General features: G+C 69.4%; 20 protein-coding genes and 2 pseudogenes. All 22 read right to left on the bottom strand.

Features of this window, described 5'->3' with window-relative positions; genetic code table 11:
* Positions 1-30558, bottom strand: a pseudogene (locus ABGB16_RS20980) (hypothetical protein); the annotation flags it as partial.
* Positions 30559-30659: 101 nt separating this feature from the next.
* Entirely contained in the window at positions 30660-30989 is a 330-nt protein-coding gene (locus tag ABGB16_RS20975; RefSeq protein WP_347669790.1) for a hypothetical protein, read from the bottom strand.
* A complete protein-coding gene (locus tag ABGB16_RS20970; protein WP_347669789.1) occupies positions 30986-31408 on the bottom strand; it encodes a YbaB/EbfC family nucleoid-associated protein in 423 nt (140 codons plus the stop codon). Before ABGB16_RS20970 ends, ABGB16_RS20975 begins: the two co-directional genes overlap by 4 nt.
* Before the next feature lie 66 nt (positions 31409-31474).
* Positions 31475-34642: a hypothetical protein gene (locus ABGB16_RS20965; protein ID WP_347669788.1), complete on the bottom strand. Its 3168-nt coding sequence runs from the start codon at positions 34640-34642 to the stop codon at positions 31475-31477.
* Between the two features lie 2 nt (positions 34643-34644).
* The gene (locus ABGB16_RS20960; RefSeq protein ID WP_347669787.1) at positions 34645-35013 is read right to left on the bottom strand and encodes a hypothetical protein; all 369 of its coding nucleotides are present in this window, start codon (positions 35011-35013) and stop codon (positions 34645-34647) included.
* 283 nt (positions 35014-35296) lie between these two features.
* A complete protein-coding gene (locus ABGB16_RS20955) occupies positions 35297-35584 on the bottom strand; it encodes a WXG100 family type VII secretion target (RefSeq protein WP_347669786.1) in 288 nt (95 codons plus the stop codon).
* A gap of 70 nt (positions 35585-35654) precedes the next feature.
* On the bottom strand, positions 35655-35972 hold the full coding sequence (locus ABGB16_RS20950; RefSeq protein WP_347669785.1) for a hypothetical protein: 318 nt from the start codon (positions 35970-35972) through the stop codon (positions 35655-35657).
* A gap of 117 nt (positions 35973-36089) precedes the next feature.
* Positions 36090-37421, bottom strand: a complete 1332-nt coding sequence (gene eccB / locus ABGB16_RS20945) for a type VII secretion protein EccB (protein WP_347669784.1) — start codon at positions 37419-37421, stop codon at positions 36090-36092.
* Position 37422: 1 nt separating this feature from the next.
* Positions 37423-38829 carry a type VII secretion integral membrane protein EccD gene (gene eccD / locus ABGB16_RS20940; RefSeq protein WP_347669783.1) on the bottom strand — a complete coding sequence of 469 codons (1407 nt, stop codon included), beginning with the start codon at positions 38827-38829 and terminating at the stop codon, positions 37423-37425.
* A gap of 473 nt (positions 38830-39302) precedes the next feature.
* Positions 39303-39635 (bottom strand): hypothetical protein, encoded by a 333-nt coding sequence (locus ABGB16_RS20935; protein WP_347669782.1) that lies wholly within the window; start codon positions 39633-39635, stop codon positions 39303-39305.
* Positions 39636-39871: 236 nt separating this feature from the next.
* On the bottom strand, positions 39872-40804 hold the full coding sequence (locus ABGB16_RS20930; protein WP_347669781.1) for an SDR family NAD(P)-dependent oxidoreductase: 933 nt from the start codon (positions 40802-40804) through the stop codon (positions 39872-39874).
* A gap of 122 nt (positions 40805-40926) precedes the next feature.
* Complete coding sequence (locus ABGB16_RS20925) at positions 40927-41346, bottom strand: hypothetical protein (RefSeq protein WP_347669780.1); 420 nt, start codon at positions 41344-41346, stop codon at positions 40927-40929.
* Positions 41347-41387: 41 nt separating this feature from the next.
* Positions 41388-41615, bottom strand: a pseudogene (locus ABGB16_RS20920) (IS5/IS1182 family transposase); the annotation flags it as partial.
* 219 nt (positions 41616-41834) lie between these two features.
* The gene (locus ABGB16_RS20915; protein WP_347669779.1) at positions 41835-42356 is read right to left on the bottom strand and encodes a hypothetical protein; all 522 of its coding nucleotides are present in this window, start codon (positions 42354-42356) and stop codon (positions 41835-41837) included.
* Between the two features lie 240 nt (positions 42357-42596).
* Positions 42597-43034 (bottom strand): hypothetical protein, encoded by a 438-nt coding sequence (locus ABGB16_RS20910; protein ID WP_347669778.1) that lies wholly within the window; start codon positions 43032-43034, stop codon positions 42597-42599.
* A 210-nt stretch (positions 43035-43244) separates the two neighbouring features.
* Complete coding sequence (locus ABGB16_RS20905) at positions 43245-43631, bottom strand: WXG100 family type VII secretion target (protein WP_347669777.1); 387 nt, start codon at positions 43629-43631, stop codon at positions 43245-43247.
* A 42-nt stretch (positions 43632-43673) separates the two neighbouring features.
* Positions 43674-45809 carry a hypothetical protein gene (locus ABGB16_RS20900; protein ID WP_347669776.1) on the bottom strand — a complete coding sequence of 712 codons (2136 nt, stop codon included), beginning with the start codon at positions 45807-45809 and terminating at the stop codon, positions 43674-43676.
* Entirely contained in the window at positions 45806-49780 is a 3975-nt protein-coding gene (eccCa, locus tag ABGB16_RS20895) for a type VII secretion protein EccCa (RefSeq protein ID WP_347669775.1), read from the bottom strand. The genes ABGB16_RS20900 and eccCa overlap by 4 nt, the downstream gene beginning before the upstream one ends.
* Before the next feature lie 185 nt (positions 49781-49965).
* Complete coding sequence (locus tag ABGB16_RS20890; RefSeq protein WP_347669774.1) at positions 49966-50997, bottom strand: GntG family PLP-dependent aldolase; 1032 nt, start codon at positions 50995-50997, stop codon at positions 49966-49968.
* Positions 50994-52055: an NAD(P)-dependent alcohol dehydrogenase gene (locus ABGB16_RS20885; RefSeq protein WP_347669773.1), complete on the bottom strand. Its 1062-nt coding sequence runs from the start codon at positions 52053-52055 to the stop codon at positions 50994-50996. The genes ABGB16_RS20890 and ABGB16_RS20885 overlap by 4 nt, the downstream gene beginning before the upstream one ends.
* Positions 52052-52843, bottom strand: coding sequence for a cytochrome P450 (locus ABGB16_RS20880; protein ID WP_347669772.1), 792 nt, complete (start codon positions 52841-52843; stop codon positions 52052-52054). The genes ABGB16_RS20885 and ABGB16_RS20880 overlap by 4 nt, the downstream gene beginning before the upstream one ends.
* Positions 52844-53381: 538 nt before the next feature.
* Positions 53382-55094 (bottom strand): non-ribosomal peptide synthetase, encoded by a 1713-nt coding sequence (locus ABGB16_RS20875; protein ID WP_347669791.1) that lies wholly within the window; start codon positions 55092-55094, stop codon positions 53382-53384.
* Between the last annotated feature and the right edge of the window lie 544 nt (positions 55095-55638).

The following is a 55638-nucleotide window of genomic DNA, read 5'->3' as shown; positions in this document are numbered from 1 at the left end:
CGCGCGGACTGTGATGTCGACGTTGTCGTAGGCGGAGTTTCCCGAGACCAGGGACGTGAACCGCTTCCCGTGCTCGGTCATCATCGCGCCGGCGTTCTTGGCCAGTTTGTCGTTGGTGAGTTGGGTGTTGAGGGTGTCCGCCCAGTGTTCGCGTTGCTCGGGGGTGAGGTTGTGGCGGGCGTCGGTGAGGGCGGCGAGGTCGGTGTCGGTGATGGGTTGGTTGTCGAGGATGCCGGCGGTGAGGTGGAGGATGACGGCGTCGGCGTTGGCGCCGGGGGTGCGGTCGGGGTGGTGGTAGGCGAGGTGGGCGAGGGCCTTGACGGCGGTCGGGTCTGCGAGGTCGGGACGGGTGAGCAGACGGGTGAGGTGTTGTTGCCGGTCGGTGGGCGCGCCGGTGGTGGGGGTGTCGGGGTGGGGGGTGTCGGGGTGGAGGTATTCGTACGCGTCGTGGATGCGGCCGTATTGGGCGAGCGTGAGTAGGGCCTGGTGGGGTGTGCTGGGGGTTTCTCGGGTGTCGAGTCGCCGGTAGGTGTCGTCGGTGAGGAGGTCGTGTTGGTGGGTGTCGAAGTAGTGGTGGGATGCGACCGGGTCGGTGATGGTCAGCCACTGGTCGAGGGTGTCGGGGGCGGGTGGTGTGGGGTGGTGGATGACGTGCGCGGGTGTGGGCGCGGCTGGCGGTGGGGTGGTTGTGGTGGTGACGGTGCCGGCCCAGGCGCCGGCGGGTTTGGGTAGTGCGGGGATGAGCTCGGCGGTGGTGGTGATGTTCTGCCAGGCGTGGGCGAGGTCAGCGGCGGTGGAGGCGGTGGAGGCGGTGACCGCGGCGCTGAGGTCTTCGGTTTGTTCGGCAGTGAGGTCGTCGAGCAGTTGGTTGACGTGGCGGCGGTCGATGCGGGCGTTGATGTCGTCGGTGAGGGCGCCCATGTCGCGGGCTGTGGTGTCGGGCAGCCGGTCGATGCCACTGGTGGCCAAGGCCCGCGCGAGCCGGTCGGTGAGGGTGTTCAGGGTCGAGTGCCAGTCGTCGCGGATGTCGGTGCGCCAGGTGGAGGCGATGGCCCGGTAGGTGTCCAGCACGGTGGTGGCGGGGTCGAGGACGGCGGCCACGGCGCGCAGGACGGTGGAGTCGGTGGTGGCTTGCGGGTCCGCCTCTGGTGTGGTGTTTGGGTCGGCGGTGATGAGGTCGGCCAGTGCGCGCAGGCCGGCGGGGGCGGCCGGGTCGGCGAAGTTGATGGCGGCGACGGCCTGGGTGATCGCGTGGTGGCGGGCTGCCGGGTCGGGGGATTGGAGGTATTGGTAGGCGGTGGTGTGTTGGCCGGTGCGGATGGTGTCGAGTAGGGCCCGGTGCAGCGGGGCCGTCGGGTCGGTGGAGCTGGACTGGGTGGCGAGTTGTTCCGCGGTGGTGTCGGCCTGCAGCGCGGCGAGGTTGTCCTGCGCGAATTGTTGTGAGGCGGCCCAGTTGTCGTGGTGCAGGAGCCAGCTGGTGAGTACGTCGGGTTCGATCAGGGTGATGGCTTGGGCGCCGTCGAGGACGTCGTGGAACTGTGCGGTGGTGAGGGGGCGTTCGGTCGGGCCGGGGGTGAGCGGGTCCAGGAGCCGGTAGGTGCCGTCGGTGTCGATGCGTGCCGCGGCGGCGCCGACGGGTCGGGCGATCCACAGCCGGGTGCCGGGTCGCAGGGTGGGCGGGCGCTGGGTCAGTGGTCCGGTGGTGGTCCATCCGGGGGGCAGGGTGGGGGCCAGCAGTCGCCGGGTGCGGCCCGCTCGTGTCTGTGCGGAGTCGGTGTCGTGGCGGGGAATCGTGGGGGGGGTGGCGGGTCCGCCGGGCAGGCCCTTGGTGATCCATTCCCGGGCACGGTCGTCGGCGCGGTCACGGACTTTGGGTTCGGGGTTGGTGAGTTCGCGCAGGAGGGTGGCGTGGTTGTCCGCGTCGGTGAGGACGCTCTCGGGGATGCCGAACTTCAGGGCGTTGTCTCTGGTGGTGGTGATTTCGGTCGCGCCGTACGCGGTGACGGTTCTTGTTCTGTCGCCGTCGCGGACGGTGATGTGGTAGGTGACGGGGGCGTAGATCAGGTAGACCTGGTTGTCTCCCCGGTTCCAGTTACGGACCTCGGTGGAGGGGGTGACGTCGGTGCGGGTGATCCCGACTTCCGCGTAGGCGCCGGTGCCGTCGATGTTGCCGCGGGTGACACCAAAGGGGTCGGCGGGGATGCCAGCGCCGCCGGTGAGGGTGTGGGTTTTCCGCTGGATCGCCTGGTTCGCCTGCTGCATCAGGACGGTTTCGTGGTCGTATTTCTCCAGCTCGGCTTTGGAGACGGTGGAGATCTGCAGGCTCGGGTTGAGTTCCGCGCGGACTGTGATGTCGACGTTGTCGTAGGCGGAGTTTCCCGAGACCAGGGACGTGAACCGCTTCCCGTGCTCGGTCATCATCGCGCCGGCGTTCTTGGCCAGTTTGTCGTTGGTGAGTTGGGTGGCGGACGGGTGGACGTGGTAGGCGTGCTGTTTGGTCAGCAGGCCGGTCGAGGCCACCGCGTCGAAGATCGCTTTGACGCCGTAGGCGCCGGCGACGCGGTCCCACATGTCCAGCGGGCGGGTGGTCAGCGGGATGTTGAGGCCGACGGGTGGCTGGTTTCGCAGCCGCAGTGATTCCACCGGCACGGCCGCCACTTTCTTCTCAACGACCTCGCCGGAGACCGTCTCGACGCCGCGCAACGCCCCGAAGGTGTTTCCACGCTCGGACCTGATTCCCTCGAGGCGGTATACGTAGACGACCTTCTTGTCGTATTGGGCGGTGTTGTTGAGTCGGGCTCCTTCCATCCGGAGCTGGTTCCCGCCCTCGCCGTCGATGGTGTCGTTGCGCTGGTATTTGCCGTAGGAGTATCCGCCGCGGACGAGCACCTCGTCGGGCACGGCGCCTTGACCGCCGCCGGCGACCGCGGCGGTGTAGCCGAACCCGTCTATCTGTCGGCGGGCCTTCAGGTTCGCCTCGTTGTCGCGTCGGTAGACCTTCAAACCCGTGGGGCCGTTCTGCGGGTTTTCCGCCTCCCCGAAGGGCTGGGCCTCAAGAAGCAGGAAGAAGCGGCGGTCACCGCTTTCGAACGGCCAGCCCTTACCGCCGTCCCGAAGCTGCGCCACACTCGCTTCCGACCAGGTGGGCAGCGATGCCACCTTGTTGGCCAGATCGTCACCGCCGAGTTGTCTCGCTTTCTCGATCAGGTCGGCGATCAGCGGGCCGTGACCGAACGCGCTGTCCGCGCTGGTGTGCTGCCCGATCCACATCGTGGAGAAACTGTGGTTGTCCGTCAGGCTGGCCGGTGGCAGCGGCGACATGCTCCACAACGGCGCCGACGAGGCCGCGGGCTCACCGTCAGGAACAAGGTTGTACGGGTCGTCGAACTTCGCCCGGTGCTGCTGCACGTCGCTGACCCGCACATTGACGAATACCTCACCGGTGTGGACGACCGGGGGCCCACCCGGCACCGGGACCGTGAACTCCACTTCGGAGCGGACCCACACGAACTTGTTGTCCTGGTATCCGCCTCGATAGTTGCCGAGCGTGTCCACTCGGGAGTGCTCCTGGCCGGAGCCGGAGGTGAACCGGGCGGTGCCGGTCGCACCGGCGATCCACCCGTCACCGTCCGGAAGCCAACTGGCTCCCCCACTGTCGAGACCGAGTCCGCCCCTGACGATGGCGTCGTCGTAGACGAGGCGTAGCGTGCCCTGTTCTGCGCCGTCCTGGCCCTCCTGAACCTGCTGGTTGTACGGGAACCAGAACTTGTCGACCCGCGGCCTGCCCAGCAATTTCGTCTGGAATCCGATCGTCACCGGACCCACAGGCAGCGTGCCCGCGCCGAACAAAGACCGCAACACCAACGACGTGAACAACGTCGGAGTGAAGGCCTTCCACACATTGGCTGCCCCCACCCGGCCCGTCGCCACCAGACCAGCGGACAACTCCGCAAAGCCGGTAGGGTCAGCAATCGCATAGATCTGAATACCCTCGGTGGCCAGAGCAGAAGGCGTCCGCGGCGGCGGCGGGCCATCCTGCGGCGGACTGACCACCAGCGTGGTCTCATCCTCCACCGACGGCGTGTCGTCGGGTGGGGCGACGGGCGCACTGAGCAGGGCGGTCTCGTCGGTCTCCGGCAGCGGTGGCAGCGGTGGCGGCAGCGTGTCCTCGACCGGCGGCGGGTCCGCCAGGACGTCGGGTTGCAGCACGTCCGCCGAGCCCTTGACGCTGCCCCACTTCATGGGCTCGCCGTTGCCGATGAGCCCGAACAGGTGGAAGCGGAGGTCGGCCTTGTATCGCGCCGCCGGCAACTTCTGCCCGTCGGTGTCGGCGGTCAGATAGCTGGAAAGGTTACGGCCCTGCTTCGCCGACGGGTATTTGGTTCTGCGCGCCGTCGCGCTGAGAGGAACCGGATTCGGAGTCCCGGGATCCCGGCCGACGCCGTCCAGGTTCGTCAGACGACCGGTGGCGTTGCGCGCGTAGATGATGTCCATGTCGGTCACCGCGACCTGGATCTCGTACGGCGTCATCTCCGTGAACCTGCTGGCGGTCACCTCGGCGGACACCCCGCCGAACAGGGTCCGGCTGGGGTCTGTGGGCGCATCCGGATGCGGCAGCTCAATAGTCACACCGGGCCGGCTCTTACCCGCACCGAACAGGTCGACACGACGCGACAGCAAATTGTCGCCGGCCAACTCGTCGACCAACCGCAACCAGTTCTGGTAGGCCTGGTCCGGTTGGTTGATACCCGCGCCGGTAGGGCCGGCCACCTCCGCCAACGCTTGGAACGGGGTCTGTCCCTCGGCCCCCCGCGCGGCCGCCGGCAGGTAACCCAAATCCACCAACTGCGGGACGACCCTGTTGTAGATCGCCCGGTTACCCTCGATCTTTTCGACGTGATCCATGCCGAGGCCCGCGCCGGGACGCCACCACTGCTGGCTGCTTCGGTCCTTCGCCGGTTCCACCACCCCGTCCGCGATGCTCGGCGCGGGCGCGCCCATCGCGTCCAGCAACGCGACCATCCGCTGGCTGAGGGTGCGCTTCTTCTCGCTACCCGCGTCAGGCTTCGCCACCTCGGCCTGCATACGCTCGATCAGTTTCGGGTTGGGAACGAACAACCGCTCCCCATCGGCGCGGCGCAGGTTGTACACGTCCACCGCGGCCAGCAACGCGTCGGCGGAACCGCCGTCCACCAACACGTTGTTGATTGTGGACGTGACCTCACCGTTGTTGGTCGCCTCCACGTTCAGCTTCGGGGCGAAATCGAAACCGACGACCTGCAGCAGGCCACCGAGCCGTTTCGAGGACGTGATCAGAGACCGGTGATTACGGCCCGTCTCTTGGCCTCGATGCTCCCGATGACGTATCCCGAAACCGAGGCGAGGACCACGGGGTATCTTGATCTGGCCGAAAAACCCGCCACCGGTCCGCCGCTGCCGGTCCGCGCCGGCCATACTACGCGCGATATTTCCCCGAATGTCGTCAAATCGCAGCTCGTTACTCATGTCGACCTCGCTGCCCTTGAGCACCCAGGTGATCTGAGCATCGGTCAACGTGAGGTTCAGGCTGCGGTCACCACGCACCTCGCTGATGCGGAACATCCGCTGAATGTCGTCGCCCGAGTACCGCAGCTTGTCCAACTTGATCGCGAGATCAGTGTTGTTGAGCTTGCGCTTCACGACCGGCCCCCAGAAGGCGTAATCGTCCGGCGACAACTGCTGACCCAGCACGGTCATCACCCGCGCGACCAGATCCAACCTGGTGATAGCGAAGTCAAGCTTCTCCAGCGAAAACTCGGAAGGATCGCTGATCGGTTTGGGCACCAGGTAGTCCGGGTCCACCAGATGCGTATGGGCATTCGGCCCAGTGGTCGCCGGGTCCGGCCTGCCATTGTTCCGCAGCGTCTCGTCATGCGGCAGCAACGCCTGCGGCACCAGATACGGCAACGTGTCGCGGCGGATATCCCCCTCGGCGGTGGTGAACGCGAAGTTCCGCCACTTGCCGGTCGCGCGCTCCTGCACCCGGGCCACCCACGCCACATCCACCTCGGCCAGGCCACCGTCCTCCTTCATCCGCAGGAACTGGTACCGCGCCGGATTGTTGGACACGAACGACCGGGGACCGAACTGACGCGAGTGCAACGCCAGCCCGCCGACCTCGCCCTTCACCCCCACGCCGGCCTGATAACTCCCCAAGAACTCGCCAAGGAACAAACTCCCGTCAAACCGAGAGCCACCCGCCTCCCTGTAGGCGAACCAACGCAACTCCGCCTTGCCCGCCGCAAGAGTGCTCCCGTCTTTACCCCGCTTGACCCAGTTCCCCGCATCACTGACCGGCTTACCCACCGGCACCGGCCACAACCGGACATCAAACGAACCATCAGCCGTCTCGAGCCCGATCCCCTCATCGAACGCCTTCCCCAACGACGACTTCAGCTTCTGCTCCACCACGCCGGCACTGATCGAACCCTTCGACGCCGGCGTGATCCGATTCAACCAGCCCGCCACATCCGGCACGAACGACGAAATGTCCAACACATTGTGGAACGACGTGATCAACCGGCTGCGTTCGGCGATCTCCTCCGCCGTGTGACCAGGCAACGACGGCCGATACGACACCGCCGCCTGATGATCAGCCGGCGACTTCCAACCCGCCGTCGCCAGCTCGATCAACGTGCGCTCGTAGTGCAACCTGTCCCGGGTCGCCTTGTAAGCGGCGACAGCCGCCCTGCCCCCGACCAACCGGGCGACAGAACCCGCCGCGCCCCTGACCACCCGGGCAGCCGAACCCGCCGCACCGCCGACAGTCCGGGCGGCAGAACCCGCCGGGCCACCGACAGCCTGGGCGGCAGAACCGGCCGCCCCCCCGACCGTCGTGGCGACCGTACCCGCCGCGGCCTCGGCCGCCCGGAAACCCGCCTCCACCTGAGCCCTTACCCGAGCCCTGACCGACGTGTCAGCCTCGGCAGCCGGCGCCTCGAACTCCCGCCCCCGCCCGTCCGATGCCACCGGCGTCGCAGGCCGGTACCCATCCGACTCCGCCACCGACGCAGGCCGCGAGCCCTCCACGACCACCGGCGCAGGCACCGACTCAGTCCTGACCGGCGCACCGCTGCGCGCACTCGATTCCCGCCACCACCTGTCGACCGTCACCGCATCGACCAGGCCCCCGGACAACGCCGCCACCGTCACCGGGTCATGCAGATAGCCGTCGAGGGCCTCCTCATGCTGCAGCCCCTCCACCCAGGGCCGCACATACGCTTCCGCCTCCGGCCCCAGACGGCCGTTCTCATCCCGACGCAGGGAGACCCAGGACGGAAGCCGCTGACTGTTCAGGAAGTCACGGAAATTGGCGGGACCCCTACCATCGGCAGACGGCCGCCACCCCACCACCTCCCGCGACGGAGCCGCCAACATCGTCGCCAACCGCTCAATGTTCCCGGCATCCGTCCGGGTGTCATTCAAGAACTGCTGCGTCATCCACCGGTAATCAGCGAACCCGCCATCGTCCGTGAACCGCCGGTTCCGATAATCCGCGAAATACTTACGGCGCACGCGCACCAATTTTTCGATCTGCCCGTCAGGAACCTTCCGGCCAGAATCGGTGGTATTCAACAAGTCCCGGACCTGCGACTGCTCACGCTCCCGTTCCCACGGCGAGTCCGGCATCCCCTCCCACTTCTCCGCCCCACGCTGGAACAGCGTCACCACCTGCCGATAACCACCATCCAACCAATGCCAACGCGCACCACCACCCGCGAACTCCGACTTACCGAACGAACGCTGAACCTGACGACGCGCCCACGCCTGGAACGCGTGCGACTGCTCCCACTTCCGCCGCGCCCCCGACTTGTCCGCCACCAACCGCAACACATCCATCGACAACGGCGCCGAACCATCAACCCCCAACTTCACCTCGACCACACGACGCAAAGCAGGCACACCCAACGGCCCCAACGGCCGCGCACCCCGGAAATCCTTCCGATACTGCCGGTGCGCCAACTGCACCACCGTGTCCAGAACCCGCGCATCATCCGGACGCGTAACCGTCAACCCCGCCTGCCGCGCCAGCCACCGCACCTCCAACGCGCGCTCCGCCCACGGCACATACGACGACGGCGCCTCCCGCCACCACATCCCGACCGTGACCGGATCCACCAGGCCACCAGACCACTGCGCCACCGTCTCAGGCGTGCCGGAATGACCACCGGCAGGGCGCAGCCCCTGCACCCACGGCTTCACCAACGCCCGCACCGTCGGATCCGCCACCCCATCACCCAGAGACACCCCCGCCGGCAGGTCCACAGACTGCCGCAACAAATCCCGGTACGTAGCCGGGCCCGTACCATCCGGCCGCCACCCCGCCAGCTCCGGCGACAACCCCGGACGCGACGACGCCTCCTCCCACCACTGCGCCACCATGTCCGCATCAGCCAGACCACCGGACAACCGCGCCACCGAATCCGCCGTGTAAACGGCACCACCCGGCGCGGACTCGTGCTGCAGCCCCTCCGCCCACTCCCGCACCAACGCCAGCGTTCCCGGCTCCAGACGCCCGTCCCCATCCACACCCAGGGACACCCCACGCAGCGTCTTCACATGATCACGGAAAGTGGCCGGGCTCGTGCCACCACCCGTCGGACGCCACCCCGCCCCCACCGGACTCCGCAACCCCGACAAATACTCGTCAACAAACTGGTCAGGAGTCTTCACCCCCGCCGCAGAACCCGCCTCTGAGCCGGTGTCATCCCCCGGCGCCCGGCCGTCCACAGACCCCACCGGCCCCAACACCCTGCCAAGAGTGCGGAAACCCGCCGCCCACAACAACCCATCACGATCCACCGGCCGCTTCGCCGCGTTCAGCCGATCCACATAGCCGTCAAGCACCGCCACATGATCAGCCGTAACCGTCTCGGCCCCACCATCCACATACTCACGAACCAACGGCAAAAACGCACCAAGACGATTCGGCCCATCCCCCGGCGCGACCCTGCCCGCCTCCATCTGAACCACCGTGGCAAGCCAAGAAGCATCCAACAAACCAACGAGCGAACCGCCAGCCCCCTCCTTCAACTCCTCACGAAGGCCATCCACACTCGCCCGCACCGCCGGATCGAACTCACCCCCACTCCAATGATGAACCCGCGGCGCCCACTCCGCATCACCCAACAACCGGTTCAGATTCTCGTCAAACGCTGCCCGCACCCCAGTACGAACAGCCTCAAGCCCCTCCACCCCATTCCCACCACGACTAATCCGAAAATCAAGAGCCTCCAACTCCGACTTCAAATCAACAAGCTCAGAAAACACCTCCTCCGGCGACCGAGACACAGGCGGCGTCACCGGCACAGGCGGCGTCACCGGCGCAGGCGGCGTCACCGGCGCAGGCGGCGTCACCGGCGCAGGCGGCGTCACCGGCGCAGGCGGCGCAGGCGGCGCAGGTGAATGCGGGGTGGCCGGCTGATCCTGCGGCAACGGCGTCCTCGACGCCTGGTCAAGAGCCTCCCGCAACGAGTCGGTCTCCGCCGCCCACTGCGACCCAGACGGCGGCACGGCAGGCGCAGGCGGTACGGAATCGACGACACCACCAGCCGACCCACCGGAAACCCCCGACTCGTAGCCGGGGAATTTCGGCGGCGCGGCGAAGCCCTTGTCCCACAACTCCTGCATGCTGGCCGGGCCCTGCGCCGCGCTGGCCGCACCCGGCGGCCGTATCGCAGGACCGTCACTGCCCACGACACCGGCGTAATGAGGCTTGAGGATCTTGACGATGTCCTTCAGATCCTCGTCGGACAAACTCCAATCATCACCATGCCTGTGCGGGCCCATCAGCGTCGAGTCGCCCCTGTCGAGAACACCCGCCCCATGCACGACCTCATGCACGTACACCCCAGGCTTTTCACCCGCCGCCCAACGACGCTGATCCGTCCCGCTACCCTTGGCAACGACCGTGACCTTCTGATGGGCCAGGGCCTCATCGTCCACGAACTGCACTTCCCACCGCAGCGTCTTGCCGACCTCCGGCAACACCGCCGGCTTACCGTTCAACTCGGCGATACCGTCCAGAGTGCGCTGCTTCACCTGCGCCACCGCGTCCTTCGGACCCTCCACAAACAACCGCCGCCGAATAACCCACTCATCCCCCGGAACCAGCTCGTACCGCACCGCGACCAAATCACCAAACAGCCGCCCCGGCCCACCCTCGCCACCAAACGGATTCACATCAGGATTCGGCCGCCACCGCTCCGCATCAATCTCGATCGGGGACGAACCACCCCCCACACGACCCCACTCAAACGCCGCCGCACCACCAGGCAACGACCCATCCTCGGAACCCGACTCACCCCCGGCGCCCGGCCCCTGCCCGGCGCTCGGCCCCTGCCCGGCGCTCGGCCCCTGCCCGGCGCTCGGCCCCTGCCCGGCGCTCGGCCCCTGCCCGGCGCTCGGCCCCTGCCCGGCGCTCGGACCCTGCCTGGTCGGCTTAGGTTGCCACCCATTAAGGATGCGCATGTTGAAGAATTCCTGCCGGTCTCGGAGTTCTTCTATGAGCGCAAGGAACTGATCGACCGTCGTTTTCGTTTTGAAGATCTTGTAGGCGTGCCCGGTTCCGTCGTCCAACGGCGCCCTGACCACGGCGAAAACGCCGGTAACGGATTCCGATCCGACCTGCCGCGACCACTTCCCCACCCGGAAGGTAACCAGCGTCTGAGCGGTGATATCCACCTCCGCCCCACCGAGCACGCCTTCCGTACCAAGATAAATATGCAGGGGAGGGAGCAATCGGTGGGCCGCCATTACGTCCTCGAACTCCACTGCCTCGGAAAGATCCCACTGATCCTGCGGCACCCACAGCGCCTTTATGCGCAGCGACTCGATGTCGTCTGCGGTGGGGGCGGGCTCCAGCTCCAGGTACAGGGTCTCCCGGGTAGGACTATTTTCGGCCGGTAGTTCCACGAACGCGGCGGATCGACCAGTGCTGTCATACCCGAGTTCGAGACGAACTTTTTTGATGTCCGCAGGAAAGTCGAACGAATCTCCGTCGACCACCACGGTCTGTGGGATATAGACCGGGCGGCCGGCGAGTTTTACGTCCAACTTCCGAGAATTTTTCGATTTGGCGTTTAGCGACGCCGTGATGTGGTAGGACCCGACGAACGATGGGGGGTCGAGTCTCCACGCCTGGCCGGGCACCTCCGGCAAGTGCAACGACGACCCATCCCCTGCGCTCGGCTCACCCCGGACGCGCCGACGCCGCTCAGGTGCCGACTCGGTTAGCGGGATACGCCGATTAGCCCTTTCCTGCCGCTTGTTGAATTTCTTTATGATCTCATCGAGCTTATCGATCTTCATGCCCGTGTCGAGGAGCCGGTAGGCGTGTCGGCTTGCGTCGCGGACCAACGGCGCCCTGACCACGACGAAAACGCCGATTTCCGATCCGGCCAGCCGCGGCCATTTCCCTACCCGGAAGGTGATCTCCGTCCCCTGGGCAACCTGCACCTCCCCCCCACCGTGGGTCAGGTTCCCCTTTCGACCAATGGTAGTACGCAGGGGGGCGGGCAGCCTGTTGTCCGTCAGAATTTTATCTTTGTAAGTCACTGCGCCGGAAAGATCCCACTGATCCTCCAGCTCCCACAACACATTTTCGGACTTCAACATCCCGATGATGTTGTGCACGGCGAGGGCGGGGTTGACCACTTCCACGTACAGGTCCTGTCCGGTCTCTTCGGCCGTCATTTTCGCTACCATCAGGGGTTGACCAGTGACGCCAAACCCGGCTCTGTAAACAATTCGGTTCGTCATCGTGGGGAGGTTGAACGAACCTCCGCCGGCCACGACACCTCCCGGGAGATCGACATTGGGAGTTAACTCCGCCCCGCCACTCCCGCCGAGCCGTGAGCCCAATCTCCATCGCCCCTCGTTTAACTTTATGGTCGTCGTGCTGCGGTAGGAATCGACGAACAATGGGTGATCGGGTTTCCATGCCCGGCCGGGTGCCATTCTCTTCAGAGCTTTCAACTCGTCGGGAGTGAACACGCGGTCGATCCTTTGGAAGATGGCGCTTTCGGTGCCGTCGGGCCGGGTGTACCGGATTTCGACGAAACCGGCACCATTCCCTCTCCAATTCTTCCCGATAGTGACATCGACCTCATCACCCGGGCGCACAAGCCCATCGATCCCATCGATACCATCGAGACGCATCTCCTGGCCGGCCAGCCAGATGCTCAATCCGGGCACCGGACGAGTGAACCCCGATATCTCCGGGTCATGCCGCACCGGGGTGGCCGGGACGCGAATGGTGAATGGGCGAAAGAGGTCTCTTGGGCGCTGGTCTTCCCAGCCGCCCTGGTCCTTGAGATTGCGCAAGTATCGGAGGTGCGCGGCGAGTTCCTGGACCTGACTGTACGGGAAGGAGGAGCGTTGACGGATGACCGCGAGGTCACTCCGGAAGGTATTTTCCAGGATACGCGAGTAGGCGCTGTCGGGATTCTCCGCCTTGGCGATCGCGTCTTGCAGCAGATCACGTGTCTTTTCAAACTCCCCATCCAGTTTCTCCCGCTCGCTGGTGTCTATCTTTGCCTTTGCCTGGGGGAAGCCCGCAGCGATCTGGTCGGCGATGCCGTCTTCGGCACGAGGTTTGACGAGGAAGTAAGCGCCCCTCCACCACAGGACCTGTTTCGGGACGACACCGTCACCCGGCTGCGGGCCGATGCGGTACGGGGCACCGAACGGATGATGGACCTGCATCGGCCCCAACTTCTCGGCCGCCACATGGAAAGGCACAAGCGTGAGTTCGTGAACCCCGCCACCTACGACCTTGGGGAACCACTTCCGGTGCAGCGCCTCCCGCTCCTGCTCCGACACGCCCTCCGGATACGGAAGAATCTCCCTGAACCTCGACTCGGTACCCCGGGCGAGGTCGTCGGCCAACTCACGAATCACCCACGCACGCAGTCCATCCAGGCTGCGGACCTTCACCTCCGCCAACTGGCCCCCAAAGGCGTCCAACACCGGCTGAAAGACCCCGGCCGCCCCCATGTCAAACCGCCGAGGATCGAAGTCGAACACCTTGAGCGCCCACTCCTCGAAGAGTGTCGCCTGGTCACTGGACACCACGGCCGACAACGCGGTGATCGCCGCAGTCACCTTCTGCTCCAAGCCCGACGCGACATCGACCTCCGCCGGCGACACCGCCGAGCCACGCGCCGGTGGCGTCCCTGGCTCATCGGTCAAAGATTCAGGCACCGGTGCCGGCGCTGCCGACGAGCCCGGAGACCCGACCGGCGCATCGTCCAGCGCGCGGTTCTCCGACGGCAACCCCATGATGAATGCCGACGGATCCATCCCTGACGACAGCCACCCGGCCGGCGGCGCATCGTCCTCTGGCGGCGGCAACGCCGACCCAGGCGCCAGTGGCGCCCCTGGCCCCTCCGTCGAAAATTCAGGCACCGGTGCCAGCGCTGCCGACGAGCCCGGGAACCCACCCGCTCCGCCGGTCTCCGTCCCCAGCCAATCCAGTAAATCCCATGATCCCCGTACATCGAACAATTCCGGGTCACCATCAGGCTCCTCTGCCGGCCCATCGATGCGCTGACGCTTCGGGGTCGGCTCAGTTCCCGACTCCGACGGCGGCGACTCCGAGCCAGACGCCGCTGGCACCCCTGGCCCCTCGGGCAAAGATTCAGGCGCCGGTGCCGGCGCTGCCGACGAACCCGGGAACCCACCCGCTCCGCCGGTCTCCGTCCGCAGGAAATCCGGGAAAGCCAATTCCGCCGACATATCGAGAAAACTCGACAGGTCATCGGCGTGAATCTCCGGGCCACCATCAAACCGGTCACCTTCCGCACCGGACGGCCGATCGCCGTGCGGAGCGTCAGAGCCGGCCCACCGGTGCTGGCCGCCGGCGGCGTCGAAGGCCTGCTGGTCCGGCCAGTGCACGTCGGGTTCCTGACCGTTCTCGACGATGTCCGCGGTCCGTACCGCCTCCACCAGATCCGGCCCGAACAACTCCACCGAACCGTCCGAGAACAACACGGACCGCACCGGCTCGTCCGCGTGTGGCCGCAGCTCGCCGGGTATCTGGTCTACCTCGTGCGTGGACGACATCAGCCGCCGGGCGCCGAGCTGGGTGCGGAGCCATTCACCGAAGGAGGTGGCCTGTCCCGGTCCCTGCCATGCCGCGTCGCACCAGACGAGCATGATGTCGGGTGTGTCGCCGCCCCGCTGTTGCGCTTGCGCGACGGCGTGTTGCCAGGCGGGCGAGGCGGTGAGCATCCGCAGGAACAAGGCCCGGCGCACCGGATCGTCGGCCAACCGCTCGGCCAGGTTCCGGTGCCCGGCGATGGTGAACCATCCGTCCACCCGCGGCAGCGCCTCTGCCGCCGTCCGGTCCGCCGCCGCGCCCGGATCCGCCACCGCCGGGTCGGCGAAGTACACGCCGCTGAACGTGTCCGCCATGGCGACATTGTGGATTCGTTCCGCGGCCGGCCCGTGGGTAGCGGCGAGCCCGAGATCGGCGGTCAGGGTACCGGGCAGGGCCTCAGTGTGCGGAGCCCCGGTGTGCGGGGCCTCGGTGTGCGCGGCGGTCAGGGTGGCGGTCGGGGCCACGGCCGGGGCGACGGCCGGGGTGGGCGTCAGCACGATGTACCAGATGTCGTCGGGTTCCGCGTTCTCGCCGGCCCGGTCCTTGGCCCAGTTACCGAGCATCTGCGTGCTGCCGGTGTGGATCTGGTTGCGGGCGGGTTCGTACCAGCGCAGTTGCGTGGTGGGCAGGACCACGCCGGCGGCGACCGTGGCCCCGGCCACGGCCAGCACCCGGGTGCCCGCTGGCGAATCGGCCGGCAGATCGCGGGTCGGCCTGCCCACGGTGAACCCGAGCCCGGGGGCCTCGGGCAGCAGGTCGGCCATCATCTCGGCACGCCGCTGCGGGGTGTACGCCAACCAGGCGGTGGCCATGTCGTCGGGGCGGCCGGTCTCCACCGACCCGGCCGGCGGGGTGCCGGCGGGGGCCGGCCAGGCCGTGGTGTCCAGGCCGTTGGCCAATGCTCGTAGGCCGGCGGCGTCGACCGGCGGAACGTCCTGGGCGAACCACCGGTGGGCCAGGTACCCCTGGTATCGGTTCAGGTTCTCCACCAGGGCGGCCACGGCCGTGGCGAAGTCGTGCCGCGACTCGATCTCCGCCTCGTGCAGGATCTCCAGCCGGGCGTTCACGTCGGGCCGGTCCCGGTGCGGGGCCAGGTCGTCCTGGAGGCGCTGCGGCAGCCGCCGCACGGCGTCGTCGAGGGTCTCCGGGCGGCCGGTGGCGTCCAGCCGCACCATCTCCCCGCCCGGGTAGGCAAGGTACGACGGCTCGGCGGTGCTACCACCGTGGACCCGCAGTTCGACCGGGGTGTCCAGGCTCACGGCGAGGTCCCGCGCGAGTTGTACCCGGTCCAGTTCGTGTACGGCGGTCTCGTCCGCCGGGGCGGTCGCGGCGTTGTCGGCCTGCCGGGTCGGGTCGGTGCGCAGCACCACCCGCGCCGGGGGCGTGCCGCCGTGCTGCGCGCGTACCGAGCGGTCCAGCTCCTGGACGACGGACCGGCCGTGGCCGGAGCGGGCGATCTCGGCCAGCGCCGCGTCCACGTCCACGACCGGGGCACCGCGCGGGACCGGCGGGACCGGCAACGCCATCGCGTCCACCTGCAGTTGCGCCGCGTCCCGGGCCGCCTCACTGGCCGTCCTGGCCTCGTCGAGCACCCGGACCGTGTTCGTGTGCGCCTGCGCGGAGATGTCGCGGGCTCGGAACTCCTCGCTCGCGGTCTCGACCTGCCGGCGCAGGTCAGGCAGCTCCGAGCGGACCCGGTCGAGATCCTGCCCGGCGACCCGGAGGTCGCTGGTGGCTTTCTCCAGCGCCGCCTGGGCCGTGTCCAGTTCCCGCTGCGCCTGGAGAAGCTCTGCCTGGGCGGCGGCCAGCCGTGGCTCGTCCTGGCTGGTGGCGAGGTCGTCGACCGTCTGCCGGGCCGCTGACTCCAACTCCTCTCGTCGCGTCACCTCCGCTTCGAGTCCCGGCATCGCACGGTTGAGGTCGCCGATGTTCTCCTCGAGCCGGGCGCGTTCGCCTTCGGCGGCGGTGACGGCGTTCCTGGCGGCGTCGAGCGCCGCCGCCGCGGCGGCCCGGGCACCCTGCGCGTCGCGTTCGTTCCGGCGCGCCTGGCCGAGGTCGTCGACGGTGCGCTGAAGTTCCTGGGTGGCCTCCTGGAGGCGCTGCCGCGTCGCCTGCCGTGTCGTGGCGTCCGGGGCGTCCGGGGTCGAATCGGGATCCGGTGCCGTGGTGAACAGCCGATCGGCGAGGTGACGCAGTGCCGCCCCGCGGGCGCCGGTGGCGTTGGCACCGAGGTTGCGGATCGTCTCGGCCCACTGATGCCGCTGCGGTGCCGAGAGGGTCTGACGCGCGTCCTGCACCAGCGTGGTGACGGCGGCATCGGAGACGCTCAAACCGGCGAGCGTGTCGGCGGTAAGCTGCAGGATCGCCGCGTCCACGGCGTCGACCGGGCCGGGCAGGGTGGCGGCCAGGTTACCGAGTGCCGACACGGCGGCTGGGTCGGCCAGGTCCGGCCGGGCCAGCAGGCTCGTCAGCATCTCCTGCCGCCCGGTCGGCGCCCCCGGTATCGGAGCCGGCACCGGGGGCGTTGTCGGGGCCGGGGTCCCGGCCGCTACCGGCGCCGGTGGGGTGGGGCCGAGCAGGTACCGGTATCCGTCCTCGACGCGGCCGTAGCGGGCCAGGGTGAGCAGCGCGTCCCGGGCGGCGAGATCCACGTCGTGGGGCCGCCCCGCCCGGCGGATCTGAAGCTCGCTGTGCGCCCGGTCGGAGAGCAGGTCCGCCCGGTGATCGTCGAGGAAGGCGCGGGAGTCGTGCCAGTTGCCGATGGCGAGCCACCGGTCGAGGGAGGCGGATGCCGCGGGCATCGGGTGGTGCACGACGTGGGCCGGCGGCAGTGGGGTGTCTGCCGACAGCCGGGTGTCCGGCGTCCCGGCCCAGGCGCCGGCCGGTGGGGGCAGCGCCGGGATCAGGTCGGCGGGGGTGGAGACGTCCCGCCACGCGTGGGCCAGGCCGGTCGCGGTCGTCCCGGACGAGGTCACCGCGGCGGCCACCGGGCCGGCGTCCGAGCTGCCGAGCAGCTTGGCGACGCCGTGGTACAGCATCCGCTTGTTGACGTCGAGGGCGGCGCGTAGCGTCGCCACGTCGTCGCGGCCTGCCGTGGGGGGTAGCCGGTCGGCCAGGTCTTGCAGGGGTTCCGGCCAGTTCTGTTGGGGGCTGATGGTCCCCGCGGCGGAGGCGATGGACCGGAAGGTGTCCAGTGGTCCGACGGCCGGGTCGAGGATGTCGGCCACGGCCCGCAGGATGCCCGCGTCGGAGACGGCCTCCCGCTCCGGCCCGGGCTGGGTCACCCGCGGATCGGCGTCGACGAGATCCGCCAGCGCCCGCAGCCCGGCCGGCGCGGCCGGGTCGATCGGGCCGGTCGAGCCGTTCGGGTCGGTCGGTGCCACCGCGGCCACCGCGCCGGCGAGCACGCGGTGCCGGGCCGCCGCGTCGGCCGCGTCGAGGTAGTCGAAGGCGGCCGCCAGTTGTCCGGCACGGATCGCCTCCAGCAGGGCCTGGTGCCGGGCCTGCTGCTGGTCCTGCGCCAGCCGCGCCGCGGTCGGGTCGGCGCGCAGCGCCTCGAGGTTGGCTTCCGCGAACTGCCGGGACGCCGCCCAGTCGCCGTCGTGCAGCAGCCAACTCGTCAGCACGTCGGGCTCGACCAGGATGACGGGCTTCGGCGCGGGGATTTCGCTGAGGGTTGGGAGCGCGGCGAGGATCACCTCGGTCTGGAACTCCTGGGCGGTGAGGGTCCGCTCGACCGCCCCGAGGGCGATCGGATCGTAGCGCCGGTAGGTGCCGTCGGCGTCGAAACGCGCCGCGAAGGCAACCTCGGGGCCGGTGATCAACAGTCGGGTACCGGGCCGCAGCGTGTCCGGCACCTCGGGCAGCGGTCCGGTGGTGGTCCAGCCCGGGGGCAGGGCGGGGGCCAGCAGCCGCCGTGCCCGACCGGCCCGCGTCTGCGGGGTGTCGGTGTCGTGCCGGGCGGCGTGGGCCGCGATGGGGTTCGCCGGTCCGGCGGGCAGGCCCTCGGTGATCCACTCGCGGGCGCGGTCGTCGGCGTTGTCACGCGCCTGCCGGATGTGCCGCTCCAGCTCCGGGCCGAGCATCGCGGCGGCGTCCATCTGCACCGCGGTACCTTTCAGCAGCTCGCGGTAGATCTCCCGCTGCCGCCCCCCGCCGATGCCGGCCCTGCCGGCCCGCAGCCTCAGGTCTCGGTGGAGCCCGTCCACCGCCTCGACGGCCGTGACCGGGGCGAACGTACCGTCCTGGCCCTCCCGCAGCTCGACGATCCAGCCCTGCGGGTCGATCCGGTACCGGCTGGCCGCGCCCTGTTCGTCGGTGACGGTCAGGTCGAGGTGGGTCTTCAGCTCGGACGCCACCACCCGGGCCACGGTGCGCGGGTCCTGGGCGAGCAGCTCCACCTCCTCCGGTGGGGTGACCGGCGCGGAGTCGGGCGGCTGCACCGCCCGTACCCGGTCGACGATCTCAGGGATCCGCTCGTTGAACTGTCGCACGTCGGTGGCGAGCAGCGCGGCGCCGACCGCGAGTTTGCCGACCTGGTTCTTCCAGGCGGTCAGCTCGGCGAGGTTGGCGACGTCCTGCTGCGCGGGGTTGAGCCCCTGGAGGTGGCCCACCGCCCAGTCCAGCACCACCTCGTACCGGCGGCGGGCCTGCTCGGCGGCGCTGGCGGTGAGCCGCAGCGGGCTGACCGGGTCGTAGTGGTTGCCGAGCTGGTCGCGGATCAGCAGGGCGGCGTGCTGGGGCGCCTGGTCGGGGTCGAAGTCGCCGGCCTCGATGACACGGCCGGCCACCGGGGCGGCGGCCATGCCCGCCGGGGTGGCCCGTTGCAGCAGGCCCTCCAGGCCGATCGTGGGCGCGTCGGCCGCCGGCGCGGGCCAGCCGGCCGGATTGTTCGCCTTCCAGTCGTGCGGTTCGGAGAGCGCGCGCAGGAGGTCGTGTACCTCGCCGGCGTGCATCTCGTGGAAACTCGTGCCGCTTATCCAACCGGTGCTGCGGGCGTCGTCGGCCGCGAACCGCTCCGGCCCGATCGGCGCCAGGCCGGCGTCGCGGTGGAACGCACTGTGCCGATGCGGGACCGCGGCGAGACGGGATGAGGTGCTGATCTCGACCAGGTACGTATCGCCCTCCACCGTCTTGAGGTGGTCCTCGGTACGCAAGACGTTGTCGAAGGCGGCGGTGTGGCTGGCCGGCGCGGTCCGGTTCGCGCCGGTGGTGATTTTGCCGGTGACGGTCTTGTCCTCCTGCGCACCGATGTTCGTCGCGCCGAGCGGGTTGGCGTGCGACATCTCCACGTCGAGGTTGGGCCGCCACAGGTTACGCGACTGGCTGGCCGACGTGATGTTCAGGGACTTGTCGTATCGGCCGGTACCGGTGGTCTTGCCGAGCCTGCTGACGATCCTCAGACCATGCAGTTTGACGTACAGCCGCATGGCCACCCGGTTGTTGGACTCGCCCCCGACGAACAGGTGCGAGCCGAGCAGGAATCCGGAGGGGCGCAGCGCGTCGGACAGGAGGTTGTCGACGCTGAGCCGGGACAGCAGGCCGTCCAGCGCCATGCTGCCCCGGTAGGCCGGGTCGTTGGCGTGCGAGCCGAGCACCTCGGCCATGAGCTTCCGGGCGGCCGGGTAGAGGTCGTCGGCCAGGCCGAAGACGTAGGCGTCGCCGGCCAGCTTCGGCAGCGCGCGCAGGTCCAGCCGCGGCGACCGGGGCATCGGCGTGGCCTCGGCCTGCCCCCGGGGGATCTTGAAGTCGATCCGCGCCTCGTAGTGATGGGTCTGCACCGGCTCCACCGGCGCGAGGGAGATCCAGTCGGCGAAACCGGCGGGCGCGTGGTGCAACGCCCAGTCCGTCGCGCTGCTCAGGGCCGTGATCATGTGGTTCAGCAGGTAGCTCGGCTGCCAGCCGTGCATGTTCAACCGGCTGAGCTCCAGGGAGATCTTGACCTTGCCCCTGGCTCTGTAGTGCCCCGACCAGTCGTAGGCGGTCCGTTCCCGGATGGTCTTCCTGCCGGCCTTGACGCCGCGTGCCCCACCCGGCGCGAACGACAGCGACCCGGCGATGGCCACCGGGCTGCCGTCGGCCAGGAAGCCGATCTTACCCGGCATGAAGAACCAGCCCAGCGCTTCCGCAAGGATGTCACCGGTTTCGTCGTTGAAGTGCGCATAGTTCTCGATGCCGTAGGCGTCTTCCCAGTCGGTGTACTGCGGCCGGCCGTCCAGGATGGCCGAGAGTTTCAACTTGAACACCTGGGCAGCCATCTTGCCCAGCTGGTAGACGAAGTAGAACGTCACGCCGTTGTACCGGTTCAGCATGTCGGCGAACACGATGTTGGCGCGCTGCCCGGCCAGCGTGGACTGCAGCGACTCGAGGCTGCCGGGCAGCGCGCCGACCACCGACTCGTCGGGGGAGAACATCAGCACGCCCCAGCTGGTCCCCGCCTCCGGCCAGTTGGCGTGGCTGGCCCCGAGCAGCCCGGGCCTGACGGTGTCCATCAGCGTCCGGACCGCGTCCAGCATGGTCGTGGTGGGGCGCGGCCCGCCGTCGGCCGGAGCCGGCCCGGTGAACAGCGCCACCTCGTCGACGCCCGCGTGGCCCAGCATCCGGTCACCGGTACGGGTCAGGTAGGGCGGCATGGTCAGCGCGCTGAACGGGTTGACGTTCGGGTCCAGGACGATCCCGAAGTCGGCGGCGAACTGCGCGCGGCGGCTCGGGTCGAGCACCGCGCCGCGCTGGGCCAGGTCCACATGCCGGTCGGCGAGCGTCAGCGCCCACGTCTGGACCCGGTGCTGGACCAGGTACGCGCCGAGGTCGGGCACCCCGGCGACGGTGCGGCCGTCCAGCTCGCCACGCCACCGGCTGAGCAGCCCGGCCACGGTGTTGCCGCTGAGCACCAGTTCACCGCGGGACCACCGGCCCATCGCGTCGAGCAACTGCGAATCGCTGATCGGCAGCTTTCCGGCCGCGTACTGCGCCAGGGCCTCCGCCTCCGGCAGGATGAACAGCATCGTGCGGCCCCGCAGGTCGGCTCCGCGCGGCACGCTGACCCGGCTGACGACGAACCCGACCTGCTTGTGGAGGCCGGCGCGGACATTGATGTCGTAGGGCGCGAGGAAGGCGTACCCCCGTCCGAAGGCCAGCTTGAGCATCTCCAGGCCGCCGACGCGCTTGGACTCGACCGTCCTGCTCTCGCTCACCTTCACGCCCGCCGACGGGCCGAAGCTGACCTTCAGCGGACCGAACTCGCGTTCGAGGCCGAAGTTGGGCAGCTTGAACTCCTTGGCGAACGAGTGGTTGGCGGCGTTGCCGGTCTCGGCCAGGTACAGCTCGATCTGGCCGGTGACGTACTGGTCCGGGGTGGCGCCGACGAACTGCGCCCCCTCGATGTGGGACACGCCGATCGACATCGCGGCCTCGGTGGTCGCCACGAAACCGGGCTTGACCGGGGTGGTGATGCCGTAATTGCCGTCCAGGATCTCCTTGAAGTTCGCCTCGGCGGCGATCGGGTTGGCAAAGGCGTCCACCGGCCCGGCCATCGGTTGGCCGGCCCGGGTCAGGTCCGGCGGCAACTGGTTGCGCACCGCGGCGCGCAGCCCGTGCGTGTCGAGGAAGTACACGTCGCCCCGGTTGAGCACCGACGGTTCGGTGTCGACGGGGGCCACCTCGCTGAAGGTGGCCGGATCGGAGTTGAGGCGCAGCAGCGCGGCGCGCACGTTGGCGCGGACCGGCTCGGGCGAGGTGATCGGGGCGTCCCGGTCGCTGATCTCGACCGTCCAGAAGAAGTCGTACGGGAAGTTGAACAGCATCACCCGGCCGGCGTACTCCGTCAGCTTCGGGCGGTTGACGATGCGGGTCAACCGCTCGGAGGCGCCGACGTTGCGGCTCACCGACCCGCCGATGAGTCCGACGGAACGAAGCCACTCGACGCCCGACGGCATCGCGAGCCCCAGCCCGCCCTCCACCGACCAGCCCTGGTTGCCGCTCGCGCCCTGGCCGGCGATGCCGAGCGACATGGCGAGGGTGACCACGCTCAACTCGTCGGTGAGCCGTTCGAAGTGCACCGAGTTGCCGTCCGCGTCGACGTCCGCGGTGATCCGGGGGACGGCGTGGATGGTCACCACGGCGGTTTTCATCACCGCGTTGCGCCAACTGTGCAGGGTGAAGGTCATCCCCGCTGGCCGCTCCGGGGTTGACTCGCCCGCCGGGGCCTCGGGGACGGCAGAGCCGCCCTGGGTGATCGAGGGGAAGTGCGATTCCAGACCGTCGCCGCTCACCATCTTGTTGAACAGGTTCAGGTTGTCGATCGCGGCGTCGGTGTCGGGGTGGACGACCTCGCCGTAGGCGTTACGCACCCCCTCGATCGCCCTGCTTAGCAGCGACTGCTCCTCGAGGGGCGTACCCGGATCCGGGGTCGCCGGCCGGCTCTGCGCCGCATGCGCCCACGGCCGGTCCCCGTCCGCGGGAAGGAACCCCTCGTCGGCCAGCACCTGCATGAGACCGGCCCGGACCTGCTGTACCGCCCGGTTGTCGACCTGCGGCAGGGACTGGCCCAGGCTGCCACTGCCCTCCAGAACGTGCCGGGGCACCAGGTTGCCGCCGGTGTCCTCCGGGTGCACGCCGGTGTTGCGCAGCCGCTGCCGCCACTGGTCGTGCGGCACCCGCTGCGGCCGCCCGCCCGTGGCGGGGACCGGGGCCGGGACACCATCCGCCAGCCCGGGGATGGGATCGGGGCGGAAGACGACCGCGTCGACGCTGAACCCGTGGTCGAAGGCGTCCGGCGCGGACATCCGGACCATCGCCGACCCGTCCACCTCGGGCGTCCGCCGGTGCCCGTCCTGTGGCCGGGCCGAGGTGGCCACCTCGGCGTGCAACTTGAGCCGAGTCTCCCGGCTGACCGTGTCGCCCTTGTACCGCTCGACCACCACGTTCAGCGATGCCCGCGTGACGCCACCACTGTCGTTGCTGGTCCAGCTCATCCCGGCGCGAGCGGAGACACCGAGCTTGGCCTTCTCCTTGTACACCTGCGGATCGTTCCAGCGCTTGGCCAACGGCAGATCGGCCGCGCCACCCACCGACAGCCCACTGGACTGCTGGACGGTGACTTCGCCGCCCTGCCCCACGATCCCGGTACGTACCTTCTCGATGTGGGCCTTGTCGCTGGCCTCGCCCAGCGGCACGCCCGCATCGCCCACCGGCGTGGAGTCACCGTCGCCAACGCCCACCTGCAGTGAGTCGCCGACCCGGCGGGCGTACACCCGGATGCTGGCGGCCGCGAACCCACGGTCGTGCACGGTGAACTGGAAGCCCTGGGTCGACGCGCCGGCATCACCGTCCGCCTCCGGCGTACGCCGGTTGTTCACCGCCACGTCGAGGTGGACTTCCAGGTTCCACAGCTTGCGCTGCAGATCCTTACGCATCGGACTGTCGATGGACATGTCGAAGCCGTCGGCGCGCAGCTCGGCGATGATGTGGTCGTACAGCTCGTTCAGGCCGGTGATGTTGCTGGCGGAGAAGAGTTCCGGCAACCGGGTCAGGTTGTCCCGCATGTCGTCTGGCAGGTCGGCGACCACCTGCTCGCCAGCGGTCTTCAGCAGGTGGTTGGGGATCGCCACCAGCAGCGGGGCCGGCTTCTGACCGTCCGGCGGCTCCGGCAGGTCCAGCGCCTGCCACGGCTGCCCGTCGCCGCGCGTCTCGATCAACCACCCCGGCTCGTCGTACAAGTAGAACGTCGAGTCCGCGCGGGTGTCCAGCACCCGGCCCTTCTCCGCGTCGACCAGGTAGTTGGTTCTCCGGCCGACCTTGTTGAGGGTCAGCTTGCCGCCGAGTCCCCAGTGGGTCGTCGGGCCGAGCGGCACGTCGACGTTGTAGTCGCCGCGCAGCCGCACGGCTCGGGTGTCGGCGCCGTCCGCCTGGCTGTGCGCACCGGTCTGGAAAACACCCTGGGTGAACTGGTTGGCGTGGAAGTCGCCGCTGGCGCTCGTCCCACCCCCGGTGCCATCCGGCGACAACCCGGGCGTCTCGGAGTCGAACGAGCCGGCCGGGTTCGGGACGAGCCGCGGGCCGCCCGGTCGCAGGCGGGCGCGCACCTCCATGCCACCCAACGTGAACAGGTACCCGTCCTCGGAGACCACCTTCCGGTAGTTGTTGAGCAGCAGCTCGTGCAGCATTTCCCATTCGTTGGCCGGCACCGTGATGCCCCGCCGGGCCGCGTCGGCGCGCAGCGCCTGCTCGATGCGGTCGAGGTCCGGCAATTCCGCCTTGGGATCGCCGAGCGCGAGCGCCCGCCGGTCCGGGTTGGCCGGCGGCGTCCACTCCTGCCCACCCGACCCGTCGGCGTCGGGTGCGGGCGGGCCGACGCTGGCGTCGTTGCCGAAAACCCGGACGTGCCGGTCGGCCTCGGGAACACCGGACAGCAGCCGGGTGGCCGCATCGGCCACCTCGCGCGGGATGGGACCGCCCCGGGACTGGATCACCACCGCCACCCCGGTCGCGGGGGCCGCCAGGGCGGCGGGCGACAGTGTGTCCGGGCTGGTGCCGTTCTGAGCGAACAGGACGACCCCCCGGTGCTCCCGGACCGTCCACCCCCGGTACACCTGGTATTCGCCCGTGTCGGACGAGGTCAGGCCCAGCGGCCCGGGCTGCCGGGGTGACACCGAACGCAGCGGCACCCGCCAGGCGTGCGCGGCGGCCGGGAAGGTCTCCTGACCCCGGGCGTCGATCGGGATCAGCTCGTCGGCACCGGCCGGCTGCCGGCCCACCACGGAGACCGGCAGGACCAGCTCCAGCAGCCCGCCGAACCGCTCCCGCAACCGGTCCGCCACCTGCGCAGCGGCGGCATCGGGCGGCGTGCCCGGGGCGCCGGCGGCCGGGGGCGCCACGAACACCTGGAGCGGATCGGCGCCCCGGGGAAGTGCCTGGCTCACGGCCTCCACGACGGCGACCGGGTCGCTGACGGTCTCGTCCAACACCAGCCGGGGCCGGTCCGGGGTGGCCAAATCGGACCAGTGCAGTGTCGTGGCACCGGCCGGTGGCCGCGGACCGGTGTGGGCGAGCACCCCACCCGGGATGTGGCTCAACTGGACCCCGTCGGGCAGGCCCGGCACCTCCGACGGGACGAGAGTACGCCGGTCCAGCCCCACCCCGGAGGTGATCAGGTGCGCCGGTGGCGCGGCCGGCATGCCCGCGAAGATCCGGCCCACCCGGTGGCGCACCCCGGCAGGCAGCGGAGTCCCGCCCCAGCCCAGGAACACCGCCGGCTCGGCCAGCCAGCCGCCGGTGTCCGGCAACAACCGCCGTACCCGGTCAAGTTCGGTCGCCGGCCCGATCCACAGGTGGCTACCGCCGTCCCAGGCCACCCAACCGTCACCCAGCCCGTACACGCCGGGCGACTGCTCGGTCAGCCCGTACGGGGCAGGCCGGGGCGGTGCGCCGGCGACCTCGGGCAGGAACAGGTACCGCTCGGGCCGCCCGCTGAAGAAGGTCACCTCACCGTTGGCGTCCAGCGGGACGATCTGCGGGCTGGGCGTCGGCCGGTCCCGCAGCGCCGACCGCGGCACAGACAACATGGCCTGCGGCCCCAGCCCCTGCGCGGTGACCTCCAGCGCCCGGGCCACGCTGACCGGCTGGTCCTGCGGCCAGTGCAGGACAGCCATGGTGGCGTCCTGCGCCCGCAGCCCGGCCAGCGCGGCACCGAGGCTGCCCGGGTCGAGCACCGAGGAGTGCAGCAGGATGGCCGGGCCCGGGCCGGTCGGGGCCAACACCCGCGAGCTGATCGGGCCGGGCGCGGCATCCCCGTCGTGCAGCAGGACGCCGCCCACCGCGCGCTGGAGCCGCAGGTTCTCCGGCAGCCCCTCGGCCATCACGACCAGCGGCGCGTCCGGGGACGCGGCCGGCGGGACGACCTGCTGCTGACTGTCGTCGGCGGCCGGTGCCGGCGGTTGCGGGGGCGGGGCGAGCTGCTGCGGGAGTACGGCCGGCTGCTCAACCGCCGCAGGGGTTTCCGGCACGAGCGCGTCGAAGTGGGTGTCGACGCCCGGCCGCTCCGGGTCGGCCGCCACGCGGGCCAGACTGACCGGGGCGCCCCCGGCCGGGCCGTACCCGCCCGCCGGCCGCACCCCGTCCGGGGCGACCTGGGAAATCTGCATCCCGGCACCGGTCGCGTGGGCCAGCAGCGGTGCCAGGAACTGGCCGGCCGGGGTGGCCGACAGGTTCGCCCAGTCGTTCACGGCAGCCTTCACCGCCGCCAGTTCCCCGGAGTCGAGCTGGCGATCGGGGTCGATCAACACCTCGAACAGGTGACGGCCGGCGTCCGCCGGATTCGCCTGTATCTCGTCGAGACGTGCCCGGACAGCCGCCGGCTCCAGGAGACCGGCGTCCATCAGGTCACCGAGGCGCCGCAGCACCTGATCGGGGCTCAGCGCCGTCAACACCTCGAACAGGTGACGGCCGGCGTCCGCCGGATTCGCCTGTATCTCGTCGAGACGTGCCCGGACAGCCGCCGGCTCCAGGAGACCGGCGTCCATCAGGTCACCGAGGCGCCGCAGCACCTGATCGGGGCTCAGCGCCGCCACATCCCGCTCGTGTTGCGGCCGGAAGGCGAGCCGCTGCGCGGTCACGTCCGCGGGCAACCGACCCGCGTTCTCCTCCAGATAGCCCGACACGTGGTCCCGCAACAACTCGGTGACCCGACCAAGCTCGGACCCCTGCGGCACCCCGGTATGAACCGACTCGGCAACAGCGGCCCGCACCCTAACCGGATCGGACAGGAACGCCTGCAGGTCGGCGGGCAGCCGCGTGCCCAGCGCGGTGCGGACCAGAGCTGGTTCAGAGGCGATGAACGCGTACAGCAGGTCGAGACCGTCGCGGGGCACGCCGAACCGGACCAGGGGAAGCTCGGGGAAAATGCGCTCCGCCTGCATGGCGTGGGACGGGCCGCGGGGTGTGCTGGTGGAGGCGAGCAGGATGGCGCTGGGGTCGGTGCCGGTCGTGGTGATCGGCTGCGGGTGTGCGGTGGTGTGGTCGGCCAGGAGGTTGGTGATGGTGGTGGGTCGTCCGGTGCTGTCGAACGCGGCGAGTCGGGTGCTCGATGCGAACAGGTGTCGCAGCCACGGGTCCCGGGTCGGGTCGGGTGGTTCGGGTCGGTCCTCGGCGCCGGGCACCAGGCCGTCGCGCACCCTGATGGTCGGTGGTCCGGATGGTTGTGGGTCGCTGTGGAGGGCGAAGACGTGTTGTTCCTCGTTCGGTGGCGCGATCCTGACCACGACCATCGAGCCCGGTGCCGCCCTGAGCGCGGCGAGTACGTCCTGTGGGGCGACTCCGTCGGGGTGGGCGACGCGTTCGGGTGTCGCGTCGAGGATGTCCAGGAGTTGTTCCCAGCTCGTGGTGGGTGCGAGTCGGCCGTCGGGTCCGAGGATCCGGTCGTCGGATACCGCCCGGTTGCCGAGCCGTTTGTATTGGGCTCTGAAGGCGTCGAGGGTGGCCTGCACGCACCACCACCACGGGTCGCGGCTGCTGCCGGGGCCCACCTGTGTCTGATCGATCCAGTCGGCGACCCGCTGCGCGGACTCGGCCGCCGTGACGGCCGGCCCGGTCGCCGCGGCCGCCGGTTCCGTTGCCGTGCTGGCCGGCTCGCCGCGCCCGACCGGGTCGGCCGACGAGGACATGTCACTGAACGGATCCCTGTCCCCGATGTCGGGCTTGGCCGGGTCGCGACTGATCGGTTCGTTCAGTGCGGAGATCTCACTGGACGTGACGGTGTTGGTGGAGCTGCTATCGCGGCTGAAGATGTCGTCGCCGGAGACGGACATCTCACTGACCGTGAAGGTGTCGTCGCCGGAGACGGACATCTCACTGACCGTGAAGGTGTCGTCGGGCCTGTTATCGCGGCTGAAGATGCTGTCGTCGCCGGAGACGGACGTGTCATTGACCGACGTCCTGTCGCTGGTGTGCGGCGTGCCGTCGGTGCGGGGGGCGGCGCCACCGGGCACCGTACTGCGGGCGCCGGCCGTATCCGGCGTGCCGGACGTGCCCGGCGTGCCGGAGGTGCCCGGCGTGCTGGCCGTACCCGAAGTGCCCGGCATGCTGGGCGTGCTGGGCACAGGCGGCGTGCTGGGCGTGCTGGGCGTGCTGGGCACAGCCGGCGTGTTGGGGGTGGCGGGCGTGGCGCTGCCGGCGGCCTGCGCGAGGACCTGGTGGTATCCGTGGACCCAGTCCTGTTGGAACGATTCGGCGATGGGGCCGTTGGCCGGCTTGACGCCGTACTTCTGGGCCAGGTCGGTGAACTGCTTTTCTGCCTGGCTGTTCGCGGCTGCGGTGTGCTGCTCGGGAGTCACCGGCACTGTCGGCGCGTCGGTACGCCGGTTTGTCGGGGTGTCCGCCGGGGACGCGATGGTGTGCGCTGCGGTGGTGTCGGGAATGGCCGCGGCCGTGAAACGGGCGGGCAGGTCGGTGACCACCTGCCGGACCACGTTCACCACGGCGTTGACCTGCGCGGCGCCGGGACTGGCCGCCGCGGCGAGCAGCGCGGTCAGTGGTGCGGTGGGTAGTGGGGTGGCGCCGAGGATCGGGACGAGGCTCCGGGCCACATGGTCCCGCACGGCGCTCTCGACCGCCTCGATCGCGGCGGCGGACGGCACCGCCGCCCCGGCGCCTGCCGACACGCCAGCGCCTGTCGGCGTGCCAGCGGCCGAGGACGTGCCTGTGCCTGTCGGCGTGCCGGGGCCTGTCGGCGTGCCGGGGCCCGTCGGTAGGCCGGGGCCTGTCGGTAGGCCGGCGGCGAACTGGTCGACGTGGTGTTGGGCGGCCAGGTCCGCGATCGCGCGCAACGCCTGCCGGTCGAACTCCGCCCGCAGCGCGTCGACAAGCCGCTCCGGACGTACCGCCGCCGGGACCTGCCCGCCCGCCGGGACCGTCCCGGCGAGCGTTTCGGTGATCCGGGCGACCGCCTGGTCCCGGACACCGAACAGGAACTGGCTGGTGAGGGCGGTGGCGGGCAGACCGACCTGAGACAGGAAACCGGGGACGGCCGGGTCGTTCTGCCGGGCCTCGGCCCACTCGGTGAACACCTGCTCGACCGGCACGGCAAGCGCGGCCAGGAACTGCCGTGCCTGCCCGGTCCCGGCCAGCAGCCCACCGTAGCGGTCTGCAAGTTCCTGCTGGAACCGATGCCACTGCTCGACCACCGGCGCACCAGCTGCCACAACCCACTGCGGCGCCGGCGCAGCCGGCATCGACCACGACGCCACCGACCACGACGGCACCGACGGGTCCAGCTTCGGCATGGGCAGGTTCAGCTTCGGCGCGGGCAGGTTCACTGCCGGCAGCGGCGGCGGGGTGGGCGGCAGGGTGGGCGGCGCGGCCTGCGTGCCGGCACCCACAGCCGTCGGATCGTCGACCCCGCTCTGGTAGCCCGTGGACGTGTCCCCACCAACCGGTGTCGACGCCACCGGCATGACCGGCTTACCGTCCGGCGTGAAGTCGATACGAGGCACCTGCACCCGGGGCTGCATCACGGCGCGACTCAACACGAACCCGAGCGCGCTCGCGGCCGATCCCCCCGCCCCCGACAGCGCCCCGGAAATAACGTCCGCACCGACATTATCGAGGGTGACGTCCCCCAGCACCATCCCCTCGGAGCCGATACCGAAGATCACCTCCCCGCCGGTCTCCAGCACGGGCCGCGTCAGCACATCGGTCAACAGAATCTTGGTGGCATCCGACACGCCCAGCTTGCTGACAGCGCCGGCGACAGCGCCAGCGACCTTACCCAACGCCGGCCCCGCCACCGTGCTGAGGAACGCCACCGCCCCCGCGAACGCCGCCTGCTGACCGACCGCCGACCAGTTCACCCCGGACTGCAGACCATCGGTCATCATCGACACCTGGGCCAGCAGCGCAGAACCCGGCATGAACAACATCTGCATCGCCGTGCTGCTCGCCGCCGAGCGGACCAACGCCGAACGCAGGATCGCCTGGATGATGGACCGTGTCTGGGCGACGTGTGCCGCCGCCCCCACCGGATTCCAGAACCACATCGCGGCGGCGACGGCGAACTCGGCCATCATGAAACTGAACATGGCCACCGCCGTACGCTTGCCGGTCTCCGTCTCGAGGAAGAACTTCTTCTCCCCCTCGATCACGGCGAGCAGCAGGTCGGCCGTCTCGGCCATCTTCTTCACGAACGGAGCGGTCTGGGCCACGAACCGGTCGAAGACCTCGCCCTCCCCCGCCTCCCCGACCGCCTTGATCGTCTGCTCCAGCAACGGACCAAGCACCGTACGCACCCGATGCTCCAGCACTTCGGCCGTGCCGATGTCCTGCCACAACAGCGGCAGCTTCGTCCGGGACAACTTGAACCCGGTGAAGCCTTCCAAAACCCGCATCGCGCTCTCATCGAGCTCAACGGTCGGAATGGCGGCGGCCATCGCGCGCTCCTTTCCTGCCCCCCGATCAGGGGCACCCAGTGCGGATCAGTCAGCCGCGCTGACCGCCACCCCAGCTTCCGACCATCTCGTTCTAGTGCGGATCAGCCGCGATAACCGCCGCTGATCTCCGGGACCAAATCGTTGACGGTCTCCTCCGTGTTCTCCCCGACTTGGTGATAAACGCCCAACTTCTCGCCCTGGAATCCGGCCCCGTTACCCAGTTGAACGAAGACCCCGAGCACGATATCCCCGAGGAGGTGCATCACGAACGCGCGAAACTGCTGGCTCTGCTCGTCGTCCCCCGCCCACCGGCCCTCGGCGAGGAGCTTTACCACGTCTATCGTCCCAACCAGCTCATCCCTGAAATCCCCCAGCAACCCCACCCGCTGGGCCAGGGCATCCCCGTTGAAGGTGATCACTTCTGCACTCATGACGCCGCCCTCCCCCGCTGCCGGTCATCCTTGCCGGAAGCCAGGCCGATGACGCCCTCGAAAAGTTCCTCCATGGTCGTGGCCGACCGCGCGACGTCGCCGAGCCCGGCATGGTCGGCCAGCAACTTGGCGGTACCGGCCATCGTCTTCCGCTCGGCGCCCTCGCGAGCGGTACGCGCCGTCGTCACGATCAGGTCGGCCAGCTCGGCCGGTGCGAGTCGCCGGTAGGCGTCCCCGTTGAAGGTGATCCGGGTCAGCTCGCCCTGCCCACCCACGGTCACCGACAGCACCTTCTTCTTGTCCTCCACAGTGGTCTTCGACCGGGCCACGCGCCGGCGTACCCGGTCGGCCTCGGCCTCAACCTCATCCAGGGCCGCCCGCATCTCGGCCAACAGTTCCTCGTCGCCCAACATGCTCATCCCGTTACCTCCTTTGCCATCTCACGGCTGGTCCGTAGCAGCGGGTTCACTTCGGCGAAACAATGTTCAACGGCCCCGGTACCGGCGGCGCTCGTCCTGGGTGCCGGGACGCTCATCAGGCGTGTCGAACTCGTCGTCCTCGACCCGGGTGCCACGACCGCGCCGGCCGATCACCGCCGGCGCACAGTCGGGGTCGGTACCCCAGACCTTCTCGTCCTCCTTCAACCAGGTGCTGCGCTGACGATCACGCTCCTTCCCCTGGTGGGGGGCGCCGCCCATGCCCGGCATCATGGGGGGCATGAACGGCATACCGCCCGAGCCAGGCTGCGGCATGGCAGCGCCGGCGACCGTGCCTGTGGGCACGCCGCCACCCGAGCCGGCCCCACCCGAGCCGGCCCCACCCGAGCCGGCCCCACCCGGGCCGCCGACGGGCAGCCCCAACTTGTCCGGGCTCAGCGCCCCGGCCGAGCCGGACACGCCGGGCACCGACGACAGGCCGCCGGTACCGACCTGCACCCCGGGCATGTGCGGGAATACGGCCGCGCCGGGTTTGGTGACGTTGCCGAGCACCGGGGGGGTGATGCTCCCGCTCGCGCCCGGCGTGGGCAACACAGCCTTGCCGTCGACCGTGGTCGGGAACAAATTTCTGTCCACCGGCGCCGTCGGCCCGGTGTCAGGCCACTGCAGCTTGCCCGGCTCCCTCAGCCCCGGTACGGATCCGCCCCCGCCAGACTGCCCCGACGGGTTGGGCAGCCCGAGGTCCGCCCGCTGGGCGTCGCTGATCGGGATCCGGTCCAGCAGCCCGCCCTTCTGCAGCGCGGCAAGCTGATCCGGATTGAGCTGACCGAGCTTCGTCGCGCCGTTCGGCGCCGCCATGCCGTGCTCCCGCAGGAAAGCGGCCTGCTCAGGACTGAGCGGCACGTTGTTCAACAGCCCGTCCGAATCCAGCTGCCGCAACTGGGCCGGCGTCAGATCACCCAACGCCTGCGGCTCGGGCAGCCCGAGGTTCGCCCGCTGGGCGTCGGTGATCGGGGTCTGGTCCAGCAGCCCGCCCTTTTGCAGCGCGGCAAGCTGATCCGGATTGAGCTGACCGAGCCTCGTCGCGCCGTTCGGCGCCGCCATCCCGTTCTTTCGCAGGTAGGCGGCCTGCTCAGGAGTGAGCGGCACATTGTTCAACAGCCCGGCCGAATCCAGCTTCCCCAACTGGGCCGGCGTCAGATCACCCAACGCCTGCGGCTCGGGCAGCCCGAGTTTCGCCTGCGAACCGCTGGTCGGAAAGCCGCTGCCCGGGCCGCCGGTGAACGGATTGTCCACACCGGCGCCAGCAGACGGCTTGACCGACTTTTGGATCAGATTTCCTGGAGAAAGAACGCCCGCGGCAAGTGGACCGCCCGCGCCACCATTGGTGAACGGATTGTCCACACCGCCACCAGCCGTAAAGGCACTGCCCGGGCCACCATTGGTGAACGGATTGTCCACACCGCCACCAGCCGTAAAGGCACTGCCCGGGCCACCATTGGTGAACGGATTATCCGCACCGCCACCACCGGCGGTAAAGACACCACCCGGACCACCATTAGTGAACGGATTATCCGCACCGCCACCACCGGCGGTAAAGACACCACCCGGACCACCATTAGTGAACGGATTATCCGCACCGCCACCACCGGCGGTAAAGACACTACCCGGACCACCATTAGTGAACGGATTATCCGCACCGCCACCACCGGCGGTAAAGACACTACCCGGACCACCATTAGTGAACGGATTATCCGCACCGCCACCACCGACAAAGGCACTACCCGGGCCATTGACGAACGGATTGTCCATGGCGCCATTGGCGAACGGGTTACCCATGCCGCCGCCGATGTTCGCGAAGGGATTACCCATGTTCGCGAACGGGTTACCCATGTTCGCGAACGGGTTGCCCATGTTCGCGAACGGGTTGCCCATGTTCGCGAACGGGTTGCCCATGTTCGCGAACGGGTTGCCCATGTTCGCGAACGGGTTGCCCATGTTCGCGAACGGGTTGCCCCAGTTGGCGAAGGGGTCTGGCATGTTCCCGAACGGATTGTTGGGGAAGCCATTGGGCATCGCCCCGACGTCGTTGGGCATCGGCAGAGGTGCTACCGGCTTCGGGTCGGTGATGCTTATCGGGTTGCGCGCATCGACGAACACCGACATGAGGGTCTTCGCCGCGGCCAACGCCGGCTCGAAGGCTTCGAGGGCGTGGTTGGCCCACATCTGGCGCAGATGCTGGTCCAGCTTGTTCCACTCGGGGACGCTGAAGGCCTCGAACGGGTGGTACTTCACCCACGCCGGCGGCGTCCACAGGACGGGCTTATCTGGTTGTTTTCCTCCACGTGTTGGGTTTTGTTGCAGCTTGGTGTTGGCGTACTGCTGGCCCAGGTCCCAGGCGTTCGACTGGCCATCGTGCAGGTCGCCATACTGGAGAGTGCTCTCGTTGAACATCCTGGCGATGAGCCGGTACGGGTGCTGCCAGGTGCCGCTCGGGTAGATCTTGTACCACCTGTCGAAGGTGTCCTCCACCGCGTGGATGAAGTCCCACATCGCCTGCTGGACCTGGGACAGCGTCGTGTCCCATATTTTGAACTGGGGATCGACGTCGACGAGGAACTTGTTCGCGTTCTGCACCCGACGGATCCAGGCCGATTCGGCGGAGCCTTTGAATTCGGGGTTCTTGACGTTCACCGACTTGATCTGGTCGGTCAGCGAACCCGAGATCCCCATCGCGTGGGTCGTCAGGTTGCCCAGGATCTCGCGAAGGGACCCGATCGAGTCCGGGTCGAACGCCTTACCCGGTCCGGCCACCTTGGGCAGGTCGGCGATCAGGCGTTCCCACGCATTGCCGAGCCTGACGACCGGGTTGCCAGCGGCGTTGGTCACGTCCCCCGGGTCGGTGGTGTTGTGCGTCTGCCCCTGAGGCGTTCTGTTGTTGGTCACGCCCACCCACACCGTCAGGCGGGTGACGTGCTTCATCGCCCCGTCCTGCCTCCACTTGTAGAAGGTGACGGCGTCCTTGTCGTAATCGGGCATGTAACCGCCGACACGGGTGTGGTGGCTGATCTGGTTGACCAGCCAGTAGCCGGGGCCCTTGATGGTCCGCGGTCGGTACTCGTTGTTGATGGAACCTTCTTTCCCGTCGCTTCCGCCGCCGAGTACCAGCCCCAAAATGCTTGCTAGCGCGTCCTCGAACGTCGCGATGTTCGTCATCACTAACTCCCAGTGGGCATGAAGTACTCGAACTGCTCGGCGCTCAACGTGCTCGCCTGCTCGACGGCATCGGAGTCGGCCAGCAGGAATTTGATGCCGAGCTCCAGGATGTTGATTTCGCCCCGCGCGCCCTTGAAGCGCGCGGCCAGGCCCGCCCGAACGGTATCGATCCTCTCCGTCAGGCCCTCCGCCTCGGTGAAACCCTTCCCGCCGAGGCGCAGCTTGAACGGCTTCGTGAAGTCGACCGTCGAATCCGGCAGGGAGCCGTACACGTAGTCCTTGCCGTACATCAGGTCGATCTCATCTCCCTGCTTGGTGTAGACGCCCTGCAGCTTCCGCAGGTAGTTCTCGTTGATGACGATGTTCTTCATCGTGTATCCCTCTCGACGGAGTCGGCGCAACGGGGACTCGGCTGTACTGATTCGGGGAATCCAAGGTCCACGCAAGTCCATGGACAGCGGTGGGTCAGATGCACTGGTCCACCTGCGGCGGACCAGTGCATCTGACCCAGAATCGGCTCGGCAGGATCGCCGTCCCGACCTCGTGTGGCGTCGGTTCGGCTGGGTGCTTGCATCAGGTAGGTGATCCGTCGCGTCAGTTTCGCTGGACAGGCATCAGATGCACTGGCTCAGGACACCGGCGCTCAGCGGTCTCCTAGGTGAAGATGGCCGCGCCCTTGTTGTCGCCGAGGACGTAGTTCTGGACGATCTCCAGAAGGCGAGCCTGCCCCAGTGCCAGGGCCTGCCGCATTTCCTGCTGGCCCTGGTTCCACAGCTGCTGAGCCTGCGCGTAGGCGTCCGGCGCCTGGCCGTTGTTGGCGTCGATGAACCGCCGCACATGCTGCTGGAGGTTTTCCAGCGATCGGTCGAGGTCGCTGGTTTCCCTGCGCATTTCCTCGGCGACGTTGTGTACCGCGGCGGGATTGATGGCATAGTTGGCCATCCTCGGCCTCCTTAACGTTGGTCGGTCCGGGTTTTGTCGGCCCGGGTTTTATGGGTGGGACGTTCGGCGGTCAGGCTGCGGCCCAGCCGCCGGACCGCATGGCGTTGTCGTCTTCGGTCGTGGTGGTCAGTTGCGCGTACTGCTCCATGTTCTGGTTGAGCATGTTCAGGCCCTGCTGGACCTTCGCGAAGCCGGCCAGCCACTGGTTGACCGCCTGCTGGAACCTCCCCGCGGCCGCGTCGCTCTGCCACACGGCGGCCAGGGTGCCCTGTGCGGCCGTGACGTTCCGATAGCTGTCGCTGGCCTCGGTCTGGGCCTGGGCGAACGCCATGACCATGCCGGTGATGGTCGCCTCATCGGCAACGATCCCGTTGTTAGGGATTGCCATGACTCTCCTTGTTTGTCATCCGGCGCGCGTCGCCGGAAGCCATGTGATGTGGTTGCGCCTGCCGCGTCCGGCCGGTGAGTCGGGCCGCGACGCGGATCGATCGGGTACCCGGCGGCCTCACCCCCCTTCCGGCCGGACCAGTGCCGGCCCGACGGGCAGCATGGCGACCAGCGCGGTGGGCATGACCACCGCCTGGTTGAGGGAGTAGCCCAGGGTGGTGAAGTCACCGCCCATGATCGGGTAGGCGATCCCCCCGTCGTTGACGAGCAGGCCCTGCTGCCGCCACGGATCGGTTTCGGCGTTCGCCGGAGGCATCAGCAGCGCTCCCCCGCCCGGCGTCACCCGTACCGTCACGGCGCTCTTCCCGCCGCTGCCGCCGGCCGGCATGCCGGTCGCGGTGGCCAGGACGACCGCGGGTTTCTCGCCGGCCTTTCCCGCGAAATCCACACAGGCCACGGCACCCTCCGATAGGGATGGCGGTTTGGGCGGGATGGCCGGCATCGTGGTCAGCGGGCGCACCGGACTGCGCTGGCCGGCGGCGACCAGATCGGCCGCGGTGATGGCGGTCTCCCTGGCCGCGCCCGGCGTGGCCCGCCGCAGCAGGTACTCGGTCTCGGTCAGCGGGGCCAGCCCGCCGGTGGTCATCAGGTAGTGGCCGACCGTGCCGTTGCCCATGTCCACGGCGAACAGCTGGCCGATCGACGTCGGCCGGCCGGCCACCCTCGGCCCGGCGCCGCCGGCCCCGGCCAATGTCGGCGGGCCGACCGTACCTCCCGACGGGATCAACTCCAGCCAGCTGGTCGCCACCGGCACGGGGACGAGCATCCCCAGACCCAGCACGTCGGCCATCCAGGACTGGGGAAGCAGCAGCCGCCGCCCTCCCCACAGCAGGTAGGTCTTCCCGCCCGCGGTGACCGGCAGCGCCTGCCCGTCGCCTAACGGCTCGGGGGCCGCCGGCACGTCGACGTCCAGGACGACCCGGCCGGCACCCCGGCTGCAGGCACGCCACACGCCCCGGTTGACCCGCTTGGCGGCGGGCAGGACCTGCGGCCCGGCCGGGGTGCCCACCGCCGCGCCCCGCGGCAGCTTGGCGAGCTTGGACGAGGAGACGGCGACCGGGGTGAGCCGACCGCCGGCCAGCAGGGTGGCCGTCGCCACGTCGTTGACCGGGCGCAGTTGGCCGTTGACCAACACGTACCGCGCCCCGGTCGAGGAGTCCACCACCAGCATCCGCGGCTGCTGCCAACTGGTCGAGCCCGATCCCGGCATCAGCGCCCAGATCGCGACCACGCCCAGCAGCAGGATCGCGAACACGAGGCCGGCGATAGTGCCGGTGCGGTCCCGGCGGGTCGGTGACTCGGCGGTCTCCGGCTCGGCCCGCACCAGCGCACCGGTCACCCGGGTCATCATGTACCGCTGGGCGTCCACCTGGTCACGACGCGACGACATGTCAACCCACCCGCGCCCGGATCACGTCGATCAGGCCGGTGATGACCACGACGGTCGGCGCCAGGGCGGCCACCGCCGCGGTATGCGCCAGGTCGCCCATCCGGCCCCAGATCGGGTTGAACCGCCGGCCGACCGGGATCCGCGCGGCCAGCCCGCACGCCACCACCATGATCAGGCAGCAGCCGATGGCCAGTTGGGCGGCGAGCTGACCCCGGCCCGTGATCGCGGTCAGGCACCAGGTTGCCATGGCGGCCAGCGCCGGGCCGGCCAGCGCCAACCGGTGCCAGGTGCTCGTCATCGGGCGGGTGACCAGGATCTGGGCGGCGGCGGCCAGCCAGGCGGCCAGCGGCGCGGCCCAGCCGGGCGCCGCCGCCAGCCACACCATCGCGGCCCCGGAGACCAGCCCGAGCGCCGCGTACAGGGCGGTCATGAACTGGTCCGCGGCGGCGGCCCGGGTGAGCACCTCGGCGGCCGGTTCCGGGTCGATGTTCTCCTGCAGGTCCGCCGGTTCGGCGGGCGTCTCCGGCAGGGCGAGCCCGGCGAGCTTGAAGGCGGCCGCCGGTACCGCCGGGCGCAGCGCCGTGGTGACGACGACCATGATCGCGGCGATCGTGGTCCAGTCCAACGTGGCCCTGGTGCGCAGCAGGAGCGCGGCGACGATCAGCAGCCACGCCACCAGCAGGCCGACGGTGACCGGCCGCCAGCCGGTGCGCGGGAAGACGAACGCGGCCACCAGCAACGCGGCGACGGTGCCGGCGCTGGCACCCACGAAGATCAGCCGGGGTACGAAGGCACCGGCCGCGCCAGCCAGCGGGGAGTGCGGCGCCACCGCTTCCAGCGCGGCGAGCACCGTCCCGGCCACGCAGGCGGCGCCCAGGATGCCGGCCGTCGCCCGGTCGGCCAGCCTGCGTACCACCGCGAAACCCGCGACGAAGCACATCGCCGCTATCGCCGCGAGCAGCACCGGGCCCCGGGGCGCGCCCGGCCACATCCGCGCGGCGGCCAGCCAGGCGGCCAGCCAGGCGCCGAGCAGCAACAGGGCGGTGACCCGCGTGGTCTGCGGCCGCCACAGCCCGGACCGCTTGCGGATGCCGGCCGAGACGCCATCGACAAGGTCGTCGTAGGCCAGCGGCGGAATCTGGTCGGTACGCGGGCGTACGTGGACGACCTCGCCGTCGAGCAGGTCGAGATCCCCGACAGTGCTCGACTCGTCGAGGGCCGGCCCACCCAGCCGCTGGACGATCCAGCCGCTGTGTTCCAGCCCACGATCGGCGAGGTCCGGTCCCAACGCGCTCAGCAGGGCCGGCATCATGTCGGCCAAGGGAATATGGGTGGGCAGACTCACGTCGACCTGGCTGGTCGGTCCGACGACCAGCAGCCGGCAGAGTTCCCCGCGCTCGGCGCTCATATCCCGAACACGCCTGCACCGTCGCCGGAGTTCACGACTCTTTAATCCTCCCGCGGATGTGTTCGTGCGGTTACCGCGCGAGCTGTAGACCTTGTCCGCCAGGGCCGGCCGGGTCGGGTGCGGGGTCGGCCACCGGCGGGCCGGGACCCGGGCGAACGCGGCTGTCGCCACGCTGCCCGCCGGTCGTCGGCATCGCCCAGGGCGTGCGGCCCTGCTCGCAGGCCAGGCCAGGTGCGCCTTGGTCGTCCAGCCACCCCACGACCGACCCAACGCGTGAATCGATCTGGCTGAGCACGCACGCGAAACTGACGCTCATCGCTGGGGCCTGTGCCGGAACGCTCCCCGTCGGGACGAGGTGCACCTGGCCAGCCGTCGCCAACGGCCTGGCGGCGTCCGTCTGGGATTGCGCCTGGGCGTCCGCGGCCGGTCGACCGTGTACGGCGACCCGGTGGCCTCCGGTACGGCAGGCCGGATCAGCCGTCGCGTAAGCCCTGTGGATCGTCGCGACGGTCAAGGTCGATCGCCACGCGCCCGTCGGTGCAGTCGGCCACGACCGTGGCGAAGGTGGACCACTGTGGCCGGCTCAGATGGTTGGCGTCGGCGACGTACCGGCGCTGGGGGCCGTCGACGAGCGCGAACAGGGACACGACCGGGTCGAGCCCTTGGGTGTCGAACACGAGGGCGTGTACCTGCGGCCAGGCGACCGCGAGATGCTCGGTCCAGCCGGCCGAGGTACCGACCGCGCGCCGCTCCACGACCAGCCGGTCGCGGTCGACGGTGATCCGCAGCTGCTGGGTCGCGATCACGCGTGGGCCCGCCGGCCGTGGCGGATCGCCGCCACCAGCCCGCTGGCGGGGCATCCCGCGCATCCCTGGCCGGCCCGCGGGCGATTGATTGTCAGCTTGGCATGCGTTGCTTGCGACACCCGGCCGTCGCCGGGCTGGCGCCCGCCTCGCCGTGACGCTCGGCATGACGGTCGACGTCCTGCCCGGCCGGGAGGCCGAACCACTCGCGCAATGGCTGCGCGCGCATCCCGGCGTAGTTACTGGTGGGTGCCGCCATCGATGCGGATCTCTGTGCCGGTGATGAAGGCTCCGTCGTCGGAGGCGAGCATCGCGACGACTCCTGCGACGGTCTCCGGTGCGGCGTGACCCTGTCCGAGTGCGGGTGTGAGTTTGCGGAGCAGGGTGTAGTCGATGTCGGAGGGCACGAGCCTGGTGAAGTCGTTGGTGATGCCGCTGCTGATGCTGCCGGGTGCGATGTTGACGGCGCGTAGGCCCTGCTTGGCGTATTCGCCGGCGATGGCGTGGGTGAACGCCTCGATGCCGCCTTTGCTGGCCGAGTATGCGGCCATGAACGGATGCGAGAACGAGGCGGAGGTCGAGCTGAAGTTGACGATCACGCCGCGGCCGGTGTCCAGCAGCGCCGGCAGGGCGGTTCGGGTGACCAGGAAGGTGCCGGTCAGGTTGACGGCGATGATCCGGTTCCACAGTTCGAGGCTGCAGTCGTGGGTGTGCGCGCCGCGCAGTATCCCGGCGGCGTTGACGAGCACGTCGAGGCGGCCCAGGTCGGTGATGGCGCGGCCGACGACGTCCTGCACGGCGGTCTCGTCGGCGATGTCGAGCACAGCGGTGCTCAGCCGCGGCGCCGTGCCGGCGTTGTCGGCGCGGGCCTGGGTGTCGGTGAGTCCGTCGGTGGAGATGTCGGCGGCGAGCACGGTGGCGCCTTCGTCGAGCAGGCGCAGGACGGTGGCTTGGCCGATGCCGGATCCACCGCCGGTGACGATGGCGGTACGTCCGTCGAAGCGGTTCATGGGGGTCCTCTCTGGTAAACAGCGATGCGATTCAGGACCCCGGAGCCGGATCCGGGAGCGCCACGACCGAGGGCCACCGGCCCGGCTGGCGGTCACCGAGGGGACCAGCCGCACGGCCGGGGTCATCATCAGCGCGGCGACGGTGATGGTAGCCGTGTTCACGCTCTTCGCCACGCTGCCGGTGGCCGCTCTGCCATCCGCAGGCGGCCACCGGCCAGGTCGGTGCGCGCTGGCCCGACGACGGCAGCGTCCAGTTGCGGCAACTGGACGCTGCCGGCGCCAGGTCACGCACCGTCTGGAGACGGGACCCGCTTTTCGTAGATCACAGTGGTACTGCGCGGAGTTCTGGGGACCCAGCCGTTGGCGGGACCGTCCGGGACACCGCCGGTCGCTACGGCCCAACTGCCGGCCTGCATGGCGCTGTCGTCTTCGGTCGTGGCGGTCAGTTGCGCGTACTGCTCCATGTTCAGGTTGAGCGTGTCCAGGCCCAGCTGGACCTTCTGGAAGCCGGTCAACCACTGCCTGATGGCCTCAATGAACTTCGGCTCGGCCATGTCGCTCGACCACGAGGCGGTCAGCGCCTGGGTTGCGGCTATGACGTTCCGATAGCTGTCCTTGGCCTCGGTCTGGGCCTGCGCGAACGCCATGACCATGCCGGTGATGGTCTCCTGATCGGCGACGATCCCGTTGTTCGGGGTTGTCATGACTCTCCTTGTCTGTTTTTTAAGGCTCCTGCGGGTGGGTTCGCGCGGTTGCCGCGCGAGCTGTAGACCTTGTCCGCCAGGACCGGCCGGGTCGGGTGCGGGGTCGGCCACCGGCGGGCCGGGGAACCCGGATACGGGCCGGGACCCGGGCGAACCGCAGCTGTCGCCACGCTGCCCGCCGGTCGCCGGCATCGCCCAAGGCGTGCGGCCCTGCTCGCAGGCCAGGCCAGATGCGCCTTGGTCGTCCAGCCACCCCACGACCGACCCAACGCGTGATCAGCCGGCTCGTCCCAAGCCCGGCAGGTGGTTCCTTCTACACCCAGTCCGGGCTCCACTCGGGGCCGAGGATCGCGGCCTGCTGCTCGACGGTCAGCAGCAGGCCGCGCTCGTGGGCGGCGATCATCCGATCCAGGCCGCTGAACCGCTGGAGGCGGTCGAGACCCGACTGACGGTCAGGCCACCGACGTCAGTGGTGTCAGGCATGCTCCTCATCTGCCGCCGCGACCGACGTCCGGTAGGGTGATCCCGATGGCCTCAGAGTCCCGCGCCTCCTGACCGGGATCAAAGGGCTTCGCCGCCGTGAAAACTGACGCCCACTCACCTTCGAGCCGTCCGAGTGGGGCCATCGGCATTTCGGCCCTCTGGGCCCTGCCGTACAGCAGGCCGTCCCCTGCAGCCCAACTGCCGGCCTGCACGGCGTTGTCGTCTTCGGTCGTGGTGGTCAGTCGCGCGTACTGCTCCATGTTCAGGTTGAGCATGTTCAGGCCGTGCTGGACCTTCTGGAAGCCGGCCAGCCACTGCTGGACGGCCTCAAGGAACCGATGCACGGCCACGTCGCTCTGCCACGAGTTTTGCAGCGCTATGCCTGCGGCTTGGACATTCGCGCTGCTGTTCTTGGCCTCGGTCTGGGCCTGGGCGAACGCCATGACCATGCCGGTGATGGTCGCCTCATCGGCGGCGATCGGGAGTGTGATGCCTCGCGCGTCGTACCCGTACTGATTCTCTGCCATGACTCTCCTTGTTCGTCATCCGGCGGGCTGCCGCCGGAAGGTGGGTGATGTGGCCGCGTGTACCGCGTCCGGGCGGTGGGTCGGGCTGCGGCGGCGGATCGGTTGGCCTCCCGGTGGGCGGTCAGCCGGGCCTGTGACGCCGCCCGGTCGGGTCCGGTCTTGGCTTGTGCCACGCGGATGCGGCCAGCGGCTACGCCCGTCAGGTCAGGCAATGCCTGCGGCTAGTGAGCCAATTGACGGTCACTCACCTTCGAGCCGTCCGAGTGGGGCCATCGGCTTTTGGACAACCATGCCCCTCCTGAGCAGTTGGCCGGGGAGAGGCTGTTCGCCGCTGGCCGGCGTGGCCCAACTGCCGGCATGCATGGCGTTGTCGTCTTCGGTCGTGGTGGTCAGTCGGGCGTATTGCTCCATGTTCAGGTTGAGCATGTTCAGGCCGTGCTGGACCTTCTGGAAGCCGGCCAGCCACTGGTTGACGGCCTCAAGGAACCTCAGCGAGGCCGAGTCGCTCACCCACTGGGCGGACAGAGTGCCCTGTGCGGCTGTGACGTTCCGATAGCTGTCGCTGGCCTCGGTCTGGGCCTGGGCGAACGCCATGACCATGCCGGTGATGGTCGCCTCATCGGCGGCGATCGGGAGTGTGATGCCTTGCGTGACGTACCCGTACTGTTTCTCTACCATGACTCTCCTTGCTCGTCATCCGGGGCGCTGCCGGCGGAAGGTGGGTGATGTGGCCGCGTGTGCCGCGTCCGGCCGGTGGGTCGGGCCACGGCGGCGGACCGGTTGGCCCGGCCGGCGGCGCCGTGACGCCGCCCGGTCGGGTCCGGTCCTGGGTTGTGCCACGCGGATGCGGCCAGCGGCTACGCCCGTCAGGCCAGGCAATGCCTGCGGCTAGTGAGCCGGGTGACGGTCGAGTGGAGTCGGCGGCCATTGGACACGATTGCCGCTGACGAACTGGTGGTTGGGCGCCGTGGCCCAGCTGCCGGCCTGCATGGCGCTGTCGTCTTCGGTCGTGGTGGTCAGTCGCGAGTACTGCTCCATGCTGTGGCAGAGCTTGTTCAGGCCCTCCTGGACCTTCTGGAAGCCGGCCAGCCACTGGTTGACGGCCTCAAAGAACCTCTGCGCGGCCGCGTCGCTCTGCCACTGGGCCCGCAGAGTGGCCTGTGCTCCTACGACGTTCCGAAAGCTGTCGGCGGCCTCGGTCTGGGCCTGGGTGAACGCCATGACCATACCGGTGATGGTCGCCTCGTCGGCCATCAGGCCGAACTCGCCGCCCACGACTCCTCTGTTGGGGGTTGTCACAATGACTCTCCTGGTCTGTCATCCGGCGGCTGTCGCCGGAAGGTCCGTGATGTGGTCGCGCCCGCCGCGCCCGTCCGGTGGGTCGGGCCGCGGCGGCAGCAGCCGGGCCGGGACCGTGCGCTCGCCGAGGAACCAGTACTCCTGGCCTGCGGTGACTTCCGGTCCGGCTCCGCCAGCGTCGCCGGAGCGGGCGCCGGAACCGAACCAGGTGGCCGGTGTCGCGGTACGATCCAGCAGCGCCTCCGCCTCGGGCGGCAGTACCACCACGTCGAGGGTCTGGTCCTGGTTGCGTCGCCGATCGGTGACCGACGTGACCGGGCCGAGGTCGACGGACAGGTGCCCGAACGCGAGCAGCAGCGCGGTCCACGCGGTGTCCGGCTCGGGCAGCCCGCGGACCAGCGGAGCGACCGCGGTGAGGCACAGGTCCCCGGAGCGTGACAGGTGCTGCCAGCGCAGCAGGTCCACGCAGGCGACCAGAGTCGGCAGCGGGTCCGGGTCGGGACAGGCGACCGGCGGCTGGCCGTCGACCGGCGGCAGCCAGCTCAGCTCGCTGTGCCCGCGTACCGCCGGCGCCGGCTTGACCAGCTCGGCCGCGCCGATGCCCAGCCGGGCCAGCAGCCAGTGGTGCACCCGCCCGGTACGCATCGCGGTCACCGCCCAGGTCCAGGAGGCCGGCTCCCCCCGCCACCCCGACGCCCCCGCGACCGGCGGGCCGGACCCGGCTTGCGGATCCGACGTGCGCAACGGGTCCGATGCGAGCGGCGGGTCCGAGGTGAGCGGCGAATCCGACGTGAGCGGCGGGTCCGACCCGGCCGGCTGCGGGGCGCCGGCGGCGTACAGGTCGCGCGGGTCGCGCAGGTAGTTGTACCGCGCACCCTCCAGCCACAATGCCAGCGCGGGATGCCCCGCCGGGGCCAGGATCACGTCGTTGAGGACGATCTCGTCGGTGAGCGCGTGCACCGTGAACCCGTGCGCCGACGCGGCGACCCGGTCGAACAGTTCCGGCAACCGGGCCGGCCCGTCGGCCTCCGGCGGCCCGTGCCACCGGCCGCGGAACAGCCGGTACCCACCGTCCGCCGGGCCCTCGGCACGCTGGTCCGCCGGGGTGCCGGCCCGCTCGTCCGGCTGGAGCGCGCTGTCCGGGAGGAAGTGCAGGTCACCGTCGGCGTAGAGGCCACCGAACCGGTGTACCACCTCGACCCGCAGGTGGTCGCTGGCCGCGGCGAAACCCTGCGGCAGACCCCGGTTCAACTCCAGGGCGTACGGGGTGTGCAGGGTCATCGGCGCGTTCGCGTGGAACAGTTCGGCCACGCTCACCAGGTGGATGCCGTGGGTGCCGGCCCAGGCCAGCAGGGCGCGTACCGGGGCCAGCGAATCGGGTTGGCCGGCCGGCGCGGGCGGGGTGGCGCGGGCCGCGTCGAAGCGGGCCCGCGGGATGTCCGTCCACAGCACGAAGTCGACCTGGCCGGCGTAGCTGTCGGCCGCCGCGCCGTAGTTGGCCCAGAAGCTGTTCGACTCGGGCAGCGGCCGGCCGAGCCAGATGCCGTGCACGATGTGCGGGATGGCGGTGGTGTCGGGCAGGGGCGGCGCGTGCTCCGGTTGGCCCCAGAGCCGGGCGGCGCCGTCGCGCCGGAACGTGCTGACCTGGCCCGCGTCGGCGGCCAGGGCCGCGGGCGCCAGGTCGGCGGCGCTGGGGGTCGGACCCGTCATACTCAGCCGCCGCAACAGCGGCGCGACCAGATGCGGGGCGAGACGGCGGACGTCGGTGCCGGCGAGGAACTCCGGTGCCGGCGGCAGCCGGCGGGAGCCGAAGATGTCGCCGCCGATCCAGCGGCGCGCCAGGTTCTCCTCGGCCGTCCAGGTGTACAGGCCGGGATAGGTCATCCGGCGCAGCCAGTCCAGCAGCCCCACGTCGCAGGGCCAGGCGGTCGGCGCCGCGGACGGCCCGGGCAGGCAGGCCGCGGCCCGCAGCCGCCGCGCCAGTTCCACCGCCGGCTCGGGCGCCGCGGCCGGCTCGGGCGCCGCGGCCGGCTCGGGCGCCGCGGCCCGCTCGGCCGGCTCGGCCCGCTCGGCCCGCTCGGCCCGCTCAGCCGGCTCGGCGGTGCGGGCCGGTGGGGTGGGCGTACGACGGGGGCGGGTGGCGGTGCGGGTCATCGGCTGGCCTCGGTGGGTACCGCGGGCTCGGGTGCCAGAGCCGTCTGGATCAGCCGGCTGCCGCGCCGGGTGCACAGCAGCGCCCGGCCCGGGGGCAGCGTCCGCGGCTTGGTGTTACCCAGCAGCGGACCCTCCGTCGGCGGGCAGGACAGCGCCACGTCCGGAGTGTTCAGTTCCTGGATGCGCCGCAGCAGCGGGTCCATCGACAGTCGCATCGCCCCGGCCGCAGCCCGCGCGATGACCACGTGCAGGCCGATGTCGCCGCCCTGGGGCAGCAACGGGATCAGGCCGGCCAGCGGGTTGTCGTGCCCGGCGAGCAGTTCGTAGTCGTCGACCAGGACGTACAACTCGGGGCCGGCCCACCAGTCGCGGGCACGCAGTTGCTCCGGGGTGATGTCGGAGCCGGGCACCCGCGGCTTGACGCCGGCCACCGCCTCGCCCGTGGTGTCCCGGGTGCTGTCCGGCGAGACCGAGTAGCCCAGCCGGTAGGCGGCCGGTACGTCGTCGAAGAGCTGCCGCCGGTAGTCGACGGCCATGATGCGCGCCTGGGCCGGGGTGTGGCTGGCGACGATCGCCCGGGCGATGACGCGCAGCAGGTTCGTCTTGCCACTCTCGGCGTCCCCCAGCACGGTCAGGTGCGGCATCGCCCGGAAGTCGTGCCACACCGGCGCGAGCTGGTTCTCGTCCACGCCGAGCGCGATGCGGGCGTCCTGCGGCGCCGGCAGCTCGGCCATCGGCAGCGAGGCCGGCAGGGTGCGTACCGCAGCGGCCCGTTCCCCGGGCCAGCTGTCCGCCACCGCGGACACCAGGTGCTCGGTGGCCGCGGCGAGTCCCTCGGCCGACTGGACGCCGTCGATGCGCGGCAGCGCGCCCAGGAAATGCAGCTTCGCGTCGGTCAGCCCGTGCCCCGGCCGGCGGGGCACCTGGGCCGCCGCGCGCAGGTCGATCCCGGACTCCACCGGGTCGCCCAGGCGTAGTTCGAGGCGGGTCCCGATCTTGTCCCGCATCGACATGTGCAGTTCCGACCAGCGGCCCATGGAGACCATCATGTGTACCCCGTAGTTCAGGCCGCGGGCCGCGATGTCCCTGGCCATCTCCTCGACCGGCTCGAACTCCTGGCGCAGGGCGAACCACCCGTCCACGACCAGGAACACGTCGCCGAACCGGTCCTCCGGGATGCGACCGTCGGCCTGCGCCTGCCGGTAGGCGTCCCGGCCGTGGATGCCCAGGTCCGCGCAGCGGCGTTCCCGCTCGAACAGGATGGAGCGGACCTCGGCCACGGTGCGACCCACCCGCTCCGGTTCGTGCCGGCCGGCCACGCCGCCGACGTGCGGCAGGCCGGTCAATCCGGCCAGCGAACCGCCGCCGAAGTCGAGGCAGTAGAACTGCACCTGCCGCGGCGAGTGGGTCAGGGCCAGCCCGCACACCAGCGACCGCAGCAGGGTGCTCTTGCCGCTCTGCGGCCCGCCGGCCACGCCCACGTGCCCACCGACCCCGGCCAGGTCCACCACGAGCAGGTCGCGCATCTGCTCGAACGGCTTGTCGATGAGACCGACCGGTACCTGCAGGTAGGCCCGCTGGCCGGCGTCGATCGGACGCAGCCCGTGCTCGGGGTCGGGCAACAGCGGCGGCATCACGTCGTCCAGGGTCGGCGCGTCCTCCAGCGGCGCCATCCACACCTGGTGTGCCGGCGGACCCTGGTCGACCAGCCTGTCCACCAGTGCGTGCAGCACGGTGGTGCCGGTGTCGGCCGGCTCGTCCGGTGTCTGCTCCACTGGCGGGCGCGGCGCCGGGATGGCGGGCGCGGCGGCCCGGGCGGTGAACGGGACGACCTGGCTGGCGATCACCTCGCGGTGCAGCCTGGTGCCGCGTACCCGGTGCGGGCCGGACACGTACGCGGCCTTGAACCGGGTGATGCTGGTGACGCTGGAGCGCAGGTATCCGTTGCCCGGATCGCCCGGCAGCTCGTACGCGTCGGGTACGCCGATGACCGCCCGCGACTCCATCGCGGAGAAGGTACGCAGCCCGATGCGGTACGACAGGTGGCCCTCAAGCTGGTGAATGCGCCCGTCCTCCAGCCGCTGCGAGGCCAGCAGCAGGTGGACCGCGAGCGAGCGGCCGAGCCGACCGATCATCACGAACAGTTGGATGAAGTCGGGGTTGGACGCGATCAGCTCACTGAACTCGTCCACCACCAGGAACAGGGTGGGCAGCGGGTCGAGTTCGGCACCCTGGGCCCGGGCCTTCTCGTAGTCGCGCACCGACGTGAAGTTGCCGGCCCGGCGGAGCAGCTCCTGCCGGCGTACCAGTTCCCCTTGCAGGGTGGTCTGCATCCGGTCGACCAACGCGGCCTCGTCGGCCAGGTTGGTGATGAGCGCGGAGACGTGCGGCAGCCGGTCCAGCCCGACGAAGGTGGCGCCGCCCTTGAAGTCCACCAGCACGAAGTTGAGGGTCTCCGAGGAGTGGGTGGCCGCCAGGGCCAGTACCAGGGTGCGCAGCAGTTCGCTCTTGCCCGACCCGGTGGCGCCGATGAGCATGCCGTGCGGCCCCATCCCGCCCTCGGCGGACTCCTTGATGTCCAGCTCGATGGGGGAGCCGTCGGCGGCCACCCCGATGGGTACCCGCAGCCGGTCGGCGGGCGTGCGGGCGTCCCACCGCTCGCGGGGGTCGAAGGTGTCCAGATCGGTGATGTCCAGCAGGTCCGGCAGGTCGAGGACGGCGCTGAGCCCGCTGGCCGGCTGCTCGCCGGTGACCTTGGTGGCGTGCCGGGCCATGATCCGGGCCAGCGTCCGCAGCCGGGGCACATCCAGGTGGTCCGGTGCGGCGAGCCGGGTGCGCACCTCCCGGCCCACGTGGTCCTTCTCGATCATGTCCACGTCGGTGGCGGACACCTCCAGGTTGAGCGCGTTGTCCCCGTCGGCGAGGCCGCGGCCGTCGAAGTCGACGAGGACGGCGTTGCGGTACCCGGAGACGGTCAGCCGGGCGCCCGCCGGGATGACGCCGCCGTCGCAGACCACCACGACGAACGGTTCCTCGCGGGATGGCTGGGCGTCGTCCGCGTACCGGGAACGGGCCGCGAACTCCGCACCCAGAAGCCGCTCCACCTCTTCCAGGGTGGCGCCGATCAGCCGCACCGGCCCGGCGGCGTCGACGTCGGTGGCATGCTTGGCGTGCGGCAGCCACTTGGCCCACTCCCACTGCGCGGCCTGCTCGGCGCCGATACACAGAGCCAGCCGCAGCTCGTCCGGGGCGTGGAAGGTGACCAACTGGGCGAGCATGGCGCGCACCATGCCCAGCGCCACGTCCCGGTCGCCACTGATCCGCACGTGCGCGAACCCGGGCAGGCACAGCGCGACGGGCTGGTCGGGCACCGTCGTGTACGCCTTGATGAACCGGCGCAACGCCTTCGCGCACACCGGTTCCAGGTCCTCCACCGGCTTGGTCTCCATCGGACTGATCCGCACCGCGAGCCGCTGGGCGCCGGTGCCGGCCCGGATCTCGCCGAAGTCCGGATGCGTCGGCCGGCGCTCCCACAGCCGGCTGGTCATCGCCAGCGACCACAGCGACTGCGGGTCGGGGTGCCGCCAGGCCAGCGCGGCCTGCTGTTCCGCCGCGTAATTGCGGACCTGGCCTCTGGTCTGGGACAGGTAGCGGAAGTAGTCGCGCCGGTCGCCGTTGATCTGCTCCTTGCGGTTGCCGGAGTGCATCGTCATTCCGAACACCGCCATGGCCAGCATGCCGCCGCCCATCATGACCAGCATGACGATGCCCATCGGGCCTCTGAGCGAGTTGCTCATCATCATGAACATGAACCCGCCGGTCATCAGCAGGCTCGGCAGGATCATCCCGAGCGAGCGGAATCCGGCGGGCTGGACCTCCGGGACGACCGGCGGCTCCTGCAGGGTGATCTCGCCGTGCGGCAGCTCGGGTCCGTTGCGGCGGGCCGGCCGCCGGAAAGGTCTAGTGCTCACATCCGTTACACGGCTGCGAGCCGGAAAAAGTTGACCGGCACCCGGGATCGATAATTTTCCGCACCGGGGTCGCCGCTGGGCGCCCCCTGCGGCGGGCGGGCGCACGAGCAAGCCGCACCCGCCGTGGGCGGTGCGATGGCCGGCGTGACACGGGCTTGGTCGGGGCCGGCGATACAGAAGAGCCGCTATGGCGACATGGACGAAATTCGCCCGACAACCTCCTGGATGTCCTGTTCCGACAGATCAGCATGCGTCACAAAGCGAACCGCTCCCGAGATCGTTGTCGCCAGAACGCCCATCCTGTGCAGCTCCGAGACTCGGCGCTCGGCGTCGCTGACACTCGCCAGGACGATGTTCGTCTCGGGCGAGGCGGCCTCCCAGCCGAGTTCCCGGAGTCCGGATGCGAGGACCTGCGCGTTTCTGTGATCGTTGCGGAGGAGCTCGATCCGACCGAGTGCGACGAGGCCGGCGGCCGCCATCACGCCGCCCTGTCGGACAGCCCCGCCGAGCATCTTGCGCAGGCGCCGGGCGGCACGGACGAACTCTGCTGAGCCGCCGAGCACCGAGCCCATGGGAGCGCACAGTCCCTTGCTCAGGCACGCGAGAACCGAATCGACCCCCCAGGTGAGCTCAGCTGGTGGCACGTCGAGCGCCACTGCCGCGTTCCAGATTCGCGCTCCGTCCAGGTGGACGAGCAGGCCGGCTTCCTTGGCGGTGGCTGTCACCGCCCGATGCTCACCTGGTTCCGTCACCGTGCCGCCGGCCGCGTTGTGCGTGTTCTCGAGGCAGAGCAGCCGATCACGAAGCGCATCGTACGGCTGGCTCGGCGGGACCGAGGCTCGCACGGAGGCCGGGCTGACCCGGCCCGGGCCGGCCGACCACGGCAGCGCATGGGGAACGCCGCCCGCGAACGACGCCCAGCCACCGAGTTCGAATTCGACGACGTGGGCAAGCGCGGGGGCCAGAAACCGATCCCCTGGCCGCATGTGCACGGTGAGCGCGATCAGGTTGCCCATCGTGCCACTTGGCACCCATAGCGTTGCTTCGGTGCCGAGGATCTCCGCTGCTTTCTCCTCCAGGGCGCGCACGGTCGGGTCACCATCGAGGATGTCGTCACCAACCTCGGCGGCAGCCATGGCAGCCCGCATCGTCTCGTCGGGCCGGGTCACGGTGTCGGAGCGGAGGTCCAGCGGGCGGTGGGACGCACCGCCATTCACTGGCAGCCGTCCAAGCTCATCGTCGAGACGTCGATGACGTACCGGTATCGCGCCTGGCCGCTTACCACCCGGTCGTAGGCGACGTTGACCTGATCGGCGGAGATGATCTCGATGTCCGCACCGATCCCGGCCTGTGCGCAGAACTCGAGCATCTCCTGGATCTCACCGATGCCACCGACCAGGGACCCCGCCAGTACGGCGTTGCTGTTGATCATCGATTCGGCATCGAAGACCAACGGCTGTCCCGGCAGTCCCACGATTACCATGGCCCCGCCGACACGGAGCATCTTGAGGAGCGGATCGAGCGGCATCGCCGACGAAACCGTATTCAGGATCATGTCGAACCGGCCGCGGAGAGTTCCGGTCGTCCCCGACGACTCGGTCGCGAAGAAGTCGCTTGCACCCAGCCGGCGGGCGTCGTCCTGCTTGTCGTTCGTTCGGCTGAGAACGGTAACCTCGGCTCCCATGGCGCTGGCCAGGCGGACCGCCATATGACCCAGCCCGCCCAGGCCGACAACCGCCAGGCGCGTCCCCGATGTGACGCCCCACCGCCGCAGGGGCGAGTAGGTCGTGATCCCCGCGCACAGCAATGGCGCGCCGGCGGCGAGGTCGATGCCATCCGGGAGCCCGCAGACGAAGCGATCGCGGACGACGATCATCTGGCTGTAGCCGCCGTAGGTCGGCTCGCCGTAGTAGTCGATACAGTTGTACGTGAAGACCTGCCCTTTGACGCAGAACTGTTCGGTGCCATCGGCGCAGTACTCACATTCGCCGCATGAGTCGACCATATAGCCGACGCCGACACGGTCGCCGACGCGGCATCGTGTGACCTGATCACCGACGGCGGCGACGGTACCCGTTATCTCGTGGCCCGGCACCAGGGGGAAGATTGCCGTTCCCCATTCTTCCCGGGCCTGATGAATATCGCTGTGGCAGATGCCGGCGTACGCGATGTTGATGAGGACGTCGTCGGGTCGAAGGTCCCGCCGCTCGATCGTCGTCAGCTGAAGTTCGGCGCGTGGTGCAGATGCGACCAGGGCCCGGGTAGTGATAGTCACAGGATCTCCTCCGCTTCGAGTCTGATGGGCAAGGTCCGGTACCCGTTGACGACAATGGACTCCAGCCGTTCGGGCTCACCGTTCGCTTGTAGGCGGCCAACACGCCGGATCAGCTCCGCGACCACCGCCTGGATCTCCAACCGAGCCAACTGCACGCCGAGGCAGTAGTGCGGGCCCGCACCAAGTGCGATGTGTCGATTCGGCGACCGCGCGACGTCGAACACCTCCGGTGCGTCGAATGCGATCGGGTCACGGTTGGCCGAGGGGAGCCAGAGCACCACGCGTTGTCCGGCGCCGATGCGCTGCCCGCCCAGTTCGACATCCCGCCGCGCCGTTCGTACGAGGTGGGTCGCGCTCGACGTCCAGCGGAGCATCTCCTCGACGAGCGTGGGCATGAGCCGATCGGGCTCGCGGCGGACCCGCTGCCAGAGCGACGCTCGGTCGAGTAGCGCCTGTACGCCCCCGGCCATGGCCAGTCTGACGTTCTCGGTGCTTCCTACGAGCAGGTTGTCACAGTTGAGCACCACCTCGTCCAATGGGAGCAGGCGGCCGTCGACTTCGACACGGGACAGGACGCTGACAAGGTCGTCTGCCGGCCGCGCCCGGCGCGCATCCGCCAGCGTGTGGAAGTAGTCGAGAATCTCCAGGTGCGCCACGGTACGCTCGACGGCCGAGTCGGAGCAGAACGCCGCGAGCGACCACCTCGTCAGCGCCGGACGATCCTTTTCCGGAATGCCGAGGAAGATCCACGCCACCTCCACCGGGAGTTTGGCGGCAACGTCAGCCACGAAATCAACGTCACGTCGGCGCACGGCCGCTGCGACGTCTTCGCGAGCCATCGCTGTCAATGACTCAGCCAACGAGCGGAGGTTTCGCGGGGCGAACCATGATGAGACAGCTTTGCGCAGTACGCCGTGACGCGGCGCGTCAGACAGAGCGAGAGTGCGGTTTCCCCCTGGATCCGCACCCATGGCCTGCGGCCTCAGGAGAATCCCTGAAGACGAACTGAATGTATCAGGATCGCGGAGCACTCGATCGACGTCAGCGTGGCGGGTAACCGACCAGAAATCGCCGAACTCGCCGCCGTTCTGCCACGCTACGGGCTCGTTCTCACGCAGCCAACGCCAGGTGTCGAATGGGTTCCCGTCGCGGTAGGTAGCTCCGTCGACGAGGGAGCATAGATCGGGTTTTTTCCGTTCCATTCGGTGCCCTCACTTTCGCGCTTTTATCGCCCAGACGCGCCTGGACGAGGGCCAACGGAGGGCCTACGTGGTTCTGCGCCGGTCGCCCGGATAAACATTGGACAGATCTGATGACCTGCATCGGTCAGGATGCCTCCTGACTGACATCGGCATATTCGGGCCGTCTCTCGATCAGGTCTCGCAGCAGTTCAGCCTGTCGTGACAAGGTGTCACATCGGTACACTTTCGCCACGGAAACCGGTGACCCGATGATTGTGGCGAGTTCGCGAGAGAGTCGCAGTATGCTGATGGAGTTGCCACCCAGCTCGAAAAAACTTGTTTCCGGATGAGTCTCGGTAAGCGTGACGCCGAGTACCCGCTCCCAAGCGCGAGTGACCTGCGCTTCGATGGTGCCCACCTGGCGCCCGCCACTGGGCCGCGAAGTGCGCGCAGCCGACAGCAACGAGACTCGATCGACCTTGTCGCGTCCTGTTCGCGGGAGTTCGTCAACGAAGATCACTCGGTCGGGAACGTGTCCGCGGCCCAGCGATCCCGCCACCAGTGAGCGCGCCTGCGCCTCGTCAAGGCTCTGCTCGTCTGTGGCTCGCACTATGAAGACATAGCTGGTCAACGCGTCGGCGTCGTAGACCATGGCGGCTGCCCGAATATTGGCGTCGGCCACCAGCACCTGCTCGACAGCTTCAGGGTTCACTCGGGTGCCACGAATCTTCAGTTGTGAATCCAGCCGCCCGAGGAACTCGAGCTCTCCATCCGCGTTCCAGCGTCCGAGGTCGCCGGTGAGATACACGCGACGCGTCCGACCGTCCGGCAACGTGACCGTCACGAACCTGCGGCCCGTCTCCACGGGGTCATTTACGTACCCGTTCGCCACGCCCGGTCCAGCGATCGAAATCTGGCCGACCGCTCCGGCCGGCAGCGGGGAAAGCCCGCCGTCGAAAAGGTAGATGTCGGTTCCGGGGACCGCGTTCCCAATCGTCGGCGCCGCTGGCCTGTCATAGCGGCGGAACGTGGACCAGACCGTGCATTCGGTTGGCCCATACTCATTGAAGAGCACGACACCGCGGAGGGCGCGAAAATGCGCTTCTATTACGCTCGCGGCGAGGGCTTCGCCTGCGCATACGGCAACTCGAAGCGTCGTTGCGACGCCAGTCGGGCTCCGCCGAGTGTCCACGGCATGGAGCACCTCTGCGTAGAGATTCGGGATCGTGAGCAGATGGGTAATGCGATGGGTGTCGAGCAGCGCGGCGATTGCGGCCGGATTCCGGCGCTCGTCTTCCGTAGCGATCACCAACGTGCCGCCGGCGGCCAGCGTCCCCCAGATGCCAGCGAAAGATGAATCGAAAAAGAAGGGCGACAGGAGCAGAAAACGCGGTGTACCGAAGTCGCGGTACACCGCGAGACGAGCCTGGTTCGAACTCGTCAGATTGCGCTGTGAAACGGAAACACCTTTGGGCCGTCCCGTGCTGCCAGAGGTATACAGGACGTAAGCCTCGTCGTGGGAATGGTGACGGTAGTCGCAAGGCGGCCAGCCTTCGCCAGCGCTCGGGGTGCTGTGGCTGACCGAGCGCGGATCGAGGACGTGGTTGATCCCCGTCGCTTCCCGTACATACTTGTCGATTTCGGGCGGTGCGTCAGGGTCGAGGACGACAAACGAATGACCACGAAGGTGCACCGCGAGCATGCATGCGGGCACCGCTATGTCTCGGTAACCGATTATTCCGACCCGCTGGCCTGGCTCTACTGGCAACTGGCCGACGATCTGGCCGACCATGGCACCAAGGTGGCGGTAACTGAGACGTTCGTCGCCGCACACGATTGCGTCGTCGTTTGGACGCATTCGCGCAACGGCCATCACTTCATCACAGACACGCTGTTCCGGCTCGGCTGAGGTATGGTCTCGTGTAACCAATTTGAGCACCCGCCTGACTCGTCGTGGTGGCACCGTACGTCTAGGGGATTTTTCACCCCACCATCAGCGCACAAGCCGCAGGCCATATACCCGTGATTGACGCACGTCACCTCACTCGGCGATCTCTTCGGAGACCCCGGGCAGGGCGGTACGAGACCCTGGGTTACGAGTGACCTGCACATCTCCGCCCGGATTGGCCTGTCGGGGTCCGGGATGAGAGGCCGTGTCGGTGTCGAGCTTCGCGCCGAGCCGCATGAGCCGAGGAAGGTCGGGACCTTCCTGCCCACCCGGCGGAATACCAGCCGGCAGAGTTTACTCGACTGCGCGGGCGACGCAGATTCTGCTGTCGAGGCGGGGTCCGGCTTCGTAGAGCATGTATTGGACGCCGCCGTCGGTGCCGAATGCTGGGGCTGCGACGCGGCCGTTGTCTGATGCGATTGGTCGGTGGAACACTCCGAGGTGGACTTCGCGG

Origin of the sequence: Micromonospora sp. B11E3, assembly GCF_039871625.1 — a bacterium.
Classification (GTDB): Bacteria; Actinomycetota; Actinomycetes; order Mycobacteriales; family Micromonosporaceae; genus Micromonospora.
This window is presented reverse-complemented; position numbering and strand designations above follow the sequence as displayed.

Coding starts and splice junctions, on each gene's coding strand:
- ABGB16_RS20975 (WP_347669790.1), bottom strand. CDS start 30,989: ATGAGTGCAGAAGTGATCACCTTCAACGGGGATGCCCTGGCCCAGCGG.
- ABGB16_RS20970 (WP_347669789.1), bottom strand. CDS start 31,408: ATGAGCATGTTGGGCGACGAGGAACTGTTGGCCGAGATGCGGGCGGCC.
- ABGB16_RS20965 (WP_347669788.1), bottom strand. CDS start 34,642: ATGACGAACATCGCGACGTTCGAGGACGCGCTAGCAAGCATTTTGGGG.
- ABGB16_RS20960 (WP_347669787.1), bottom strand. CDS start 35,013: ATGAAGAACATCGTCATCAACGAGAACTACCTGCGGAAGCTGCAGGGC.
- ABGB16_RS20955 (WP_347669786.1), bottom strand. CDS start 35,584: ATGGCCAACTATGCCATCAATCCCGCCGCGGTACACAACGTCGCCGAG.
- ABGB16_RS20950 (WP_347669785.1), bottom strand. CDS start 35,972: ATGGCAATCCCTAACAACGGGATCGTTGCCGATGAGGCGACCATCACC.
- eccB (WP_347669784.1), bottom strand. CDS start 37,421: ATGTCGTCGCGTCGTGACCAGGTGGACGCCCAGCGGTACATGATGACC.
- eccD (WP_347669783.1), bottom strand. CDS start 38,829: ATGAGCGCCGAGCGCGGGGAACTCTGCCGGCTGCTGGTCGTCGGACCG.
- ABGB16_RS20925 (WP_347669780.1), bottom strand. CDS start 41,346: ATGACAACCCCGAACAACGGGATCGTCGCCGATCAGGAGACCATCACC.
- ABGB16_RS20915 (WP_347669779.1), bottom strand. CDS start 42,356: ATGGCAGAGAATCAGTACGGGTACGACGCGCGAGGCATCACACTCCCG.
- ABGB16_RS20910 (WP_347669778.1), bottom strand. CDS start 43,034: ATGGTAGAGAAACAGTACGGGTACGTCACGCAAGGCATCACACTCCCG.
- ABGB16_RS20900 (WP_347669776.1), bottom strand. CDS start 45,809: ATGACCCGCACCGCCACCCGCCCCCGTCGTACGCCCACCCCACCGGCC.
- ABGB16_RS20875 (WP_347669791.1), bottom strand. CDS start 55,094: ATGCGTCCAAACGACGACGCAATCGTGTGCGGCGACGAACGTCTCAGT.